Origin of the sequence: Deefgea piscis (assembly GCF_019665785.1) — a bacterium.
Classification (GTDB): Bacteria; Pseudomonadota; Gammaproteobacteria; order Burkholderiales; family Chitinibacteraceae; genus Deefgea.
Genome location: NZ_CP081149.1, coordinates 1785226 through 1842896, shown reverse-complemented (window position 1 = coordinate 1842896; position 57671 = coordinate 1785226). Strand labels below are relative to the sequence as shown.

59 protein-coding genes (2 of these 59 only partly in view) are annotated in these 57671 nt (G+C 47.4%); 22 read left to right on the top strand and 37 right to left on the bottom strand.

Features of this window, described 5'->3' with window-relative positions; translation table 11 throughout:
* Together K4H25_RS08560 and K4H25_RS08555 are read left to right on the top strand one after the other, a co-directional pair.
* Positions 1-413 carry the 3' portion of a nuclear transport factor 2 family protein gene (locus tag K4H25_RS08560; protein WP_221020139.1) on the top strand. It extends 13 nt beyond the left edge of the window, so 413 of the gene's 426 nt are visible here — the last part of the coding sequence; the start codon falls outside the window, past its left edge; its stop codon occupies positions 411-413.
* 117 nt (positions 414-530) lie between these two features.
* Positions 531-2150, top strand: coding sequence for a response regulator (locus tag K4H25_RS08555; RefSeq protein WP_221020138.1), 1620 nt, complete (start codon positions 531-533; stop codon positions 2148-2150).
* Here the strand turns inward: K4H25_RS08555 and ybaK are convergent.
* Positions 2147-2635, bottom strand: coding sequence for a Cys-tRNA(Pro) deacylase (gene ybaK, locus K4H25_RS08550; protein WP_255587441.1), 489 nt, complete (start codon positions 2633-2635; stop codon positions 2147-2149). The two genes, K4H25_RS08555 and ybaK, sit on opposite strands and share 4 nt — an antisense overlap.
* A 56-nt stretch (positions 2636-2691) precedes the next feature.
* On the opposite strand from ybaK, the gene K4H25_RS08545 reads away from it, so the two are divergent.
* Together K4H25_RS08545 and K4H25_RS08540 are read left to right on the top strand one after the other, a co-directional pair.
* Entirely contained in the window at positions 2692-4155 is a 1464-nt protein-coding gene (locus K4H25_RS08545) for a protein adenylyltransferase SelO (RefSeq protein ID WP_221020137.1), read from the top strand.
* Between the two features lie 112 nt (positions 4156-4267).
* Positions 4268-5737 (top strand): inorganic phosphate transporter, encoded by a 1470-nt coding sequence (locus K4H25_RS08540; RefSeq protein ID WP_221020136.1) that lies wholly within the window; start codon positions 4268-4270, stop codon positions 5735-5737.
* Positions 5738-5842: 105 nt separating this feature from the next.
* Here the strand turns inward: K4H25_RS08540 and K4H25_RS08535 are convergent, their stop codons facing one another.
* The 13 genes from K4H25_RS08535 to gluQRS form a co-directional block, all read right to left on the bottom strand.
* On the bottom strand, positions 5843-7015 hold the full coding sequence (locus tag K4H25_RS08535) for an O-succinylhomoserine sulfhydrylase (protein ID WP_221020135.1): 1173 nt from the start codon (positions 7013-7015) through the stop codon (positions 5843-5845).
* A 91-nt stretch (positions 7016-7106) separates the two neighbouring features.
* Positions 7107-8651, bottom strand: a complete 1545-nt coding sequence (gene purF / locus K4H25_RS08530; RefSeq protein WP_221020134.1) for an amidophosphoribosyltransferase — start codon at positions 8649-8651, stop codon at positions 7107-7109.
* Between the two features lie 37 nt (positions 8652-8688).
* A complete protein-coding gene (locus tag K4H25_RS08525; protein ID WP_221020133.1) occupies positions 8689-9180 on the bottom strand; it encodes a CvpA family protein in 492 nt (163 codons plus the stop codon).
* Complete coding sequence (locus tag K4H25_RS08520; protein WP_221020132.1) at positions 9180-9971, bottom strand: SPOR domain-containing protein; 792 nt, start codon at positions 9969-9971, stop codon at positions 9180-9182. Before K4H25_RS08520 ends, K4H25_RS08525 begins: the two co-directional genes overlap by 1 nt.
* Positions 9972-9986: 15 nt before the next feature.
* Positions 9987-11267, bottom strand: a complete 1281-nt coding sequence (folC, locus tag K4H25_RS08515; protein ID WP_308443203.1) for a bifunctional tetrahydrofolate synthase/dihydrofolate synthase — start codon at positions 11265-11267, stop codon at positions 9987-9989.
* Complete coding sequence (gene accD, locus K4H25_RS08510; protein ID WP_221020131.1) at positions 11268-12134, bottom strand: acetyl-CoA carboxylase, carboxyltransferase subunit beta; 867 nt, start codon at positions 12132-12134, stop codon at positions 11268-11270.
* Positions 12135-12155: 21 nt separating this feature from the next.
* Positions 12156-12959 carry a tryptophan synthase subunit alpha gene (gene trpA, locus K4H25_RS08505; protein ID WP_221020130.1) on the bottom strand — a complete coding sequence of 268 codons (804 nt, stop codon included), beginning with the start codon at positions 12957-12959 and terminating at the stop codon, positions 12156-12158.
* Between the two features lie 60 nt (positions 12960-13019).
* Positions 13020-14225, bottom strand: a complete 1206-nt coding sequence (trpB, locus tag K4H25_RS08500; protein WP_221020129.1) for a tryptophan synthase subunit beta — start codon at positions 14223-14225, stop codon at positions 13020-13022.
* Positions 14226-14257: 32 nt separating this feature from the next.
* A complete protein-coding gene (locus K4H25_RS08495) occupies positions 14258-14875 on the bottom strand; it encodes a phosphoribosylanthranilate isomerase (protein WP_221020128.1) in 618 nt (205 codons plus the stop codon).
* 19 nt (positions 14876-14894) lie between these two features.
* Complete coding sequence (gene truA / locus K4H25_RS08490; protein WP_255587439.1) at positions 14895-15686, bottom strand: tRNA pseudouridine(38-40) synthase TruA; 792 nt, start codon at positions 15684-15686, stop codon at positions 14895-14897.
* Positions 15677-16204 (bottom strand): hypothetical protein, encoded by a 528-nt coding sequence (locus K4H25_RS08485; RefSeq protein WP_221022984.1) that lies wholly within the window; start codon positions 16202-16204, stop codon positions 15677-15679. Before K4H25_RS08485 ends, truA begins: the two co-directional genes overlap by 10 nt.
* A gap of 120 nt (positions 16205-16324) precedes the next feature.
* Positions 16325-19180 (bottom strand): motility hub landmark protein FimV, encoded by a 2856-nt coding sequence (locus K4H25_RS08480; protein WP_221020127.1) that lies wholly within the window; start codon positions 19178-19180, stop codon positions 16325-16327.
* 178 nt (positions 19181-19358) lie between these two features.
* Positions 19359-20321 carry a tRNA glutamyl-Q(34) synthetase GluQRS gene (gene gluQRS / locus K4H25_RS08475; protein WP_221020126.1) on the bottom strand — a complete coding sequence of 321 codons (963 nt, stop codon included), beginning with the start codon at positions 20319-20321 and terminating at the stop codon, positions 19359-19361.
* Positions 20322-20392: 71 nt separating this feature from the next.
* Between gluQRS and fdxA the strand changes: the two genes are divergently transcribed.
* The 5 genes from fdxA to rplI all read left to right on the top strand — a co-directional run bounded on the left by fdxA (position 20393) and on the right by rplI (position 22226).
* Complete coding sequence (gene fdxA, locus K4H25_RS08470; RefSeq protein ID WP_221020125.1) at positions 20393-20716, top strand: ferredoxin FdxA; 324 nt, start codon at positions 20393-20395, stop codon at positions 20714-20716.
* A gap of 118 nt (positions 20717-20834) precedes the next feature.
* The gene (gene rpsF, locus K4H25_RS08465) at positions 20835-21200 is read left to right on the top strand and encodes a 30S ribosomal protein S6 (RefSeq protein WP_221020124.1); all 366 of its coding nucleotides are present in this window, start codon (positions 20835-20837) and stop codon (positions 21198-21200) included.
* A 10-nt stretch (positions 21201-21210) separates the two neighbouring features.
* A complete protein-coding gene (gene priB / locus K4H25_RS08460; RefSeq protein WP_255587438.1) occupies positions 21211-21516 on the top strand; it encodes a primosomal replication protein N in 306 nt (101 codons plus the stop codon).
* Positions 21517-21525: 9 nt separating this feature from the next.
* The gene (rpsR, locus tag K4H25_RS08455; RefSeq protein WP_027467578.1) at positions 21526-21753 is read left to right on the top strand and encodes a 30S ribosomal protein S18; all 228 of its coding nucleotides are present in this window, start codon (positions 21526-21528) and stop codon (positions 21751-21753) included.
* A gap of 20 nt (positions 21754-21773) precedes the next feature.
* On the top strand, positions 21774-22226 hold the full coding sequence (gene rplI / locus K4H25_RS08450) for a 50S ribosomal protein L9 (RefSeq protein WP_221020122.1): 453 nt from the start codon (positions 21774-21776) through the stop codon (positions 22224-22226).
* A gap of 51 nt (positions 22227-22277) precedes the next feature.
* Here the strand turns inward: rplI and tcdA are convergent, their stop codons facing one another.
* Both tcdA and phaR read right to left on the bottom strand, forming a co-directional pair.
* Positions 22278-23057: a tRNA cyclic N6-threonylcarbamoyladenosine(37) synthase TcdA gene (gene tcdA / locus K4H25_RS08445; protein WP_221020121.1), complete on the bottom strand. Its 780-nt coding sequence runs from the start codon at positions 23055-23057 to the stop codon at positions 22278-22280.
* 108 nt (positions 23058-23165) lie between these two features.
* The gene (gene phaR / locus K4H25_RS08440) at positions 23166-23837 is read right to left on the bottom strand and encodes a polyhydroxyalkanoate synthesis repressor PhaR (RefSeq protein WP_221020120.1); all 672 of its coding nucleotides are present in this window, start codon (positions 23835-23837) and stop codon (positions 23166-23168) included.
* A 199-nt stretch (positions 23838-24036) separates the two neighbouring features.
* On the opposite strand from phaR, the gene K4H25_RS08435 reads away from it, so the two are divergent.
* Complete coding sequence (locus K4H25_RS08435; RefSeq protein ID WP_173533897.1) at positions 24037-24606, top strand: phasin family protein; 570 nt, start codon at positions 24037-24039, stop codon at positions 24604-24606.
* A gap of 81 nt (positions 24607-24687) precedes the next feature.
* Here K4H25_RS08435 and pnp read toward each other — a convergent pair whose 3' ends face one another.
* From pnp to rimP, 7 genes are all read right to left on the bottom strand, one after another.
* Entirely contained in the window at positions 24688-26841 is a 2154-nt protein-coding gene (gene pnp, locus K4H25_RS08430) for a polyribonucleotide nucleotidyltransferase (protein WP_221020119.1), read from the bottom strand.
* A gap of 218 nt (positions 26842-27059) precedes the next feature.
* On the bottom strand, positions 27060-27329 hold the full coding sequence (gene rpsO, locus K4H25_RS08425; RefSeq protein WP_173533895.1) for a 30S ribosomal protein S15: 270 nt from the start codon (positions 27327-27329) through the stop codon (positions 27060-27062).
* A gap of 82 nt (positions 27330-27411) precedes the next feature.
* A complete protein-coding gene (gene truB / locus K4H25_RS08420; RefSeq protein WP_221020118.1) occupies positions 27412-28323 on the bottom strand; it encodes a tRNA pseudouridine(55) synthase TruB in 912 nt (303 codons plus the stop codon).
* Positions 28310-28693 (bottom strand): 30S ribosome-binding factor RbfA, encoded by a 384-nt coding sequence (rbfA, locus tag K4H25_RS08415; protein WP_173533893.1) that lies wholly within the window; start codon positions 28691-28693, stop codon positions 28310-28312. The genes truB and rbfA overlap by 14 nt, the downstream gene beginning before the upstream one ends.
* Before the next feature lie 152 nt (positions 28694-28845).
* The gene (infB, locus tag K4H25_RS08410) at positions 28846-31623 is read right to left on the bottom strand and encodes a translation initiation factor IF-2 (RefSeq protein ID WP_221020117.1); all 2778 of its coding nucleotides are present in this window, start codon (positions 31621-31623) and stop codon (positions 28846-28848) included.
* 18 nt (positions 31624-31641) lie between these two features.
* Entirely contained in the window at positions 31642-33114 is a 1473-nt protein-coding gene (nusA, locus tag K4H25_RS08405; protein ID WP_221020116.1) for a transcription termination factor NusA, read from the bottom strand.
* Positions 33115-33178: 64 nt separating this feature from the next.
* Complete coding sequence (rimP, locus tag K4H25_RS08400) at positions 33179-33613, bottom strand: ribosome maturation factor RimP (protein WP_221020115.1); 435 nt, start codon at positions 33611-33613, stop codon at positions 33179-33181.
* Between the two features lie 196 nt (positions 33614-33809).
* On the opposite strand from rimP, the gene K4H25_RS08395 reads away from it, so the two are divergent.
* Genes K4H25_RS08395 through K4H25_RS08385 form a run of 3 tightly spaced genes read left to right on the top strand, consistent with a single transcriptional unit; the run spans position 33810 to position 37032 of the window.
* Positions 33810-35468, top strand: a complete 1659-nt coding sequence (locus tag K4H25_RS08395; RefSeq protein ID WP_221020114.1) for an AMP-binding protein — start codon at positions 33810-33812, stop codon at positions 35466-35468.
* 18 nt (positions 35469-35486) lie between these two features.
* Positions 35487-36632, top strand: a complete 1146-nt coding sequence (locus K4H25_RS08390; protein WP_221020113.1) for a PilT/PilU family type 4a pilus ATPase — start codon at positions 35487-35489, stop codon at positions 36630-36632.
* Between the two features lie 52 nt (positions 36633-36684).
* Positions 36685-37032, top strand: a complete 348-nt coding sequence (locus K4H25_RS08385; RefSeq protein ID WP_221022901.1) for an ArsC family reductase — start codon at positions 36685-36687, stop codon at positions 37030-37032.
* A gap of 55 nt (positions 37033-37087) precedes the next feature.
* Here K4H25_RS08385 and K4H25_RS08380 read toward each other — a convergent pair whose 3' ends face one another.
* A complete protein-coding gene (locus tag K4H25_RS08380) occupies positions 37088-37273 on the bottom strand; it encodes a hypothetical protein (protein WP_221020112.1) in 186 nt (61 codons plus the stop codon).
* A 188-nt stretch (positions 37274-37461) separates the two neighbouring features.
* Positions 37462-38244, bottom strand: coding sequence for an inositol monophosphatase family protein (locus tag K4H25_RS08375; RefSeq protein ID WP_173533886.1), 783 nt, complete (start codon positions 38242-38244; stop codon positions 37462-37464).
* Positions 38245-38321: 77 nt separating this feature from the next.
* Here K4H25_RS08375 and K4H25_RS08370 point away from each other — a divergent pair, with 77 nt between their 5' ends.
* Positions 38322-39098, top strand: a complete 777-nt coding sequence (locus K4H25_RS08370; RefSeq protein ID WP_255587437.1) for an RNA methyltransferase — start codon at positions 38322-38324, stop codon at positions 39096-39098.
* Between the two features lie 102 nt (positions 39099-39200).
* On the opposite strand, the gene K4H25_RS08365 is transcribed toward K4H25_RS08370, so the two are convergent.
* Both K4H25_RS08365 and dcd read right to left on the bottom strand, forming a co-directional pair.
* Positions 39201-39557 (bottom strand): carboxymuconolactone decarboxylase family protein, encoded by a 357-nt coding sequence (locus K4H25_RS08365; RefSeq protein WP_173533885.1) that lies wholly within the window; start codon positions 39555-39557, stop codon positions 39201-39203.
* 109 nt (positions 39558-39666) lie between these two features.
* On the bottom strand, positions 39667-40242 hold the full coding sequence (gene dcd, locus K4H25_RS08360; RefSeq protein ID WP_173533884.1) for a dCTP deaminase: 576 nt from the start codon (positions 40240-40242) through the stop codon (positions 39667-39669).
* A 235-nt stretch (positions 40243-40477) separates the two neighbouring features.
* On the opposite strand from dcd, the gene K4H25_RS08355 reads away from it, so the two are divergent.
* Positions 40478-40939, top strand: coding sequence for a peroxiredoxin (locus K4H25_RS08355; protein WP_221020111.1), 462 nt, complete (start codon positions 40478-40480; stop codon positions 40937-40939).
* Positions 40940-41044: 105 nt separating this feature from the next.
* The gene (locus K4H25_RS08350) at positions 41045-42454 is read left to right on the top strand and encodes a PhoH family protein (protein WP_221020110.1); all 1410 of its coding nucleotides are present in this window, start codon (positions 41045-41047) and stop codon (positions 42452-42454) included.
* Positions 42455-42534: 80 nt separating this feature from the next.
* Here the strand turns inward: K4H25_RS08350 and leuB are convergent, their stop codons facing one another.
* The 5 genes from leuB to leuC form a co-directional block, all read right to left on the bottom strand.
* A complete protein-coding gene (gene leuB, locus K4H25_RS08345) occupies positions 42535-43599 on the bottom strand; it encodes a 3-isopropylmalate dehydrogenase (protein ID WP_221020109.1) in 1065 nt (354 codons plus the stop codon).
* Positions 43600-43681: 82 nt separating this feature from the next.
* Positions 43682-44413: a glucosamine-6-phosphate deaminase gene (nagB, locus tag K4H25_RS08340; RefSeq protein WP_221020108.1), complete on the bottom strand. Its 732-nt coding sequence runs from the start codon at positions 44411-44413 to the stop codon at positions 43682-43684.
* Positions 44414-44653: 240 nt separating this feature from the next.
* Complete coding sequence (gene leuD / locus K4H25_RS08335; RefSeq protein ID WP_221020107.1) at positions 44654-45292, bottom strand: 3-isopropylmalate dehydratase small subunit; 639 nt, start codon at positions 45290-45292, stop codon at positions 44654-44656.
* A complete protein-coding gene (locus K4H25_RS08330) occupies positions 45289-45411 on the bottom strand; it encodes an entericidin A/B family lipoprotein (protein ID WP_221020106.1) in 123 nt (40 codons plus the stop codon). The genes leuD and K4H25_RS08330 overlap by 4 nt, the downstream gene beginning before the upstream one ends.
* A gap of 13 nt (positions 45412-45424) precedes the next feature.
* Positions 45425-46837: a 3-isopropylmalate dehydratase large subunit gene (gene leuC / locus K4H25_RS08325; RefSeq protein ID WP_374706343.1), complete on the bottom strand. Its 1413-nt coding sequence runs from the start codon at positions 46835-46837 to the stop codon at positions 45425-45427.
* A gap of 617 nt (positions 46838-47454) precedes the next feature.
* Here leuC and K4H25_RS08320 point away from each other — a divergent pair.
* Entirely contained in the window at positions 47455-47745 is a 291-nt protein-coding gene (locus K4H25_RS08320) for a helix-turn-helix domain-containing protein (protein ID WP_221020104.1), read from the top strand.
* On the opposite strand, the gene K4H25_RS08315 is transcribed toward K4H25_RS08320, so the two are convergent.
* Positions 47742-48611 (bottom strand): radical SAM protein, encoded by an 870-nt coding sequence (locus K4H25_RS08315; RefSeq protein WP_255587436.1) that lies wholly within the window; start codon positions 48609-48611, stop codon positions 47742-47744. The genes K4H25_RS08320 and K4H25_RS08315 overlap by 4 nt on opposite strands.
* Positions 48601-49056 (bottom strand): universal stress protein, encoded by a 456-nt coding sequence (locus K4H25_RS08310; protein ID WP_221020103.1) that lies wholly within the window; start codon positions 49054-49056, stop codon positions 48601-48603. The genes K4H25_RS08315 and K4H25_RS08310 overlap by 11 nt, the downstream gene beginning before the upstream one ends.
* Before the next feature lie 108 nt (positions 49057-49164).
* On the opposite strand from K4H25_RS08310, the gene K4H25_RS08305 reads away from it, so the two are divergent.
* The 4 genes from K4H25_RS08305 to K4H25_RS08290 all read left to right on the top strand — a co-directional run bounded on the left by K4H25_RS08305 (position 49165) and on the right by K4H25_RS08290 (position 52535).
* On the top strand, positions 49165-49599 hold the full coding sequence (locus tag K4H25_RS08305) for an acyl-CoA thioesterase (protein ID WP_221020102.1): 435 nt from the start codon (positions 49165-49167) through the stop codon (positions 49597-49599).
* Positions 49600-49601: 2 nt separating this feature from the next.
* Positions 49602-50015: a tellurite resistance TerB family protein gene (locus K4H25_RS08300; RefSeq protein ID WP_221020101.1), complete on the top strand. Its 414-nt coding sequence runs from the start codon at positions 49602-49604 to the stop codon at positions 50013-50015.
* A 224-nt stretch (positions 50016-50239) separates the two neighbouring features.
* Complete coding sequence (locus K4H25_RS08295) at positions 50240-52033, top strand: methyl-accepting chemotaxis protein (RefSeq protein ID WP_221020100.1); 1794 nt, start codon at positions 50240-50242, stop codon at positions 52031-52033.
* A gap of 4 nt (positions 52034-52037) precedes the next feature.
* On the top strand, positions 52038-52535 hold the full coding sequence (locus K4H25_RS08290; RefSeq protein ID WP_221020099.1) for a DNA-deoxyinosine glycosylase: 498 nt from the start codon (positions 52038-52040) through the stop codon (positions 52533-52535).
* Here K4H25_RS08290 and K4H25_RS08285 read toward each other — a convergent pair.
* Entirely contained in the window at positions 52532-54217 is a 1686-nt protein-coding gene (locus K4H25_RS08285; protein WP_221020098.1) for an ABC1 kinase family protein, read from the bottom strand. The two genes, K4H25_RS08290 and K4H25_RS08285, sit on opposite strands and share 4 nt — an antisense overlap.
* Positions 54218-54310: 93 nt before the next feature.
* Between K4H25_RS08285 and K4H25_RS08280 the strand changes: the two genes are divergently transcribed.
* Entirely contained in the window at positions 54311-55240 is a 930-nt protein-coding gene (locus tag K4H25_RS08280) for a C40 family peptidase (RefSeq protein ID WP_221020097.1), read from the top strand.
* Positions 55241-55301: 61 nt separating this feature from the next.
* Here the strand turns inward: K4H25_RS08280 and astE are convergent, their stop codons facing one another.
* Entirely contained in the window at positions 55302-56306 is a 1005-nt protein-coding gene (astE, locus tag K4H25_RS08275) for a succinylglutamate desuccinylase (RefSeq protein WP_221022824.1), read from the bottom strand.
* A 72-nt stretch (positions 56307-56378) separates the two neighbouring features.
* Positions 56379-57671 carry the 3' portion of an N-succinylarginine dihydrolase gene (astB, locus tag K4H25_RS08270; RefSeq protein WP_221022823.1) on the bottom strand. 63 nt of this gene lie beyond the right edge of the window, so only the last 1293 of its 1356 coding nucleotides appear in the window; its start codon lies beyond the right edge, outside the window — the gene reads right to left on this strand; its stop codon occupies positions 56379-56381.

The window sequence follows — 57671 nt, the reverse complement described above, 5'->3', positions numbered from 1 at the left end:
CCCCACTTTTGCACTGGTACAGCACGCTAACACCGCAAACGCTGCACGATGCAGCCCAGTTTTACGCGCCAACGGCACGCTTTAAAGACCCATTTAATGACGTGACGGGTGTGATAGCCATTGAGGGCATTTTCAAGCACATGTTCGCCACCACCGAAAACCCACGTTTTGTGATTGGCGAGCAAATCGCCCAGCACCAGCAAGCCTTTGTGACGTGGACATTTGAATTTAGCTTGAACGGCAAGCCCTACCAAATCGTCGGCGGATCACATCTAGTGTTTAATGACGAGGGACTGGTCACGTTGCATCGCGATTACTGGGATGCCGCCGAAGAATTACTGCAAAAACTCCCCATCGTCGGAGCGCCAATTCGCTGGCTGCGCCAGCGTTTTGCTGTAGTCAGCTCAGATTAATTTTCAGTATGACGACAACAATCAATGTGCACTTAAATACTAGAAACAGCTGCAAGCCTTGAGCTTAGAGAAAAATAGTCGATAGTAAGCCTACTACAGCTAAAAAGTCAGATCGAAATGGCCGATGATTTCTCTCAAGCGCATGTATTGATTGCAGACGATGCCCCCACTGTCAGGCAATCACTCAGAATGACATTGGCGCAATGCGGCATTAATCGGGTGGACGCAGCCAGCAGTATTGGCGAAACCCGTCGCCGCTTACGCAACGCACAATACGATGTCGTTTTATGTGACTACCATTTTGGCGAAGGCATGAATGGGCAAGAACTACTCGAAGAACTTCGTCAAAGCAGCGAATTACCGCTCTACACCATTTGGATCATGATCACCGCCGAAGCGGCATATGAAAAAGTCGTCGCCGTTGCCGAAATCGGCCCTGATGATTACCTTATTAAACCCTTCACTAGTGCATTACTAACGCAACGCCTCTCGCTAGCTTGGAAGCGCAAGCGTTTTTTAAAGCCGATCTACGACAAAATCAATGAAGATGACATTAGTGGCGCCATTACTGCTGCCAAAGAGCTAATCCCCAAGGCAGAAGGCTTTCGCAGCGATTTAATGCGATTACTCTCTAGTTTATTACTTGAAGCCGGACAGCTGGAACAAGCTCGACTACTATTTGAAGAAATCCTCAGCCAAAGAATGATTCCTTGGGCCAAGTTAGGACTGGCCAAAGCACTAGTACGCCAAGGCAAAAAAAATCAAGCTGAAGGTGCACTGCAAGCGGCGATTGTTGAGCACGCCCAGTATGTCGATGCCTATGAAGAGCTGGCATCGATGTATATGGCCGATGGCCGGCTTGACCAAGCGATGGCGGTCTTTGAAAAATGCCTCGCGATGACGCCCAACAACGTGAGCCGACTGCAAAAAGCTGGCAATTTAGCCAATATGCTGGGCGACTCTACTAAAGCCAAAAAACTACTTGAGCAAGCGGTTAAATGCGGCGGCAACTCCGCTGCACTTAGCGCCGACACGGTACTGCAGCTGGCACTCGCCGCTCGCCGAGAAAACAATTCGTCCGATGCAGAAAAATACCTGCGCCTGGTAAAAGAAATCGCCAAAAAAGACCAGAGCGTTAAAAACAAGATCATTGATTTTATTGCCACATCGATTTACGAAGGCAAACCACAGCGACTCAATGAAATCGAAATTCATTTAAGCCACCCGGAAATGACGCAAGAAATCGCCACTAGCTTCATTATGGCGGCCGACTTAATCTGCCCTGCATCCGTCGATGGTGAAACTCCATCGGGGCAGACCGCCCCGTATAAATGGCTACGGCATATCAGTCAGCGTTTCATTACCAACCGCCATATCTCCGGATTACTTGAAAGCGCGGCCAATATGCGACCAGCATGGCAGACTTATATTCAACAAATTGGGCAAGAGGTAAACGATCTGAATAACCGCGGCGTTCAGCACATGCTGAAATCAGAGTTCACCGAAGCCATTGATATTTTACTGCCCGCAGCCCAAAACACCTGCAATAACCGACTAATGCTCTCGACCAGCCATGCCATTGTCAAATATCTTAAAACCAAACCGGACATCGATAAAAAAGAACGCGACGCCTTAATCACCGTTGCCAGTGGCATGATTGAGCGTTTACATGGGCTGATCGATGCCGGCACACAGCATAGTCTGAGCCAAGACTTGCAACAGCTGTTTGACAATTAATTGTTAATCGCCACATCCACTAACTGTGGCTGCAGCACGGCAATACAGTCCGCCGGACTGATCCCCACCAAAAAACCTCGCCGTCCGCCATTGATGTAGATTTTATCCAAAGCAGCAATCGATTCTTGCATATAGATCGGCATTTTTTTCTTTGTACCAAATGGGGACGTGCCGCCAACGATAAAACCGCTATGTTTATTGGCCACCTCAGGAACACAAGGGTGAATGGCTTTGCAGCCAATAATCCGCGCTAAATTTTTGGTCGATACTTCACAATCTCCATGCATCAGCACCACCAGCGCTTGTTTTTTCTCGTTTTCCATAATCAATGTTTTGATCACCGCGTGTTCTGGCACACCCAATTCTCGCGCCGACACCGCAGTCCCACCTTTCTCTTCGTAATGATACAGATGCTCGGTGTAGCTCACTTGATGGGCACGCAAAGCGCGTATTGCCGTTGTGACTGAAATTTTTTCATTCATCATCTAACTCGCTTAACTTGCGGCATAATAACCGACTAAATTACTCAACCATATTCGCCATGCCCGCTCAGCTCAAGCACTTACCAGCAGCACTTCGTTTTCAAGCTTTAGGCACGCAGTTTTATCGCGAAACACCCACTACACCAATGCCAGCAGCCATTGTCGTGGCATGGAATGCACCGCTAGCCAAAACATTGGGCTTGGCACCACAAAATGAACAACTGCAATTAGCTGATTATCTAGTGGGTAATCAAACACCGCAAGACAGCACCCCGATTGCAACGGTGTATTCAGGGCATCAATTTGGCATTAACGCGGGGCAATTGGGTGATGGCCGCGCCTTAATCACCGCCGAGCTGACCGATCCGCAGCAGCAGGTTTGGGAGGTTCAACTCAAAGGCGCGGGTCCCACGCCGTATTCTCGCCGTGGTGATGGTCGGGCAGTATTGCGCTCAACGATCCGTGAATACTTGTGCTGCGAGGCGATGCATGGCCTGGGTATCCCGACCACTCGGGCACTCGGCATTGGTGGTTCACCCCAAACCGTTTGGCGAGAAACCCGTGAAACCGCTGCCGTACTGACTCGGCTGGCGCCGACCTTTCTTCGTTTTGGCCATTTTGAACATCAATACTACCGCAACAACCTCGAAGCGCTGCAGCAATTGGCCGATTGGACTTTGCAATACCATTACCCAGAATGCCAAACCGCTGCACAACCCTATCTGGCGATGTTTGCTCAGGTCATAGCAAAAACGGCGCACACCATTGCGCAATGGCAGGCGGTGGGCTTTTGTCACGGGGTGATGAATTCAGACAATATGTCCATCCTTGGCCTCACACTGGATTATGGTCCGTTCGGTTTTCTCGACGGGTTTAACCCCGGCCATATTTGCAATCATTCCGACGACACTGGCCGTTACGCCTATCAGCAACAGCCACAAATCGGGCTATGGAACTTACATTGCCTTGGACAGGCTTTATTACCTCTGATTGAAAAAACCGACTTACTGGCCGCGCTCAGCCAATATCAAACGCAATTTGAAAGCGCTTTTGCTGAGCAACTACGGCAAAAACTCGGGCTCACGGTTTGGCACGAGGCAGACTGGACACTGGTGACTGATTTATTTGAATTACTGCAAGGCGCACAGACTGATTGGACTTGTTTTTGGCGCACATTATCGCACTGGATGATGCTGCAAAACGACGCCCCATTGCTCGATCTTATTTTGGATCGAACCGGTTTTGCCGCTTGGTTGACTCGCTATCGCGCACGCTTAGCACAGGACCTACAAACAAGTCTTGAACGTGGCCGCGCGATGCTCAGCTGCAACCCTAAATTTATCTTACGCAATCATTTAGCAGAAATCGCCATTCGGCAGGCCGAAGACCATCAAGACTTTAGTGAAATTGAGCGTTTAGGAGCCTGCTTAGCACAGCCATTTGATGAACAAATTGAAAACAATCATTACGCCGATCTACCACCAGACTGGGCCAGCACACTGTCAGTGAGCTGCTCTTCGTAACGGCTAGCGATCTTTTTTTCAGCTTATTCTGATCTAACACCATAAACAAGCCAACGGAATACAACAGATTCTGCGATAATTCGCCGCATCATCTTTTTGTAACAATTGAACCATGCCCGAAATATTCACTGGTTTAGATACCATTACGGCCATTAGTTTAGCCTTAGCACTGCTTTTTGTTTTGGCTTACGAATTCATTAATGGTTTTCACGACACCGCCAACGCAGTAGCGACGGTTATTTACACCAAGGCGATGCCGGCGAATTTAGCGGTCGTTGCTTCGGGTTGCTTCAACTTTTTAGGTGTCATATTGGGTGGACTTGGCGTTGCTTACGCCATCATCCACTTGCTACCGGTAGAGTTACTGCTGAACGTCAACAGCAGCCATGGCCTCATCATGGTGTTTTCTTTACTTTCAGCGGCGATTATTTGGAATTTAGGCACGTGGTATCTGGGCATCCCAGCCTCAAGTTCACACACACTGATTGGCTCGATTTTAGGCGTTGGCATTATGTATGCCATACTCAATGGCAATCATTGGTTGCATGGCATTAACACCCAAAAAGCCATCGACATTTTACTGTCATTACTGATTTCTCCAGCGCTCGGCATGATTCTGGCTGGCATTTTGCTGATTGCGCTCAAACGCTATTTTAGCCAGTCACATATGCATCTCACCCCCGACGAGCGCAAAGCGATTGATGGCAAAAAGCATCCGCCGTTTTGGACTCGCGTCACACTCATTGCTTCAGCCATGGGTTTAAGCTTTGCGCACGGCTCTAACGATGGACAAAAAGGCATCGGTTTAGTGATGCTGGTGCTGGTGGGCTTAGCACCGGGCAACTTTGTTCTTGATCGCACTAGCAGTATTTATGACATTGAGCGCACGCGTGATGCGGCAATTCACATCAAAGACTTTTACGTAAGCCATGCCGATAAAATCAATCAATCGCTGCACTTAGGCCCAATGGACCAGACATTACCGGCGCAATTTGAATGCAAGCCGGAAGTGACTTACGCCGCAATTGACTCACTCGACAAGATGCTAGTTAACGTTAAATCTTACAGTGAGCTCAGCGCAGAACAGCGCATTACTGCTCGCCGGATTTTACTCTGTGTTGACGACACGGCCAAAAAAGCATCTAAGTTGCCAATCTGGACGTCGCACGAAAAACACAGCCTCGACAAATTCCGTAAAGACCTAACAGCAACCACCGAATATGCACCTCAGTGGGTGATTGTCGCTGTCGCTTTAGCACTCGGTTTAGGCACGATGGTGGGTTGGAAACGTATTGTCTACACCGTCGGTGAAAAGATCGGTAATAAAGGCATGACCTACTCTCAAGGCAATGCGGCGCAAATTACTGCGGCCTTAGCCATCGGGATCGCCAGCTGGACAGGTATGCCGGTTTCGACCACACACATTTTATCATCGGCGGTGGCCGGTACCATGGTGGCCAATAAGAGCGGCTTGCAATCAAGCACAGTGAAAAACATCGCGATTGCCTGGGTATTAACCTTACCCGTGACGATCTGTATGTCTGGCGGATTATTTTGGATAGCCAGTAAGATTTTCGTCTAAGTCGTGTGAATTTACGCTGCAATAAAAAACCCGCATAGCGGGTTTTTTATTGGGTATTACCTTGCAAACAACAAACTAAATGACATGCAGAGCAATACCTATAGATCAGAGGCCAGATACTAAGTCTTTAATCAAATCATCAATATGCTCTAAGCCGACAGAAATCCGTACCATCCCATCCGAAATACCCGCAGCTGCGCGCGCTTCAGGCGTTAAACGGCCATGTGAAGTGGTTGCAGGATGAGTAATTGTGGTGCGTGTATCACCCAGATTCGCCGTTCGACTCATTAGCTGCACCGCATCGATCAACGCCCACGCCGCCGCTTTACCGCCTTTTAGCTCAAACGACAACACACCGCCCGCGCCTGTTTGCTGGCGTTGCGCCAAAGCATATTGTGGGTGTGATACCAAGCCCGGATAATACACCCGACTCACTTGCGGCTGCGTTTCTAACCATTGCGCCAATTTAAGCGCATTTTCGCAATGCGCCTTCATCCGCAAGCCCAAAGTCTCTAAGCCTTTGAGCAACACCCAAGCGTTGAACGCAGACAACGTAGGCCCTGCAGTGCGTAAAAACAGATAGATCGGCTCAATCAATGCATGGCTACCCACGACCGCGCCACCCAACACTCGCCCCTGCCCATCAATAAATTTAGTCGCAGAATGCACCACCAAATCAGCGCCCCACTTGAGTGGCTGCTGCAACGCCGGCGAGCAAAAACAATTATCAACCGCCAGCAGCGCACCATGCCGATGGGCAATTTCGGCAATCGCTGCAATATCCGCAATCTCAGTCAGTGGATTATTTGGGGTTTCTAAAAAAAACAACTTGGTATTGGTTTGCGCTGCAGCTTCCCACGCACTCAAATCGGTTTGCGCGGCATAGCTCACCGTAACGCCGAATTTAGCCAAATAGGTATTAAATAATTGGATGGTTGCGCCAAATAAGCCACTCGATGCCACGATATGATCACCCGATTTAAGGTGGGCCATACACAAGGCCAAAATGGCACTCATACCCGAAGCGGTTGCCACCGCGCGCTCAGCGCACTCCAAAGCGGCCAAACGCTGCTCAAAGGCCGCAACCGTTGGATTAGTAAACCGCGAATAAATATACCCCGGCATTTGGCCAGTAAACTTTAGCGCAGCTTCTTCGGCTGAACCCACAACAAAGCTGGAAGTCAGATACAACGCATCCGAATGCTCACCAAACTCAGAGCGCATCGTTCCTGCGCGAACGGCTAATGTTTCGGGGTGAAGCTCATTTAAATTCAGCATAATGATTGACTTAATCCAATAAAAACAACCCAATAAAAACAACCCAATAAAAACGGGAGCTATCGCCCCCGTTTATTTGTTTCAAATACGATTAAATTAAATTTTGCTCAGCAACGCCAATATTCATATCCAAAATACGGCTATCGGCATCACCATCGGCCGCTTTAGTCGACAATGGCGAAATACGCTTTGCCTCTAATTCATCCAGATAGGCATCGGTGATGTCGCCGGTAATATATTTACCATCAAAGCATGATGTTTCAAAAGCGGTAATTTTGCCACCACTGGCATCAGTACAGGCTTGAATCAACGCATCGAGCTCTTGGTAAATCACAGCGTCAGCACCAATTTCTTGCGCAATTTGCACCGCATCGCGATCAGTCGCAATTAACTCGGCACGCGTTGGCATATCAATGCCATACACATGTGGATACTTCACTGGTGGCGCAGCCGAAGCCAAATACACTTTATTGGCGCCAACGTCGCGCACCATTTGCACGATTTCTTTTGACGTTGTTCCGCGAACAATCGAGTCATCCACTAGCAAGACATTCTTGCCTCGGAACTCAACCGCAATCGGATTGAGCTTTTGGCGCACTGATTTTTTACGACTCGCTTGTCCCGGCATAATAAAAGTGCGGCCGATATAGCGGTTTTTCATAAAGCCTTCACGATATGGCAAGCCCAAAGCATCCGCCAACTGCAGCGCCGCATCACGACTGGTATCCGGAATCGGGATCACGACATCAATATCCAGCGCAGGCACCAGCTTACGCACCTTATCGGCAAGCTGTTCACCCATCTTCAAGCGAGACTCATGCACCGAAATGCCATCAATCACTGAGTCTGGACGAGCAAAGTAAACATGCTCAAAAATGCATGGCACCAACACTGGATTAGGGTGGCATTGGCGGCTAGACAGTTCGCCATCAAAGGTCACATAAATCGCCTCGCCGGGTGCAACATCACGCATAAACTTAAAGCCGAGCACATCCAACGCTACCGACTCGCTGGCGACAATGTACTCCATGCCTTCTGGCGTTTCATGGCTTCCCAAAGACAAAGGACGAATGCCATGTGGATCACGAAATGCCACCATACCAAAACCAGCGATAATCGCCACGACGGCATACGCGCCTTTGACACGCTTATGCACCGCAGTAATCGCATCAAATACCGTATCGGCATCCAGTTGCGGGCCTGAGACGCGGCGCGACAATTCATGTGCAAAAACATTACACAGCGCTTCAGAATCCGAATTGGTATTAATGTGCCGCAGATCCGTGCGGTACATATCTTCTTTGAGCTGCTTATCGTTGGTCAAATTGCCGTTATGTGCCAATACAATCCCAAAAGGACTGTTGACATAAAACGGCTGCGCTTCGGCCAAACTAGAAGCCGAACCGGCCGTTGGATAGCGAACGTGGCCGATGCCGACATTCCCCATTAAAGAACGCATATTGCGCGTGCGGAACACGTCGCGAACTAGGCCTTGGCCTTTATGCATATGAAGCACTTGCTGTTCAGCAGTGACAATACCGGCGGCATCTTGTCCACGGTGCTGCAGAACCAGCAGCCCGTCGTACAACATTTGATTTACCGGAGTTTTAGCGACCACACCTACAATGCCACACATTGGTCAAGATTCCTTGCGTCTACAACACATTAAAAAATCATTCGAAATTAATTCGACTAGCAAAAGCAAGTGGCAGCCATGGTTTAACCACGAAGGCACTTTGCTCAAATAGGGGACTAAACATGGCATTACGCCACATCGGCTCTTTGGGCAGACTTGTCAAACCGGCTAGCATCACCAAAGTCAGCATCAATAAAAATCCGCGCATCACGCCAAAACCAGCGCCCAAAACCCGATCAATCGGTTTAAATCCAGTCGCTTTTACAAATTGATTGAGCGTGATTCGCACAATGGCAGAAATTAGCCAGGTCACAAAAAACAGCGCAATAAATGCCGCTAAATAACGTATCGCATCGGTTGGAATACTTTCTGGCATCCACAATGCAACCATTGTTGCATAATGCATCGCGACCCAAAAAGCTAAAATCCAAGCTAGCAATGCCAATAATTCTTGCGTTAACCCTCGCATTACCGACAACAAAATCGACAGTCCGACAATGGTCAAAGCAATGTAGTCAAATGCCGTCATTATGGCGCCTTAGCCACTAAGGAACCCGACACACCCAGATCACGCATAATTTTCAGCCATGCCTTGGCTTTGGCTTCATCATCGGTCGGCCCGACTCGAACGCGCGTTAACGCGCCCTTACTGGTATTAATTTGTTCGCTACTTACTCGAACACCCGCCGACTTCAACTTCGCCACCATTTGCGCGGCTTTATCTGCATCGGCATAAGCCCCCACTTGAATAAAGTAGGTTTTCTTATCGAGTTGTTTTTCAACTGGCTGCGAATGACTGGTCTTTCCTGACAAAATCGCTGCCGGGTCGGACTCTATGGCCGCTTTAATCTCTGGTTTTTTCTCTGGCTGCGGTTTTTTAACCACTGGCTTTGGCGTTGGTTTGACCACTTCAGGTTGAGGCATCGCAGTATGTACTGGCGGTACGCTTGTTGCTACAACGGCTGCAGCTGGTGTAGCAGCTGGTGTAGCGGTTGGTGCTGCCGCAGGCACTGCAACTTGATGATTGACTAATTTGCCCGGCAAAGTTACCGCAGCCACTTGCGAAGCGTCCAATTGCGGCAAGGCCACTTCAGCAACCACAGCGGATGCGGGAGCGCTATTCAGCGGCGCAGTTTGTACAATCGAAGAGAGTGCGGGTGCACTAGAGATAATTTCAACCGGATGATTGTCGATTAAATTTTTAGGTGGTTCACCATCTAACACCGTCCACAAAAAAACCAAGGCAAACACCACCAAGGTAATTGCCCCGACCAAACGCCGGCGAGCGCGCTTTCTTAGTTGCTGCAGTTCATCACTCACATTTGCCATCGCTATTTATTGCCCACGCGCGACCATGACCTCAGCCACAGTAAAGAAAGATCCAAAGACCAAGATTCTATCAGCTTCATGCGCATTATTGCAGGCTGATTGATAGGCATCGGCAACTGACTCGTAGCTATTCATTGTTGCCTGTGGGTCAACTTGCAATATAATTTTCGCCAATGTTGCCGCAGATGCAGCGCGTGGCAAATTAGGCGCGGCCAAATGCCAGCAATCAACTCGATCAGCCAATATACTCACCACGCCCAAGATATCTTTGTCTTGCATCATCCCCAGCACAGCGTGCGTTTTGGGATGAAAACTCATGCTATCTAAGCAAGATTTTAATACCAATGCGGCATGGGGGTTATGCGCCACATCTAGCACCACCGTTGGCCTTCCGGGCAATACCTGAAAGCGTGCTGGCCATTCGACTTCGAGCAAACCACGCTTAATATCACCCAGCGTTACCGGCAATTGCGCTTGGCACGCATCCAATACCGCCAAAACCAAACACGCATTATTTAATTGATATTGCCCACGCAGCGCCGGCAAAGGTAAAGCATGTCGGCGCGCACCATTTTCATGCCACCACGACCATTGCTGGCCCTCAAGCTGCATTTGATAACCAAAATCTCGACCAATTAATCGCAGATCGGCGCCGATTTCTGCTGCAAAATCCAGCAATGTCTGCGGCGGCTGAGGATCTGCGCATAACGCAGGCACGCCTGCACGGTAGACGCCCGCCTTTTCCAGCGCGATTTTCTCACGGGTATCTCCCAAATAACTTTGATGATCAAGACCGACACTTACCACGGCAGAAACGGTTGGCTCGAAAATATTGACGGCGTCTAAACGCCCACCTAAGCCGACCTCCATAATCGCCACATCAACGCCTTGCTCAATAAATTGATGCATGGCGGCCAAGGTGCCAAATTCAAAGTAAGAGAGACTCGTACTGCCGCGCGCCGCTTCAATCGCACGAAAACTCGCCACGACCTTATCATCAGCGACCGGCAGGCCATTAATCGCAATTCGCTCGTTGTAATGCAAGAGATGTGGTGAGGTATAAGTCCCCACCTTATAACCGGCAACGCGCAGTATCTGCGTCAACATGGCGCAGACTGAGCCTTTGCCGTTGGTACCTGCAATTGTCAGCACTGGAAATTGCGGCTGTAATTGCATTTGATCGCGCACTTGAGTCACTCGCCCCAGCCCCATATCAATGGCGATGGGATGCAAGGACTCCAAGTAGCTTAACCATTCAGGCAAGGCATCAGCATTAAACATCGTCATTTAGTTCGCCGCAGGCTGTCGGTTTAGCAAAGTCAGCACATCGGCCAAGCGTTGACGCAATTCACGACGGTCAACAATCATGTCAATCGCGCCTTTTTCAAGCAAAAATTCAGAACGCTGAAAGCCTTCAGGCAACGTTTCGCGCACGGTTTGCTCAATCACGCGTGGACCGGCAAAGCCAATTAAAGCGCCAGGTTCGGCCATCACCACATCACCCAAAAAGGCAAACGATGCAGAAACACCGCCCATGGTCGGGTCGGTCAACAAGGAAATAAACGGTAGTTTTTTATCGGCTAATTTGGTCAAAATGGCGCTGGTTTTTGCCATCTGCATCAATGAACTTAAACCCTCTTGCATCCGAGCGCCGCCTGAGGCCGACACACAAATAAATGGCAAGTCATTTTCAATCGCTGTTTTCACGCCACGAACAAAGCGCTCACCAACGACCGAGCCCATAGAGCCACCAATAAACTTAAACTCAAATGCCGCCACCACTACCGGCACGGTCAAAATAGAGCCTTGCATCACCACCATGGCATCGTCTTCACCGGTTGCGGCTTGCGCAGCGCTTAAGCGATCCGGATAGCGTTTGCCATCTTTAAACTTCAAAATATCAACCGGTTTTACTTCGGCACCAATCTCAAACCGACCCTCAGTATCGAGCAACTGATTCAGTCGCGCACGGGCAGGCACCGCATTATGAAAACCGCACTTAGGGCAAACTTCTAAATTGTTTTCTAGATCCGTGCGATATAACACGGCGTTACACGCATTACATTTACTCCACAAACCTTCAGGCACAGCCGATTTACTCGCAGTCGTGCGACTTTGAATTTTCGGCGGCAATAATTTTTGTAACCAACTCATTGAACAACTCCTTAAACCTACTTAGCGACGGGCGCTATCCATTGCACTACGCACTTCAGATAAGAATGTGCGTAAACGCTCAGCTAAACCCACTTCGCCTAACTCAACTTCTTGAACTAACCGTGAGCCGATCACCACTGCATCAGCAACTTGCGCTACAGCTTGCGCAGTTAGCGCATCACGAATACCAAAACCCACCCCAATTGGGATAGAAATAAACTGTTTTAATATCTCCAGTTTAGCAGCGACATCGGCAACATCTAAATTCGCCGAACCAGTCACGCCCTTCAGCGAAACATAATAAACATAACCACTGGCCAACTCAGCCACCGCTTTCACTCGCGACTCTGGCGTGGTGGGTGCCAATAAGAAAATTGGATCCAATCCTTGTGCTTTAAATACTTTAGCTGATTCCAATGCCTCTTCAGGGGGCATATCCACGGTTAAAACACCATCTACCCCCGCAGCAACGGCAGCACGAGCAAAAACGTCATACCCCATGGCTTCAACTGGATTGGCATAGCCCATCAACACCACTGGCGTTGTGGTATTACTTTGCCGAAACTGCGCAACCAGTTCCAACACTCGTCGCAATGAGACTTTATGCAATAACGCGCGCTCAGAAGCGCGTTGAATCACTGGACCATCGGCCATAGGGTCAGAAAAAGGCACGCCCAATTCAATTACATCGGCACCGCCATCGACTAAGGCGTGCATTAATTCAACAGTCACCTCTGGGTTCGGGTCACCCGCAGTAATAAATGGAATCAGCGCTGATCGATTTTGCGCCGCCAGTTGTTGCATCACACTTTGAATACGAGACATAGGTATCTTTACCGCTTCATTGATTGACAATAGCTGGCGAGGCATACCCCGCCATAAAAATTACAGTTGAATGCCGCTCATTTTAGCAATCGTCGGAATATCTTTATCGCCACGACCCGAGAGATTCACCAACAGGACCTCATCTTTACGCATAGTCTTTGCCATTTTTGCCGCTTGCGCCAAGGCATGACTTGACTCTAAAGCAGGGATAATCCCCTCATAACGGCACAAATCATGAAATGCCGCCAACGCTTCATCATCATTGATCGCAACATATTCAGCGCGACCGATATCTTTTAAATGGCTATGCTCAGGCCCAACGCCTGGATAATCCAAACCAGCCGAAATCGAATGTGTTTCGCTAATCTGACCATCGGCATCTTGCATCAAATAAGAGCGCTGACCATGCAACACACCATTTTTAGCATTCGATGTCAGTGGTGCAGCATGTCGACCCGTTGCCACGCCATCACCACCAGCTTCAACACCAATCAAGCGAACATTTGGCACGTCGATGTACGGATGAAAAATACCAATCGCATTCGAGCCGCCACCGACACAAGCCAATACCGCGTCGGGTTGACGGCCAATCATCTCTTGCATTTGCACCTTACACTCTTCGCCGATCACCACCTGGAAATCACGAACCAACTGCGGATAAGGATGCGGGCCTGCGGCAGTACCAATGATGTAATACGTTGAATCAATATTGGTTACCCAATCACGCATGGCTTCATTCATAGCGTCTTTTAAAGTCTTCGTGCCCGAAGTGACTGGCACCACCGTTGCACCGAGCAATTTCATTCGATAGACATTGGGCGCTTGGCGAACCACGTCTTCAGCCCCCATATACACCACACATTCCATGCCGTAACGCGCTGCGACGGTTGCCGATGCAACGCCATGCTGACCTGCGCCCGTTTCAGCAATCACGCGTTTTTTACCCATGCGCTTGGCCAATAAAGCCTGACCAATGGTGTTATTAACTTTATGCGCACCGGTGTGGTTTAGATCTTCGCGTTTTAAGTAAATTTGCGCGCCACCTAATGCGCTCGACCAGCGCTCAGCATGGTAAACCGGACTCGGGCGGCCAACATAATGCTTTAAGACGTAGCGATATTCATCCATAAATGCAGGATCTTTTATGGCTTTTTCGAACTCGACTCGCAATTCTTCTAAAGCGGGCATTAAAGTTTCAGCGACATAAATGCCACCATGAGGACCAAAGTGACCACGTACATCAGGCTGCTGATAAATTTCGCTCATGACTCTCTCACATAAACTTCAAAGCAGATTAATTAAATAACGGCGCGAATAAATGACTCAACCAACACTAAATCTTTAACACCTTTAGAACGCTCAACACCACTGGACACATCAACCGCCCAAGGTTGCACACTGGTAATCGCAGTAGCGACATTCTCTGGATGCAGCCCACCCGACAAAATCAAGGGCAACGGCCAATCGTTCGGCAAGGCTTGCCAATCGAAACTTTCCCCGGTTCCACCGGGAACACCATCAACCCAAGCATCGAGCAAAATACCTCGGCACAAGGGTGAAACATAACGCGAGGCGTATTCTATCAAATTTATGTCAGGTTTTACCCTAAGTGCTTTGATAAAGGGGCGATCAAATTGCATACAAAACGCTAAATCTTCATCTCCGTGAAATTGCAGCAAGTCTAACGGCACACTTTCTAACACCGCACTGACGTTCGCTGCCGTTTCATTGACAAAAAGCCCGACAGAAGAAACAAAGGCGGGTAATGCCGCAACAATTTCAGCCGCCAATGACACAGACACATGCCGCGGACTCGGCGGATAAAACACCAAACCGATGGCGTCAGCCCCCAATTGTGCAACCTGACGTGCCGTAGCAGCATCACGCAATCCGCAAATTTTTATTCGAGTTCGCATCAAAAAGCCCTGTTGCTGATTAAATCATTCCGTAGCGATATTCTGGCAAAGAGGCCAATTCGAACTCAGCAGGATAGCTCACACCCGTCAAATAAAGGCCATCGGGCATAAATGTCGGTGGTGCTGACGTTCTATTTTTTTGCGCCAATAACCAACCCATCCATTCAGCAGAAGCCTTGCCTTTACCAACGTAGAGCAGCGCACCCATGATGTTTCGTACCATATGATGCAAAAATGCGGTCGCAGAGAAATCTACGCACAGCATATTGCCATGCTCGGTAATTTGAATATTTTGTAACTGCTTAATCGGAGATAGCGCCTGACATTCTGCCGCCCGAAAACTACTAAAATCATGCTCGCCCAACAAAAACTGCGCCGCGGCACGCATCTGTGCAACATCAAGATCGTAATGCACCCAACCCACCCGCCCAGCTTGCAAACTAGGGCGAATAGGGTGACGCAATAAGAGATAGCGATAATGGCGTGCGGTCGCAACAAATCGGGCATGAAAATGCTCTGGTACTTCTTGCGCCCAAAGCACTGAGATACCTGCAGGTAAAAAACTATTTACACCTCGGACCCATGCGGTAATTGGACGCTGAGCATCGGTGTCAAAATGGGCAATTTGCCGTGTAGCATGAACGCCAGCATCGGTACGACCTGCCGCATGCATCCGAACCGGATGCCCTGCCATCCTACCAATTGCGCGTTCCATCTCGCCTTGGATTGTGTCCATCTGAGGCTGCACCTGCCAGCCACTAAAATCACGACCATCATACTCAATCGCTACGGCAAATCGTTTCAACGCCAAAACCCATCCATCCCCAAAAAAATAGAGCACAAAACCAGAGCACATTGCCCAAACAACAGACCCAATTGCAGTCGATTGATCGGCATATACGACAGCTCTATGGTGTGACATGCTGCTGGTTGCGGCTGCAAAATCAACGACAATAAGTCCTTAAATCCTAACTTCGACTCCAGCAAGGACTCAGCCACTTGCAATGTTAAAGCAAAACGGACGGCAAATCGCTCTCGTGCACTAGAAAAGTACTGCAATGGGTATAAAAAGAGGTAAAAAGAGGAGAAAACCTCGTTGCTTGTTAATCTTTTAAGCAGAATTTGCAAGCTAGCAGCAACAACTAGCAACCTTCCAACTTGATCAACCCCCAAGCTCAAGCCGACATCGGTAGGAGATAAGACACCCAGCCAAATATAGCGCCCGGGCGTACTCCAACCGTAAATCAGTACGGTAACAAGTAAGAGCCACTTTAGTTTTGACAAGCTGCGCAGCAATCGTTGTCGAGCACATTGTGCCGCGATGAGCACAACCACCAACACCAAAAACCAAAGATAATGGCGCTCAAGCCATGGCAGCAACAACAGCAACCACAGCCAAAGCGCCAAAAAATTCACTGGATGCAAAAATTAATTCCAGACTCTAACAGTTTACAAATCAGCTAAAAGTGACTGCGCCAAACCCTGCTGCTGCGCACTTCCTTCTTGCAATGCTTCTTGAAGGATCTCTCGAGCACCCTCAACGTCACCCATATCAATGTACGCTCGGGCTAAATCAATTTTTGTTTGCACTGGGTCATCTGCAGAGAAATCCATTTCACTTGACGTCGCAGCCTTATCCAAGCTCAAGCTAATATCATCCAACGCAATATCTTCAGTCAGGCCGGCATTTAGTTGCTCGTTAGCAGATGCCGCATCTAACTCTGAAGCGACTGGTGCAGCCAAATCAAAATTGAAATCTAAACTCATATCATTTTCTGGCTCAGTCGCCCCCACTTCTGGAATATTTTCAGAAAGCGGCTCAGAAAGATCTAATTCAGGCAAATTTTCCTCAGGCAAAGCCAAATCAAACGTTGATGCCGGTGAGCTTAAATCGGCGTCCAGATCCAAAGAATTCGCCAAGGCGTCAAAATTTGTCAAATCAAAATCGGCATCTGTGCCTGCATCGGCGTTAAGTGAGCCACCAAAATCAAATTCAGCCAACTCATCAAGATCCGATAGCGCCTCCTCCATTGAAGAGGTTTCTATAGGCAACTCAATCGGCAAGTCCAGTGCCATCATTTCGTCAGCCAACGGCAACTCGTCCTCTTCTGCACTTGGAGCAATCGTTGGCGCTTCGATTTTTTCCATCCCAAAATCAGCTTCAACCGGTTCTAAATCTGCACTCTCTGCAAGATCGAAAGATAATTCCTTATCCAAGTCCAGATCAGTACCAGCCAAGCTTTCAGCAAAATCAGACTCCAAACGAGCTTCTTCAACGGGTAAATCAACAATTGGCGCTTGATTTTCAGAGAAATCAGCTTCTGCACGATCAACTGAAGGCGACTCCAAGTCCAATTCAAAATCCAAGTGCTGACTAACCGACTCAGTAGCATCAGTAGCATCAGCAGCCACAGCCGCCACGACCGGAGCTCCGCCCATAACAACCGCTGCGACAGCTCGTGTATCAATAACACCACCTTGCTGATACAACGGATTTTCTGGGTCTATCTCACTGCCAGTTTGTGCTACGCGATCCCAATGCTCGCCCTTGCCGCCCGTCATGGCAAACAGTGCAGAGGCATGCTCTTCGTAGGAGATTAAGTCTTTTCGAGCAGCATAAATATCCAGCAACTTCATGCGGATCTCATGTCGCGAAGGATCTTTATTTAACGCATCTTTTAAGATTTCTTCTGCCTGCGCATCTCGGCCATACGCCATATACACTTCGGCCTCGGCAATCGGATCGACCTCATCGGTATCAATCGTCCCTAAGCCTTGGCGACTAAAATCAGTAAGGAATGAGTTTTCGGTAGATTGGGTGCTAATCACACCGCCCCCTGTGCTTCCCAATACCGTATTGGCCTTTAAGTCACCGCCCGTAATAATGCTATCTTCAAATACATTAGGGCGCTGACGTCGTCGCACCATCCACAAACCACCAACGCCCAACAACACGGCTAAAGCGCCGCCACCCAATGCCAACGGATTTTCAAATAGACTCGCTACGAAGCCTGTTTCCTCTGGCACGTCAGCTACGACCTCAACGCGTTTTTTGGCTTTTACCGCAGGCGCACTCGCAACAGGACTCGCCACAACCGCGCTCGCCACCGTCGACGGTGTAGCAACCTCGACTTGCGAAGAGGCCGAAGCAACAGGGGCCACAGCAACGGCCTCCGCACTAGCAACGTCACTGGCCTTGGCCTTCATCGCGATTAAACGTTCCATGTCACTGACGTTTTTCTGCAACTCGGCGACACGTTGATTCGCTTCATTCAGCGCTTTTTGCCTTGCCGCTACCTCTTCTTCTAAAGCCTGAACCTTGGCTAAATCACCTGATTTTTTAGCCAAATCCACCGCTTTGGATAGTTTCAAGACATCTTTATTTTTATCTACTGCACCAGCGCCTTGGTCTTCGACCTGAGTGACGATCTTACCGCCAGCCGATTGTGCCGCCAGGTCCCGCGCCGAAGATTTTGCGGCTAAATCACCCAACTTACTCCGGTATTCATTCCAATTTTCGGCCTGCACTTTAACTTCTTTGCTGGCTTGCTGAGCGCTAAGCGCCTTTAACTCGGCCACCGGAGGCACCCGCAAAATCTTGCCTCGCTTTAACCGATTCATATTGCCATCAAAAGCATCAGGATTATTACGATACAACCCAACTAAGACCTGATCCAAACTCACGCCACTCGGCTGCACAGCTCTAGCCACACCCGATAGCGTATCGCCACCTTTTGTCTTATACGACTCAGCATCACGCGCCTCTACCGAAGACTCAGTTGATCGTGGTTTTTCATTCAAAGCTGCAGACTGAGACTGACTAGGCTTCGCTTTAATCACACCAGAACTACGCACGCCGGGCAAAGCACTCGAAGCAAACTTGGTCGATGTCGTCGGCGAATAACCAGCCGGATCAATCAATGCGGTGTACTCTCGCTGAATGCGACCAGTAGCCCAATTAAGTTCCAATAAAAAATCAAGGTACGGCTCAGAAATCGCCTGCGAAGACTTTACTGCAACATAGTGCTGACCATTGCCTCGCTTTTCAATATTAAAGCGCAACCCCAAAGCCCCTGATGGGTAAGTAATTTGCGCATTCGAAAAAGCCTCAGGTGAAGCCAAGCTCACCACCAATGAATCGGCTTCGCCCGGCAAAACTGAAACTAAATCGATTTCTCCACGAAAAGGCTGCCCCAAGCCGGATAAAACATTCAGCCGACCCAAACCCGCTGCATTAGCAAACCAAGGTAAAGCAGCCATCGTCACGGCCAGTACGCATGTTTTAAATCGTGGCGTCTTAAGCACAAGCAATCTCCCAATCGCGATCATTCTAAATTTTACTTCATTCTTATCTTGATTATATTCAATCAATAACAAACACGAATCAAGTACAAAGCTTTCAAATTAAGACAGCGTAATTTAATAGCCGCCAAATGATACATATTATTTACAAAAACTTTCTCGATAATACTAACAATTCAATCTAGAACAGAATTTTATATTCATTTTTTTGTTCGAGCGTAACAGACACGCTACGTTTTTTAGGGATTTTAGCCAAATCCCAAGCAGAAAACGCCCAAAGCCATAAACTTTTTAAATCGCTTCTTTGTAATTCGACAGGAGGCTGCTGACCCAAAACATCAAGACATTGCCATAACTGCCAAACTTCTTTCCCTTTTTGCAAGGCTGGTGCTTTATTTTGCTTACTTAGTTTCTCGCCACCCAAATCAGCAAGCACCGGAATATGTGCATATTTTACAGAGGGTAAATTAAGTCCTTGCTGCAATGCAATTTGTCGAGGGCTTGAATCCAACAAGTCTGCCCCCCGCACCACATGCGTCACCCCTGAAGCAGCGTCATCAACCACTACGGCCAGCTGATAAGCCCAGCATCCATCGGCACGGAGCAAAACAAAATCACCAACATCTCTTGCTAGATTTTGGGTTTGCCATCCTTGAATTTCATCCAAGAATAAATAATCTCTATCTTCCGTTCGCATACGCCAAGAATGCGCGCCCCTTTTTTTTGTAACGCCAAGCCGACACGTGCCTGGATAAACAATACCATCTACACCGCTTCGAGCATGAAGCGCAATTTCTCTCCTAGAACAAAAGCAAGGGTATACCCCCCCATCCTTTATTAAATCAGAGAGCGCGGCACTATACATAGCATATTGAGTAGATTGATATAATACAGGCCCATCCCACTCAAATCCGAATCGTAGCAATGTATTGACAATCGAATCAGCAGCAGCAACCTCAATTCGCCCTCGATCCACATCCTCTATTCGCAACAACCATCGCCCAGAATGAGCCCTCGCCTCCAAGTAACTGGCAGTAGCTGCCAACAAAGAACCCATATGCAAGTGCCCTGTAGGACTGGGCGCAAAACGCCCAACATATGGGGTAACAACAACGTCTGAATGATCACTTTGACTAAAACCCATGATTAACCAGTTAAGACCACAGTCTGCTAAAATAGTGACATTTTTACAGTCGACACAAAAAAGGACAAGCGATGACTTACGTTGTGACCGATGCCTGCGTGAAATGCAAATACACAGACTGCGTTGATGTTTGCCCAGTAGATTGCTTTCGTGAAGGCCCAAACTTTCTCGTCATTGATCCTGACGAATGCATCGATTGCACACTGTGCGTAGCAGAATGCCCAGTCGAAGCCATTTACGCAGAAGACGACGTACCCGCAGAGATGCACGACTTCATCGCACTCAATGCAGAACTGGCAAAAGTATGGCCAACAATAGTTGAGAAAAAAGAACCGCTCGACGACCATGCAACATGGGCTGCCATCAGTGGAAAAATCGACGAAATCGAACGTTGATACAAATTAGATCCATATAAACCTTGCCTAAATCCAAAAAAAAGGCTAAATTCATTGGTTCTACAACCTTGCCTAACCGTGGTCGCTAGCGGTAGGCTGTAACCCGTAAGGAGACTTCATGCGACATTATGAAATCGTATTTATCATACACCCTGATCAAAGCGAACAAGTTCCAGCAATGATCGAGCGTTACAAAGCCCTGATTACTGCAGGTGCAGGCTCAATTCACCGCTTGGAAGACTGGGGCCGTCGTCAATTGGCTTACCCAATCCAAAAGATTCACAAAGCTCATTATGTAATGATGAACATCGAGTGCAGCCAAGCAACTTTGGATGAAATCGAACACGCATTCAAATTCAATGATGCAGTTTTACGTCACTTGACACTAAAAACTGATGTTGCTGCAACCGAAGCTTCGCCAATGATGAAAGAAGAAAAATCTAAATCATTGTCACAAGCTGCTGGTGAAGGCCTAGCCGCTTAATTCGGCTAAATTGAACTTACGAAACCGAGTACTAATCGAAGGTTTTTTGGTTAGCGATTCAAATTTACACAACACACCAGCAGGTATTCCTGTGATTGAAGGGCGGATACTCCACCAATCATCACAAATGCAGCTTGGCAGTGCTCGCAAAGTTGAATGTGAAATTCCTTTTTTAGCTCTGGGCGAGATAGCGCAAGCAATTGCCAATCTAGCTCCAGAACAAAAGCTAAAATGCAAAGGATTTCTCGCAGCAAAAAACCAACGTTTTCGTCATGCTCTGGTTTTGCATATTGATGCATTTGAACTTTTGAATTGAGGAAATCTCATGTCTCGCAATCTTTTCAAGCGGAAGAAATTCTGCCGCTTCTCTGCCGAAGGCATTTTGCACGTTGATTACAAAGACGTTGCCTTGCTTAAAGACTTTATCTCTGAAAACGGCAAGATTATTCCTGCACGTATCACTGGTACTAAAGCTAAATACCAACGTCAATTGTCGACTGCCATCAAATTGGCTCGCTTTTTGGCTTTGTTGCCGTACACTGACCAACACTAATCGAGCAAGGAGAACTTAACATGCAAATTATCCTACTCGAAAAAGTAGCAAACCTAGGTACATTAGGCGACGTAGTTAAAGTGAAAGATGGTTACGCACGTAACTTCTTGATCCCACAAGGCAAAGCAAAACGCGCAAATGCAGCTAACTTAGCTGAATTTGAAGCTCGCCGTGCTGAGTTGGAAGTTAAACAAGCAGAAATCTTGGCTCAAGCACAAGCTCGTGCTGCTCAACTAGAAGGCTCAACCTTCACTATCGGCCAAAAAGCCGGTGTTGATGGACGCTTGTTTGGTTCAGTAACGACTCAAGATATCGCCGATGCAATCACTGCAACTGGTATCGAAATCAAGAAATTTGAAGTGCGTTTGCCAGAAGGCCCATTCAAGGCCATCGGCGAATACGAAGTGGCATTAGCATTGCACCACGACGTTGTAAGCACAATTAAATTAGTTGTTGTTGGTGAAGCTGCTTAATTAGCCTCAACAAGATGACACTAAAAAAGCCATGGGTGACCATGGCTTTTTTTATTTTGCTAAAGCCTTCAACACCCTAGAAACGGCAACCAAACCAAAAGTCGCAGTCACCGTCATTACCGCACCAAATCCGCCCTCGCAATCCAAACGAACACCCTCACCAGGCTGAGGCTTAATTGCACATACCGTGCCGTCGGCCTGTGGATATACCAATTGTTCTGTCGAATACACGCACTCAATTCCGAATTTTTTCCCCTGCTTCGGAAACTGATAATCACGACGCAACAAACTACGCACCTTAGATGCCAGCGGGTCTTGTAATGTCCGACTTAAATCATCTACTGTAATTTGTGTCGGATCAATTTGACCACCCGCCCCACCAACAGTAATCAGCTTTAGTTTATTACGCCGACACCACGCAATCAAAGCCGCCTTGGTTTTAACGCTATCAATACAGTCGATAACAAAATCAAACTTCCCTGCCAAATACTCAGCGAAATTTTCTGTAGAAATAAAATCCTCAATTTGAATAACTTCCATTTCAGGATTGATTGCCAACATCCGCTCCGCAACAACGGCAACCTTCATCCGACCAAACTCCCCCGTCAAAGCTGGCAGCTGCCGATTGGTATTAGAAATACAAATATCATCCAAATCAATCAAAGTCACCCGTCCAACACCAGAGCGCGCCAAAGCTTCTGCGGCCCAAGAACCAACACCACCAACACCAATTACGCAAACCCGAGCAGAATGAAACTTCACCAAACTATCAGCACCATACAAACGTGCAATACCAGCAAATCGCCGAAGATATAATTCCGACATAGCCATAAATACATTCCCTCAAAACAACGCAGCCCCACACGGGGCTGCGTTTAAACGTTAATGATTATTTACTCTAAACCACTTTTTACGATGAAGATTTACACCCCAACATTGTCATGCCTTAGGTGCCGGTTTACGCCGAACAGTAGTTTTTTTAATCACTTCATCTTTAGTCACTTCATCTGCTGCAGGAGCCATCGCATCAGGAGGGGCTGTTGGCTGCAAATCATCCACATCTGCACGTTGCGGGCCACCCGGCATACCAAAGCCTGTAAAAAGATTTTTTGCACGATCTTGTAGTTGCTGTTGCATATCAACAAACATCGTAGTGCTACTTTCCAAATAGTTACCCATCATGTTTTGTATCGCAGGGCCTTGGAACTTCATGAATTCGCCCCACAAATTATGATTACTAAACAATGGATTATCGGCCAACGTCGTAGATTTTGCCTGATCTTGCAATCGCACCTGCATTTCAGCAAATAGTTGCATGTTTTTTTCTAGATAATTCCCCATCAATCCCTGCATTGCATGACCATAAAAACGAATGATTTGCGTCAGAACATCATAAGAAAACATAGGCATACCACCAGCTTCTTCTTCCAAAATAATTTGAAGCAAAACACTGCGTGTTAAATCTTCACTGGTCTTCGCATCAACTATGGAAATATCCGTCCCATCTAGCACCAGCTGCTTTACATCTGCTAGCGTGATATAGCTACTAGTATGGGTATCGTATAAACGACGATTTGGATACTTCTTAATGACACGCTTTTCGACACTCATTGACTCAATCCTCGAAAAATTGAACTACTCACCATACCATTAGAGAATAGCCCTGTGCAGAGACTGGCGCAACATGATGCACTGCACAAAATTATATTGACAACAATAAAAAGCTCTTCCAAAATGAATGCGTATTGTGCACTGCAGCAATTGCCAGCTTGCGTCTGGTTTAGCCCCTTACCATTCAGGAGAATTTAGCATGACAACAGCACAGCAACAACTAAACGACTTTGCAACCGAACAACTGGAAACAGTATTACGTTTCGCGCGCATCTCAATTGATACCGCCGATCGTCTTGTTCAATTACAAATTGAAACCGCGAAAAATACGCTAGAAGAAAGTGCTCGTAATGTAAAACAATTTAGCACATTTAAAGATGCACAAACCGCATTTTCTAACCAACAAAAACTGTCTGAAGCTGCGATTGAACAATCTCTAGCCTACGGCAAAAATTTATATGAAATCGCCTCTCAAGCCCAAACTGAATTCAGCAAACTGATTGATGAGCGCAGTGTATTTTTTAACAAGAATGTTGTATCTGGCTTAGACCGTTTTGTTAAATCAGCACCTGCAGGGGCTGATGTTGCTGTAGCTGCCGTGAAATCAACTGTACAAGCTACTGCTGCCGCAGTAGACAGCATGACCAAAGCCGCCAAACAAGTTGCTGACTTCGCCGATGCTTCTGTAAAAGCAGCATCTACAGCCACTGCAGACGCGGTAAAAACTGCAAGCAAAAAAACCAACAGTGCCGGCTCTACTGCCCAATAAACCAGTCATATACAATACAAACAAACGGGCACTTAAAAGTGCCCGTTTTTTATTTATTGAAGCGCCTTAGGCGCATCATGATTACTCTGGCGTTGATTCAGTCACAACTTCTACCACTGCAGGAGCAGCAACGGCAGCCTCATCATTCAAAACCGCCTTGATTGACAAGCGAATACGACCTTTTTCGTCTTGCTCAATCACCTTAACACGAACAATTTCACCTTCTTTTAGGTAATCGCCCACGTTATTGATACGCTCATTTGCAATTTGGCTGATGTGCACCAAACCATCTTTACCAGGCATGATTGAAACAATAGCACCTACGTTTTTGTCCAAAATCTTCACCACAGGACCTTCGTAGATACGACCAATTTCAACTTCAGCAGTAATTTCTTCGATACGACGACGCGCTTCAGCAGCACCTTCCGCCGAAACAGAAGCAATCGTAATAGTGCCATCTTCAGTAATGTCGATTTGCGTGCCAGTTTCTTCGGTCAAAGCGCGAATAACCGAACCACCCTTACCAATCACATCACGGATTTTTTCTGGATTGATTTTCATAGTGTAAAGACGTGGCGCATGCTCGCTCACCTCTTCACGAGCGCCATCAAGAGCACCTTTCATGATGCCGATGATGTGAACACGACCTTCTTTGGCTTGGTCAAGCGCAACGCGCATGATCTCTTTGGTGATGCCGGTGATTTTGATGTCCATTTGCAGCGCAGTGATACCGTTTTCAGTACCTGCAACTTTAAAGTCCATATCACCAAGATGGTCTTCATCACCCAAGATGTCTGACAACACGGCGAAAGCATTACCTTCTTTAATCAACCCCATTGCGATACCCGCAACGTGGTTTTTCATCGGTACACCGGCATCCATCAATGCCAAGCAACCACCGCAAACAGAAGCCATTGAAGACGAACCGTTTGATTCAGTGATTTCAGACACAACGCGCATTGAGTACGCGAAGTCTTCTTTGTTTGGCAACATTGCAATCAAAGCACGTTTAGCTAAACGACCATGACCAATTTCGCGACGCTTTGGTACACCTACACGGCCAGTTTCACCTGTTGAATACGGCGGGAAGTTGTAATGCAACATAAAGCTATCAGTGTAGCCACCATGCAACGCATCAATTTTTTGCTCATCGAGCTTAGTACCCAAAGTTGCCGCAGCAATAGCTTGAGTTTCACCACGAGTAAACAATACCGAACCATGTGCACGTGGCAATACACCAGTGCGGATCGAGATTGGACGCACGGTACGCGTATCACGACCATCAATACGCGGCTCACCAGCCAAGATTTGGCCACGAACGATCTCGCCTTCTAAGCCCTTAAAGATACCTTTGATTTCATTGGCAGCCAAGGTGCCAGTTTCTTCAGTAATCAAAGCATCTTTAACCAAAGCCCAAGTTTCATTGATTTTTTGTGTGCGAGCTTGTTTTTGACGTAGTTTAAAGCCTTGTGCCAAGCCTTCTGCAGCAATACTGCGAACCTGTGCAATCAATTCTTCATTGGCAACAGGTGCAGTCCAGTCAAACAATTCTGGGTTAACTTCATCCGCCAATTCATTGATCGCGTTAATAGCCACTTGCATTTGCTCGTGACCAAATACCACCGCGCCCAACATCACACTTTCTGATAATTCATTAGCTTCAGACTCAACCATCAATACCGCTTGGCTCGTACCAGCAACCACCAAGTCCATTTGGCTATCTTTCATTTCAGACATCGCTGGACACAATACATATTCGCCATTGATATAACCCACGCGCGCAGCGCCAATTGGGCCATCAAAAGGCACACCAGATAAAGTCAATGCAGCAGAAGCACCGATCATTGCTGGGATATCAGAATCAACTTCAGGATTAATCGACATCACCGTTGCAATAATTTGGATGTCGTTAAAGAAACCTTCAGGGAACAACGGACGAATCGGACGATCGATCAAACGACTCGTCAACACTTCTTTTTCAGATGGCTTGCCTTCACGCTTAAAGAAGCCACCTGGGATTTTACCTGCAGCGTAAGTACGCTCTTGGTAATCAACAGTCAACGGGAAAAAATCTTGGCCCGGCTTAACCGAGCGGGCAGCAACGACAGTCACTAATACAGATGTACCATCTACATCCACCATCACGGCGCCAGTAGCTTGGCGAGCAATTTCACCAGTTTCGATAGTGACGGTATTTTTGCCGAAAGCAAAAGATTTAGTAAATTTATTGAACACTCGTTGTCCTTTTCACAATGTTTGCCAACGATCTTGGCGAGAGAAACTTCCGCTGCGATGGGATCGACGGCTATTTCTAGCCTGCACATCGCCGACTCCGGCACAACCTAACTCTACTCTGCCGCCGGAATCGCTATTGGGCAGAATAAAGCTTTAAAACTTAAAGAGCATAAAGAAAAAAGTCGCAATCGATTGACTGCGACTTTTGTCGTTAGGTCTTACTTACGTAGACCCAATGCAGCGATCAAGCTGCGATAGCTATCATTGTTCGTGCGTTTGAGATAATCCAACAAACGACGACGACGAGAAACCATAGCCAAAAGACCACGACGTGAGTGATGATCTTTCTTGTGTGTTTTAAAATGTTCAGTCAAATCATTGATACGAGCAGTCAACAAAGCAACTTGAACTTCAGAAGAACCAGTATCGCCTTCCGCGTGTTGGAATTTTTTTACTAATTCAGCTTTTTGAGCAACAGAAACAGACATTCAACTTCTCCAAAAAATCACCTAACGATGATTAGACAAGCATAGATTGAGTCTTACAACCCATTCCAGCTCCATTAACTTCCTAGCCCACATGGGTAGAAAGCAGTCGTTTGGGTCGCAGTACGCCATCAGCGCCCACTTCACCCAAACCAATAAACACAGGATTATCCGACTTTTCGCTAAGTCCGTAAAGCCTTAACTCGCCCTGCGGCGGATTGACCAAGTCCAAAATAGGCATTCCATTGCGCATGAGTGCAGTTTGTGACAAATTTAGCTGCACACTTGGCAACTCAATAATAAGTTGCTCAGCAGGTAGCAACTTAGCCTCGCGAAGTGACATTTCCATCGCAATGTATCCATCCAGGGTGATTGCATCTTCTAGCTTAAAGCCACCCGTCAAAGTTCGACGCAATCCAGACAAATAAGCACCACAACCCAAAGCATTACCGATATCTTCGGCCAACACGCGGATATACGTTCCTTTTGAACACAATACATCGACAACTAATACTGGCGCGTCATATGAAACAACGTTGATTTCATAAATCGTAATGGGACGAGATTTTCGCTCCAACACAACCCCTTCACGGGCATATTCATACAGCGCCTTACCAGCAACCTTTAGCGCCGAATACATCGGTGGGGTTTGTTCAATTGGTCCGGTAAACTGGGCCAAAATCGGCATAATTACCGCCAGATCAGTTGGTGCTTCACCAGTCTCGCTAATTTCACCTTCGCCATCTAACGTTGTAGACATTTGCCCAAATCGGATCGTAGCTCGATAACCCTTATCGGCATCAAGCATGCGCTGAGCAAATTTTGTTGCCTCACCAAAACAGAGCGGCAACAAACCCGTAGCAAAAGGATCTAACACACCGGTATGGCCGCCCTTTTCTGCTTGCAATAACCAGCGGCATTTAAGCAAAGCGCCATTACTCGAAAATCCAAACGGCTTGTCTAACAATAAAACACCATCAATTTTACGCTTGGCCATCTTCTTCTGGCGCTTTCGGCAATGCATTAGCCTGATCAATTTTTTGCGTTAAATTCATGCCGTACTCAATGGATTCATCATATTCAAAATGCAACTCTGGCATTTTATATAAAGAAAATCCACGAGCGATTTGCGCACGCAAAAAGCCTTTTGTACCTTCAAGCAAACGAGCAATTTCTGGACGATGGCTCACGTCACCCAAAAAAGTATAAAACACCTTGGCATGCGAATAATCACGTGAGACTTCAACATCAGTCACAGTGATAAGCGAAGCCAGCGGATGATCCAACTCGGCACGAATCACCGTCGCCAAATCGCGTTGAATTTGCTGAGCGACACGGTCAGCACGAGTAAATTGTTTATTAGCCATAGTCTCTGTGAGGAGGACGGTGCGAGGAGTGAGGTGAATAACCTCTCAACACCTAGTTAATTTAAAGCAAAAAAGCGCAAGCACCACCTTGGGCTTGCGCTATTGCGTCGGAGTGAGAACACCTCACACCTCACTCCGAACACCTTATATCATCACAGCGAACGAGCAACCTCGACCACTTCAAAGACTTCCAACTGGTCGCCCAATTGAATATCGTTAAAGTTTTTCAACTGCAAGCCACATTCAAAACCAGCTTTCACTTCTTTAGCTTCATCTTTAAAGCGTTTGAGATTTTCCAGCTCGCCTTGATGGATAACCAAGTTATTACGCAAGACACGAACACCTGCCGAACGTTTAACAACACCTTCCATCACCAAGCAACCTGCAATCGTACCCACTTTAGATACAGCAAAGACCTGACGAATTTCAACCAGACCAATGATCGACTCACGACGCTCTGGTGCCAGCATGCCCGACAAGGCCGCCTTCACATCATCTACCGCATCATAAATAATGTTGTAGTAACGCAAATCAACGCCTTCAGCCTCAGCCAATTTACGAGCAGCTGCATCAGCACGGGTATTAAAGCCAATAATGACCGCTTTAGAAGCCAGAGCCAAATTCACATCCGACTCAGAGATACCACCTACAGCACTGTGCAAGATTTGTACACGCACTTCGCTGGTAGATAGTTTCTGCAAGCTTTGTGACAAGGCTTCAGAAGAACCCTGTACGTCAGCTTTAATAATGATTGGCAAGTTTTGAACATTGCCTTCCGCCATTTGCGCAAACATGTTCTCAAGCTTAGATGCTTGTTGACGAGCAAATTTCACATCACGGTATTTGCCTTGACGGAACATCGCAATTTCACGTGCTTTTTTCTCATCAGCCAACACCATGGCGTCAACACCAGCAGAAGGCACTTCTGACAAACCAAGAATCTCAACAGGCATTGATGGGCCCGCCTCAGTAATCGGTTTACCGTTTTCATCCAGCATCGCACGAATACGGCCATACACTTGCCCCGCTAAGACGGTATCGCCCTTGCGTAAAGTACCAGACTGAACCAGCATTGAAGCAACCGGACCACGACCTTTATCTAGGCGAGCCTCGATAATAATCCCTTTAGCAGGACCATCAACTGGCGCAGTCAACTCAAGCACCTCAGCTTGCAACAGAATTGCATCAAGCAACTCATCAATCCCTAAGCCTTTTTTCGCTGACACATGGATAAATTGAGTATCACCACCCCAATCTTCCGGCACGACTTCTTGCGCCACCATTTCTTGGCGAATACGCTCGAAATTAGCTTCTGGCTTATCAATCTTATTCACAGCAACAACAATAGGCACACCGGCAGCTTTCGCGTGGTGAATAGCCTCAATCGTTTGCGGCATCACGCCGTCATCGGCAGCAACAACCAACACCACGATATCCGTCAATTGCGCACCACGGGCACGCATTGAAGTAAATGCCTCGTGACCTGGGGTATCGAGGAAGGTAATCATACCCTTACCCGTTTCAACGTGATACGCACCAATGTGCTGAGTAATACCACCCGCTTCGCCCGAAGCGACTTTTGCGCGACGAATATAATCGAGCAAAGAAGTTTTACCATGGTCAACGTGACCCATCACTGTCACAACTGGCGCGCGCGGCGTTGATGCATGATCAGTTTTCGCTTCTTCATCCAAATAGATATCTGGATCATCCAATTTCGCAGCAACTGGTGTATGGCCCATTTCTTCAACAATAATCATTGCTGTTTCTTGGTCCAGCACCTGATTGATGGTAACCATCATGCCCATCTTCATCAACGCTTTAACCACTTCAACGCCCTTAACGGCCATTTTGTGCGCTAAATCGGCAACTGAAATCGTTTCTGGCACATCCACTTCACGCGCTACAGGCTCAGTCGGTGCCACAAATGCATGTGCATTATCCACTTGCTGCTGCGCATGGTTTTTCTTGCCACCTTTTTTAGACTTCCAATCATTACCCGTATCACCGCCACGAGTCTTGATGCCTTTCTTCTGACGACCATCGTTCCAGCCGCCTTTTTCATCTTTCTTCGGTGCCGCGCCAGCAGGTTTTTTATCTGCTGGTTTAGCCGCCGCAGCCGCTGCAGGAGCAGCTTTTTCTGGTGCATGAATCGGCGTTTCTTTCGGACGGCGGAAATCGACACGCGCACCAACACGTGGCGCTTCGTGGCCCGGTTTGATGTGCGGTTTAACTGCAGGCTTAGCCGCTTCAGGCGCTTTAGCTGGCGCTTTTTCTGCAGGTTTAGTTTGCTGTACCTGTGGTTTAACCGCAGGTGCAGGTGCAGGTGCAGGTGCAGGTGCAGCAACAGGTGTCGGCGCTACCACAACCTCAGCGACTGGGGTAGCAGGAGCCACCATTTCAGCAGGCTTTTGATTGCGATTTTGCTTAGCTTGCATTTCGGCAGCTTGGCGAGCGTACAACTCATTTTGACGGCTCGCTTCCGCTTCACGACGTTGGCGCTGAGCCTCATCAATCACCGATACTGGCGCAGCAACTGGCGCAGCCGCTTTAGGCGCTACGGGTGTTGGCGCTGGCGCAGCAACTGGAGCAGGTGCAGCAGGTGCAGCAACTGGTGCTGGCGCTTCAGGCGCTGCAGATGTCTCAACAACGCGCTTTTTACGCACTTCAACTTGAATCGTTTTTGACTTGCCAGTCGCATCAGTTTTACGAATCTCAGTCGTTTCTTTACGCGCCAATGTTACTTTAGGCTTGTCACCACCTTGACCATGTTTTTGTTTCAAATGACCGAGCAAGAGCTGCTTATCATCCGAACTTAATACGTCATCGGCATTGTTTTTGTTCACGCCAGCCGCTTTCAATTGTTCGATAAGCTCTTGCGTTGGCATTTTTAATTCGGCAGCAAACTGGCTGACTTTGGGTTCACTCATTGATTACTCTCCCGCGCCTTAGGCGAACAAATGTTCGCGCGCTTTCATGATCAGTTGTTTAGCGGTTTCTGCGTCGATACCAGTCATTTCGGTTAATTCATCGACCGCCAAATCTGCTAGATCGTCACGGGTATGTATGTCGTTCTCGGCCAATACAGTAGCCAATTCCGAGGTCATACCCTCCAGCGTCTTCAGGTCTTCGGACTGATGCTCTAGCTTTTCTTCACGCGCAATAGCTTGAGTTAACAAGGCATCACGAGCACGAGAGCGCAGTTCGTTTACGGTTTCTTCATCAAACGCTTCGATTTCCAGCATTTCATTCAGTGGCACATAAGCCACCTCTTCCAATGTATTGAAGCCTTCTTGTACCAAGACATCAGCTACATCTTCATCAATATCCAGCGCCTGAATAAACAAAGCGCGAATCTTAGTGAATTCTTCTTCGTGTTTTTGCTCTGCTTCATCAACGGTCATGATATTGAGTTTCCAACCTGTCAACTCAGCCGCTAATTTCACATTTTGGCCACCACGACCAATGGCCATCGCCAAATTATCTTCATCAACGACAACATCCATACTGTGGGTGTCTTCGTCCAAAATAATTGAGCTCACTTCAGCCGGTGACAAGGCATTAATCGCAAACTGAGCAGCATCGGCCGACCATAAAACGATATCAACACGCTCACCTGCTAATTCATTACTCACTGCATTAACCCGTGTACCACGCACACCGATGCAAGTGCCTTGTGGATCAACGCGTTGATCGTTAGATTTAACGGCAATTTTAGCGCGCATCCCAGGATCACGTGCCACGCCTTTTAACTCGATCAAATTATTTTCAATTTCTGGCACTTCAAGTTCAAACAATTTTGCCATAAATTCTGGCGCAATCCGCGACAAGACCAATTGCGGACCACGGCCATTGCGATCAATACGCAATAGAAACGCTTTAACGCGATCACCGACGCGCAAGTTTTCTTTTGGAATCATCTGATCGCGCGGCAAAATAGCTTCAAGCTTACCGAGCTCAAGAATGGCATTGCCACGCTCAATCCGCTTGATGCTACCTGAAACAATATGCTCACGACGCTGCAAGAAATCATTCAAATTTTGTTCGCGTTCAGCATCACGGATTTTTTGTAAAATCACTTGCTTGGCCGCTTGTGCACCAATACGACCGAACTCAATCGGCTCTAACTCGACTTCCCATACATCACCCACCGACAAATCGGCGCTGTAATCTGGGGCGTCAGTAATCGCGATTTGACGCGATGGTTCTTCGTGGTCGTTATCTTCAACCACGTCCCATACGCGAAAGCTACGATACGCACCGGTGTGACGGTCAATTGAAACGCGAATCTCAACTTCTTCTTCGTAACGTTTTTTGGTTGCAGAAGCGAGCGCCAACTCAAGCGCACCAAACACAACTTCTTTTTCCACGTTTTTTTCGTGCGCAAGTGCTTCAACCAGCACTAGAATTTCACGATTCATAAATTAGTCCTCCGGCATAGAACAAAAGCCAAATTAACAGTATTTGCCAAATGGGTGGCGCAATTTAAAACTGCGGTTCGATCCGAACGCGATCAATCGACGCCAAAGGTAATTTCAACACTTCGCCCGTCACATCAACCACAACATGATCATCCACCAAACCTAATAACTTGCCGATAAGATTTCGGCGACGATCAGGCAAGGGCAACCGTAGTTTCACCTTGACCATCTCACCGGCAAATCGCTCAAAATCCGCCGGTTTTTTTATGAGGCGATCCAATCCCGGTGAAGACACCTCGAGGCGCTCATGGGGGATATTTTCAACCATAAATAAACGCAACAAGTGATTACTCACCGCCACGCAGTCATCAATAGTTACGCCACCGTCTTTGTCGATAAAAATGCGCAACAAACCCTTTTCGCCCATTTCAAAATCGACTAATTCGTACCCTAAACCCGGCAAGGTATTGTCCAACACAGATTGCAGATTGGCCGCCATACTCTTCTTCTCAAAGCTACAAACAAAAAATGGGCTGCAATTCCTGCGCGCCCATTTGAAAGCACTCCCGTCGTTTTTTACGGGATTTTCCTGATTCTAACAGAAAAGATAAGCTGGCGAAATACTCCTCACACAAAGATGCACTTGTCTCACCGGTGCCTTTGCCCATAAAGTAAGGCCACAACGGAGACAAATAATGACAAAGCCTTGGTTAGCCAGCTATCAAGCAGGTGTTCCACACAGTGTAAATCTGAATGAATTTGCGTCAATTCCAGAAGTAATGCAGCAAAGTGTGCTGAAATACCGCGATCGACCTGCCTTTATCAACATGGGAAAATCACTCACCTACGGCGAGTTAGACCAACTTTCAATTCAGTTTGCAACGTATCTACAACAAACATTAAAACTACCATTTGGCGCTCGCATTGCCGTCATGATGCCCAATTTGCTGCAATATCCAGTCGCAATTTTTGGCATTTTACGTGCGGGCTATGTCGTAGTGAACGTTAATCCGCTCTACACTCCGCGCGAATTACAACACCAACTCAATGATTCCGGCGCAGAAGCCATTTTAATTTTGGCCAATTTTGCCCACACGCTCGAAAAAATCATCAGCAGCACGGCCATCAAAACCACCATCGTCACCGAGATCGGCGATTTATTAGGATTTCCCAAAGGCCTACTCGTCAACAGCGTTGTCCGCTACGTAAAGAAAATGGTGCCAAGCTATACCCTTCCCGGGCATACCACGCTCAATAAGGTCTTAAAACAAGGCCTGAGCAATACCCTACAAACCGTGCCATTGAGTCATGATGACATCGCCTTTTTGCAATACACCGGCGGCACCACGGGCGTTGCTAAAGGCGCCATGCTCACGCACGGCAACATTGCTGCCAATATGCAGCAAGCGCACGCATGGATTAGCCCCGTGGTCACCGAAGGGCAAGAAATGATCGTCACTGCACTGCCGCTCTATCACATCTTCTCACTGACGGCCAATTGCATGGTATTTAGTAAAATTGGCGCAACCAATTTACTCATCACCAACCCACGCGACATTCCTGACTTCATCAAAACACTAGGAAAATACCCAGTCACCTGCATTACTGGCGTCAATACCTTATTTAACGCCCTACTCAACAACCCAGAATTTGCCAAGCTCAACTTTAGCAACTGGAAACTCGCCCTCGGTGGTGGCATGGCGGTACAACATGCCGTAGCGGATAAATGGCAAAAAACCACCAAAGTCCCTTTAGTTGAGGCCTACGGCCTAACTGAAACCTCACCAGCCGCCATGATGAACCCCATGAACACACTGGAATTCAATGGCATGATTGGCCTACCCATCCCAATGACTGACGCCGTCATCCGTGACGATGCGGGCATGGAAGTACCTGTCGGCGAACGAGGCGAACTCTATATTCGCGGACCTCAAGTCATGAAAGGCTACTGGCAACGACCTGAAGACACCGCCGATATTTTAGGTGCCGATGGCTTTTTGGCGACAGGCGATATTGCCGTCATGAAACCGAGTGGCTTTTTCCAAATCGTCGACCGTAAAAAAGACATGATTTTAGTTTCGGGCTTTAATGTTTACCCGAACGAGATTGAAGACGTTGTTGCCAACCATCCTGGTGTACTTGAAGTAGCCTGCATCGGCGTTGCGGATGAAAAAACTGGTGAAGCCATCAAACTGGTGATTGTCAAAAAAGACCCTAATTTGACACCAGAAGAAATCATTGAGTTTTGCCGTGGACAGCTGACTAATTACAAAGTGCCGCGAATAATTGCATTTAGCGATAGCTTACCCAAATCAAATGTGGGTAAAATTTTGCGTCGCGAATTGCGTAATTAATCAACCAAGGATCTCAAGATGAATTTATTGCCGTTTTTTAAGCTAATGGCTGAACGTAGTGCATCCGATCTGTTTTTAGCTGCCGATTCGGCAATTGTGATTAAAATTCAAGGCACCTGCCACCCGGTTAACAATCAAATTCTCAGCGCAGAACATGTTAAGCAACTCGCCTATCAACTGATGGGCGAAGCTCGTATCGCCACTTTTGAGCGCGAATTAGAAATGAATTTTGCCTATCCCGTGGCGGGGATTGGCAATTTTCGGGTCAATGTTTTCAAAAGCCGTGGCACCGTCGCGCTTGTTGCACGCTTTATTAAGCCCAAAGCAGACACGCTCGAAGAGTTATTTATGCCCGAGGTGCTTAAATCACTCATCATGGAAAAGCGCGGCATTATTTTAGTGGTCGGTGCCACTGGATCTGGCAAATCGTCCACCGTTTCGGCCATGCTTGAATACCGCAATGAACATCACAGCGGGCACATCCTCACCATGGAAGACCCGATCGAATTTATCTATAGCCATAAAAAATCACTCGTTAATCAACGCGAGGTGGGCACCGACACGCATAGTTATGACGATGCACTACGCAACGCAATGCGCGAAGCACCGAATGTATTGATGATTGGCGAAATTCGCGATCAAGCTACGATGACTTACGCCATGCAATACGCCCAAGCTGGCCACTTATGCATCTCCACTTTGCACGCCAACAATAGCTACCACTCATTAAGCCGAATTGTTAACTTCTACCCGCAAGAAGCACGTGAATCGTTGCTGTATGACCTATCCACTTCATTGCGAGCAATTATTTCGCAACGCTTAGTGCGCTGCAAAGACAGCGGCAAGCTCAAACCCGCCGTCGAAGTGATGCTCAACACCAATCGAATTGCCGAGCTCATTAAAAATGGCGAACTCTCTGAGATCAAAGAAGCGATGGAGCAATCCCTATCCGAAGGTTCGCAAACCTTCGAGCAATCGCTCTATCGCATGTATCGCAACAATGAAATCGAGTTAGACGAAGCGCTACGCAACGCTGACTCAGCCAGCAATCTCTCATGGATGGTCAATAACGCGCAATCAGTACAAGAACAAGAAGCCAGCAAAAGAACCACCGGCAACCAAGCCGACGAGCCAGACGTGAGCTTTGATATTTCATTGCACTAAGCGCACCACCTCAACAACTAGGCCGCTGCGGCGGCCTTTTTCTATGGAAAAAATCATGAAACTCTACGGAATCCCTAACTGCGACACCGTAAAAAAAGCGCGTGTTTGGCTAACTGAACATAACTTTGACTACGAATGGCATGACTTTAAAAAAAACGTTTTAAGCCCTGCCCTCATTGAATATTGGGTTGCCAATTGTGGCTGGGAAGTCTTAGTCAATCGCCAAGGCACCACTTGGCGAAAACTCGACGAAGCCAGCAAAGCGAGCGTGATTGACGCCGCCAGCGCCACCGCCTTGATGCTAGCCAGCCCATCCGTCATCAAGCGACCGGTACTCGATTACAACGGAAAAATCATCGTTGGCTTTAAACCTGAAACCTATAGCAGCTTACTTTTATAAAGGTATATAATCAAAAGCCGCAATCAATATGATATAGATTCATATACCCATACAACTACTTGGTTTCTACCTCAATTTTATTGAGTTGCTCCCCCGCTTGTTGCTCAACCATACTGGCTACAGCGTGCGTTTTCTGCAAAGCCTCACGCTGTGGCTCAGCAATCGTCACGCTTGGCGCGGGCCGACTCGGCCCACAAGCCACCAACAAAAGCACGCCACACCATAAGATGATATTTTTCATTTTTACACCCAAATGAAACCGTCAATGCATTCATTATCCACGCAGAAAATCATCCGCATCGACTTTTATAGGCCCTTTCAGCGCGAGCCCAGCGCCACATAGCAAAACGGGTCCTCCATAGAGAACCCGTTTTAAATTTGGCATTGGCAAAGCAAGCCTTAAAAGCAAAAACCTTTACCGCATCAGGCTTACTTCAAATGACCGCGAATCAGCGATAACATTTGGCCAAATACGCGTGGTGTACCGCAAAGTACGTCACCAGAAACCAAGAATTTTTCTTCGCCGTTGAGATCGGTCACCAAACCACCTGCCTCTTGTACCAACAAAGTACCCGCAGCGATATCAACCAACTTCAAGTCAAACTCAAAGAAGCCATCAAAACGACCACAAGCCACATAAGCCAAATCCAAGGCAGCAGCGCCCGGACGACGTACGCCAGCGGCTTTTTGCGCCATATCGCGGAAAATATTCAGGTAGTTTTCTAAATTATTGAACTTGGTATACGGAAAGCCTGTCCCAACCAATGCGTCTGACAATTCACGCACTTTAGAAACACGGATACGACGATCATTCAAAAATGCACCAACGCCACGAGTCGCAGTAAACAAATCGTTGCGGTTTGGATCGTAAACAACAGCTTGTGTGATCACGCCTTTATGCTCAAGCGCGATAGAAATGGCGTATTGTGGGAAGCCATGCAAGAAATTTGTAGTACCATCAAGTGGATCGATAATCCAAACGTATTCAGAGTTACCGCGGCTACCCGACTCCTCTGCTAGAATCGCGTGATTTGGGTACGCCTCTAAAATAGTGTCGATAATGGCTTGTTCTGCTGCACGATCAACCTCAGAAACAAAATCATTATGACCTTTTTTTTCTGGGGTAATTAAGTCTAAATTATTCGACGCACGTTGAATAACGGTGGCGGCGCGACGCGCAGCGCGCACCGCAGTGTTCAGCATTGGATGCATGACTTCTCACTATTAAAAAAGATCAGATATATTAAGGACGCATTCTACCCGTCTCACGCAAAAGTATAAACCCGATTATGAATAAAGAATCAAATCAAATGAATGAAACCGCTTGCTTATCCAACATTCGTGTTGTTTTATCACACACGAGCCACCCCGGAAATATTGGCTCAACGGCCCGCGCCATGAAAACCATGGGCTTAACCCAACTCTATTTAATTAACCCCAAAGAGTTCCCATCTGAAGTGGCCGACGCCCTTGCCTCAAGTGCACGCGACATTTTGGCTAACGCTAAAGTAGTCTCTTCGATGACCGAAGCGCTAGAAGGCACAACTTTACAAGTGGCAATGACCGCCCGCCGTCGAGAACTATCGCAACCGCTACAAACTCCGCGCCAAATCACGCCTGAATTAGTCCAAGCAGCCAGAACCGGCGCTTCAGTAGCCCTGGTCTTTGGCGCAGAAACCAGCGGCTTAACCATTGCAGAACTTGAGCAATGCAATCGCCGCGTAACCATTCCAACTAATCCCGATTATTCCAGCTTGAATCTATCGCAGGCGGTGCAAATCTTGGCGTACGAATTGCGCACAGCCTGTTTTGATGAAGGCTACGACGACATTCGTTACCTAGAAGAAAATCGAGAACGCGCCCCACACCAAGCAGTTGAGCTGTTTTTTGAGCATTTCGAAGAAGTATTACTCACGATTGGCTTTTTGAAACCCAATGCGCCAAAACGCTTAATGCCGCGTTTACGCCGCTTATTTGTGCGAGCCCAAATGGAGCGCGAAGAACTCGACATTATGCGCGGCATTTTGCGCGCCGCGAGTGAATTTAAAACTGGAAAAAAAGACTAAGCCAATCCGGACAAATAAAAAAACACGACACCATCATCCAATATGGGTCGTGTTTTTTATAAACTAAGCCATCAAAACCAACTACGTATTGCTCTGCAAGCCTTATTCAGCGGCTTTTTCACCGCCATACTCTTCAAAAGCGATTAAAGCTTCGGCCCCCGTCATCACGCTAGGGCCACCGCCCATATAAATCGCCACTTGCAGCATTTCCATAAATTCCGCACGCGTCACCCCGAGCTTGACGCAAGCTTGAGCATGAAAGCCCAAACAGCCTTGACAACGCGCCGCAATGGCAATACTCATCGCCATTAATTCTTTGTGCTTTTTACTTAAAGCACCCTCAGTATGTGTCGCCTTTGCGGTCTGCATAAAGCCTTGCTGAGTTTCGGGAATCTCTTTGGCAAACTGGCGCAATTTACCACTGATGCTTTGCACTAAATCACGGTAATTTTCTGTCATCTCTACATCCTTTTATAATACAAATTTATATAATAATATTATGTATTATATCCCAGACAAAAGCAAACAGGCCTCCGAAGAGGCCTGCTTAAATACGATTTAGCTCAAATCAAGTTCTTGGCAACGTCACACCAACTTGCCCTTGATACTTACCTTGACGATCACCATAGCTGGTTTCGCAAACATCATCCGCATCCGCTTCAAAGAACAGCACTTGCGCTACACCTTCATTCGCGTAAATCTTGGCAGGCAACGGCGTGGTGTTTGAGAATTCTAAAGTCACATAGCCTTCCCACTCCGGCTCAAACGGCGTCACATTCACAATAATGCCGCAACGCGCATAGGTGGATTTACCCAAACAAATAGTCAGTGCATTGCGCGGAATACGGAAATATTCCACGGTCCGCGCCAGCGCAAATGAGTTTGGCGGAATAATGCAATAGCCCTTGCCTGACACATCGACAAAACTACCTTCATCAAAATTCTTTGGATCAACAATCGTCGAATTGATATTGGTAAACACTTTAAACTCATCCGCACAGCGAATATCGTAGCCATAGCTTGAAGTGCCGTACGATACAATACGTTCACCGTTCACTTCTTTGACCTGACCCGGAACAAACGGCTCAATCATGCCGTGTTCTTGTGCCATTTTGCGTATCCATTTATCCGACTTAATGCTCATAGTGTGTACTCATTGTAATTGGTGCAGGTTTGTCACAGCGCTGTCATTGAGATGTGACCATCATTGACCATATTGTAACGGTATTAAGGGGCGTCGCTAAGGGCTTCTGCTCAACAATGCGACTTAATTGCGCTCCTTCGGCATTTTTTGTATTTTACACTCGCAAACCTTGCTCTAACACCTCAGATTGCCGACAATAAAGTAAGCATCATTCATCAACCCTGCGGAGTAATTCATGAGTTTAACCCCTTGCCCAACCCTCGCACTTTCGGGCACTGGCAATGTTGTATTTGATACTGCAAATCTAAGCAATCAGCGCTTCGTATTGTATTTCTACCCCAAAGATAGCACTCCCGGCTGCACCACCGAAACCAGCGATTTTCGAGATCTATACCCACAATTTTTAGCTGCCAATTGCGCTATTTTTGGTCTAAGTCGTGACAGCCTAAAAAGCCACGAAAACTTCAAAGCTAAATTAGCCCTGCCTTTTGAGCTCATTTCTGACCCCGATGAAATCGCTTGCGAGGCATTTGGCGTGATGAAACTCAAAAACATGTATGGCAAGCAAGTGCGTGGCATCGAACGCAGCACGTTTGTGATTCAAAACGGCATCATTATTCAAGAATGGCGTGGCGTTAAAGTTCCCAATCATGCCGCGCAAGTTTTGGCTTTTGTGCAAAGCTTGCCCAACCCGTAATACCAGCAGCGGCCATATGGCCGCTTTTTTTCAACCTACTTCGCAAGACCAAACTCTCTTCAACACTTATCCTAAAAATCAGTTTCACACGATCAGGAGTGCATCATGGCCGCCCGTAAACGTAAAGCCCCCAGTGACCGCAAGCTCTTTGTACTGGATACCAATGTGTTGATGCATGACCCTACCTCGATTTTCCGTTTTCAAGAGCACGATGTGTTTGTTCCGATGATGACGCTTGAAGAGCTAGACTCCAACAAGAAAGGCTTAACCGAAGTCGCCCGAAACGCTAGGCAAGCCAGTCGCTTTATGGAAGAACTCGTCGCCGGTATGGAGCACAATTTGCACGACGGTGTTTCATTGTCAGCCACCAGCAAAGAACAAGCCACGGGCCGCTTATTTTTACAAACCGAAGCCATTACCAGCGTTTTGCCAGCTCAATTGCCTATGGGCAAAGCCGACAATCAAATATTAGGCGTCGTGCACCATCTGCAGCAGATGTACCCCAATCGACAAGTCATCTTGGTGTCCAAAGACATCAATATGCGCATCAAAGCCCGTACCTTAGGTCTGGCAACTGAAGACTACTTTAACGACAAAGTACTCGAAGACACCGACCTACTTTACAACGGCATGCGCGAAATAGATCAGCCGTTTTGGGAACGAAACAGCAAAGATTTACAAAGCTGGCAAGAAGGCAATCGCAGCTACTGGAAAATCAAAGGCCCTGATGTTGTCGACCTGTATGTCAATCAGCTGCTATTTCAATCTGGCGAAACGCCGATGCAGGCGCGAGTAATTAGCATCGAGGGCAAAACCGCCGTACTCGAAAGCCTAAAAGATTATGGACACAGCAAAAACGCCATCTGGGGGATTGCCGCCCGTAACCGTGAACAAAATTTCGCTCTGAACCTGCTGATGAACCCCGATATTGATTTTATATCTTTACTCGGACAGGCCGGCACGGGGAAAACCTTACTCACGCTGGCAGCGGGCTTGGCGCAAACCCTTGAATCCAAAATCTACACCGAAATCATCATGACCCGCGTAACAGTCCCGGTCGGTGAAGACATTGGATTTTTACCTGGCACCGAAGAAGAAAAAATGATGCCGTGGATGGGGGCGCTTGAAGACAATCTTGACGTACTCAACCAAACTGACGCCGAAGCGGGCGACTGGGGGCGCGCAGCAACCCGCGATTTAATTCGTTCGCGCATCAAAGTGAAATCACTTAACTTTATGCGTGGCCGTACATTCCTTAAAAAATTCCTCATCATCGACGAGGCACAAAATCTAACTTCAAAACAAATGAAGACCCTGATCACGCGCGCAGGCCCCGGCACCAAAGTGATTTGCCTGGGCAATATTAGTCAAATCGATACACCTTATCTCACCGAAGGCTCGTCAGGCTTAACTTTTGTCGTTGATCGCTTTAAAGGCTGGGGGCATTCAGGGCACATTACCTTAACCCGAGGCGAACGCTCACGCTTGGCCGACTATGCCGCCGAGATGCTCTGATTAGATTGGTTTTACCCGCAATAAAAAGCCCCATCGCAATTTGCGATGGGGCTTTTTATTAAGCGACAAATGATTACAAATTACAAAGCGGCCACCACCGCATCACCCATTGCTGAGCAAGCAACGCGTGTAGTACCTGCCTCAAAAATATCGCTGGTACGCAGGCCTTGCGCCAGCACCTTTTTCACTGCATTTTCGACACGCTGTGCCGCCGCTTCATTGTTAAACGTATAACGCAGCATCATCGCCACCGACAAAATCGTCGCTAATGGATTAGCGATGTCTTTGCCAGCGATATCCGGCGCAGAGCCATGGCTTGGCTCGTACAAGCCTTTATTGTTGGCATCGAGCGATGCGCTTGGCAACATCCCAATCGAACCGGTTAACATCGACGCTTCATCCGATAAAATATCACCAAAAATATTGCCGGTAACGATCACGTCAAATTGCTTGGGCGCCTTAACCAATTGCATCGCCGCGTTGTCCACCAACATATGGCTGAGTTCAACGTCTGGATATTCTTTGGCCATATCGGTCATGATTTCTTTCCAGAATTCAGTTGTTTCCAGCACATTGGCTTTATCCACTGAGCACAATTTCTTGCCGCGTTTTTGCGCCGCTTGGAAAGCCACGTGGCCGATACGGCGAATTTCGCTTTCGGCGTACAGCATGGTGTTAAAGCCTTCGCGCTCACCCGCTTCATTCACCCGAATACCGCGTGGCTGACCGAAATAAATATCGCCAGTCAATTCACGCACAATCAAAATATCTAAGCCTGAAACGACCTCAGGCTTTAAGGTCGACGCATTGGCGAGCTCTGGATACAAAATGGCTGGGCGCAGATTGGCAAACAGATTCAAATCTTTACGAATAGCGAGTAAACCGCGCTCAGGACGCAATGGACGATCGAGTGTGTCGTATTGTGGGCCGCCAACAGCGCCTAGCAAAATCGCATCTGCTTCACGCGCTAACTTTTGCGTGAACTCAGGATAAGGTGAACCGTATTGATCATAAGCGGCGCCGCCAAGGGGCGCTTCTTGCAACTCTAAATCTAAGCCATCATTTTTTAAAACAGTGAGTACTTTTTTAGCTTGCGCTACGATTTCAGGACCAATGCCATCGCCGGGTAGGATCAATACTTTCATGCTGTTCTCGCGGTATTTTGTTTTTAATTTTTAAACGTAGAAAAAGAGGGGCTAGCCCCTCTTTTTAATTCACTCGAAACAATTAATACGATACTTTGTAGTTCACATCGCAATCGGTCATTACAATTACGCGTGGGTGCGTTTGCAACAATGACGCAGGCACTTGCGTGGTGATAGGGCCATTGAGTGTGCGATCTAAGATCTCAGCCTTCTCTTGACCTTTAACGACCAACAAAATCACTTTAGCTTGCATAATCGAGCCCATACCCATCGTTACTGCTTGAGTTGGTACTTCATCGATATGATTAAAGAAACGCTTATTGGCTTCACGCGTTTCTTCTTTTAATGTGACTTGATAAGTACCACGTGACAATTGGCTATCTGGCTCATTAAAACCAATATGGCCATTACCGCCAATACCCAATAATTGCAGATCAACCGGACCTTGCTCGAACATCATTTTGTCATACAGACGGCATTCAGCATCAATATCAGCCGCATTGCCATTTGGCACATGCGTGTTCGCGACTTGAATATCAATGTGATCAAACAAATTACGTTGCATGAAATTGCGGTAGCTTTCTTGATGCGTTACTGGCAAGCCAACATACTCATCCAAATTAAATGTTTTGGCTTGCGCAAAACTCACCAATCCTGCTTGGTAGGTCTTAACGATTTCTTGATACAAACCCACAGGCGTACCACCTGTTGCCATACCCAATACTGCATTTGGCTTTGCACGCACCATGGCAATAATTAGATCTGCTGCTGCACGATCTAAGTCGCTTTGATTTTTAAATTTATGCAAGATCATTGATTTTCTTTCCAAAATTAATTTTGACTTTAAAAGGATACGATAAAATTCGAATAACAATATTGATTCAGTCTAAATAAATACCGATCAACAAGTCCGAATTAAATATTGCGTTTACGACTGACTCATCATGATGTGGCTCGCCACGTACCTGATCGATTTTATATCGACACCACCATCAAAAATCCATTAGCCATACGTTGATGCGCGCCATTTTATTAGCGTGCCAGCGCTCAATATTTATTTAACAAACAGCCACGGCTGCGCCGCTTCATGCTGGGCTTCAAACGCTTTAATTTTGTCGCTATGGGCCAAGGTCAGGCCAATTTCGTCCAAACCATTGAGCAAACAATGCTTACGATGCTCGGTCACATCAAACGCAAACACCTCGCCACTAGAGGTCGTAATGGTTTGTTCAAGCAAATCAATTTTTAAGCGATAACCTTCAGTTTTGGCTTCAGCAAATAACTGATCAATCACGGCCGCAGGCTGCACAATCGGCAACAAACCATTTTTAAAACAATTATTAAAGAAAATATCGGCAAAACTTGGCGCAATCAGCGCACAAAAACCGAAATCTTCAATCGCCCAAGGTGCGTGCTCACGTGATGAACCACAGCCAAAATTGTCGCGCGCCAAGAGGACTTGTGCACCTTGGTTGCGCGGCAAATTCAACTCAAACTCAGGATTGAGTTTACGCTGACTGTTATCCATCCCCGGCTCACCGTGATCAAGATAGCGCCACTCATCAAACAAGTTTGGACCAAAGCCCGAACGTTTAATGGATTTTAAAAATTGTTTTGGAATGATCGCATCGGTATCGACGTTAGCGCGATCCATCGCGCAGACCAAACCATCTAATTTAGTAAATGGCTTCATTTTGTTGCCGCCTTATCAATTTCATTACCGACTTTTTTCAAGTCTTTGCCAAAGCCCGACACCGTATTGCATGCCGTTAGCGTGAACAATACCAACAACAAGCTTGCGAATAGTTTCATCACGCGCAGCCCCTTATTGCAAAGAGAAGGTGCGGATATCAACAAAATGACCGGCAATCGCAGCCGCCGCAGCCATCTCAGGACTGACCAAATGCGTACGGCCACCCTGCCCTTGGCGCCCTTCAAAGTTGCGATTTGACGTTGACGCACAACGTTCACCCGACTCTAAACGGTCAGCATTCATCGCCAAACACATCGAGCAACCTGGCTCACGCCACTCGAAACCGGCGGCGATAAAGATTTTATCCAGCCCTTCAGCTTCAGCTTGCGCTTTGACCAAGCCAGAACCTGGCACAATCAGCACCAACTTCACGCCATCGGCTTTCTTTTTACCGGCAACAACACTGGCTGCCGCACGTAAGTCTTCAATCCGGCTATTGGTACAGGAACCGATGAATACTTTATCAACTTTAATATCAGTCAGTGGGGTATTGGCTTCCAAGCCCATATATTGCAAGGCACGCGTATAGCTACCCTGCTTAGTTGGATCAGACTCTTGCGCAGGATCAGGCACCTTTCCCGACACGCCCAACACTTGCTCAGGCGATGTACCCCAAGTGATTTGCGGCTCAATATCAGCCGCCTGCAATACCACCGTCGCGTCAAATACCGCACCTTCGTCAGAAACGAGGTTTTTCCAATTTTCAACGGCAGCATCCCATTGTGCATCTGTCGGCGCAAAAGGACGACCCTTTAAGTAATCAAAGGTTTTCTGATCTGCGGCGACCATACCAGCACGGGCACCGGCTTCAATCGCCATATTGCACAGTGTCATACGGCCTTCAATCGACAAGGCACGAATCGCCTCACCGCCAAACTCAATCGCAAAGCCCGTACCACCGGCAGTGCCAATTTTGCCAATAATCGCCAAAGCAATGTCTTTGGCGGTTACACCGCGCCCAACTTGGCCGTCGACACGAACCAGCATCGCTTTAGATTTTTTTGCGACTAGGGTTTGCGTAGCGAGTACATGCTCAACTTCTGAAGTGCCAATGCCGTGCGCCAACGCAGCAAATGCACCATGTGTTGACGTATGGCTATCACCACAAACCACGGTCATGCCCGGCAGCGTCGCACCATTTTCTGGACCAACAACGTGCACAATGCCTTGACGCAAATCTTTAAACGGGAAATAAGCTAAAGCGCCATATTCTTTAATATTGGCGTCCAGCGTTTCGACCTGTAAGCGAGAAATCGGATCTTGAATGCCTTTTTCCCATTCATTGGTTGGCGTATTGTGATCCGCCGTCGCAACGACAGAAGAATTACGCCATGGCTGGCGATTGGCCAATTTCAAGCCTTCAAAAGCTTGTGGGCTCGTCACTTCATGCACCAAATGACGGTCAATATAGATTAAGCAAGTACCGTCGGCTTCTTCATGCACAACGTGGGACTGCCAAAGTTTGTCGTAGAGCGTTTGAGCCATAACAATCATCGCAAAAGAGACTATCGGGGAACTCCCGAAGTTAGCACAGAAGGCATATTGCGACAAGCCGCAATACCCTATTTACCCAACACCCAGCCTTGCTTTAAGGGCAAGATTACGTCATTTAACAGCAATCAACTCATATCAAATTGACAGCATATCGAAAGAACAATCCACATAAAGATCAATCGGAACACGCACGCATGAATTACGCCTCACCCCCCCACAACTAAGTCTTCAAAAAAAATCGCACAACAGCCGTTGAACGACCGATTTTGTAGGATTCGCGCAACATCAAACACCGCAGCAAAACGAAAACACGACACCGCCCTGCGTTGAGCACGCCAATCATTTAGATTGCTTGTTGCACGCAAATCGTTCAAACCATACCGTATTGCCCACAAGAGCACGCCCCACCAAACAAAGAGGGCAATACATCACACAATTGACAAAATGCCTCACTACTTTCTAACTGAAATAGCCTGCCTAACAAAATTATTCATTTTGCGCGAGTAAATAAGACACCATTAGTCATATGGAATAGTGCCGTGTTTCTCACTTTGATGACTTATATGATGAAAGAAAATCTAATCATCATGCAATACAAAGGACCCAACATGACCAAGAAATTCAGCCCGCGCGATATCCGTAAACAATTGGGCATGAACCAGCAAGACTTCTGGAGTCAAATTGGCGTAACGCAAAGTGGCGGCTCGCGCTACGAAAGTGGTCGCAACATGCCTAAACCAGTAGCCGAATTATTACGCGTTGTTCACATCGAAGGCATTGATCTAGCCAAGCTACGTAAAGAAGAAATTCAAGTACTCGAGCTTTTGCGCAGCGAACGTCCAGAACTTATGGATGAATTACTACAAAAAGCACAGCAAAACGAAGCAGCAAGTCACTAAGCCGCCAGCTTAACTGACAAACCCAAAGCAGTAATTCGCTCAGCTAAGCGCTGCATCCACTCCGTGGGCGCGGCGCTGAGCTGCGATGCCTCTGCTTGCATCGAAGCACGAGCAATCCCATACAGCAACACCCCTTCTAGCTTCACACCCGCCTCAATTTGTTGCGCCAAAAACGTTAAATAAGCCTGCAACTCGGCCTCTGAGGGCAACTGCCCATCCACAGCAAACATGCACGTCTGTATCCATGTTGGGCACAAAGCAGCAGCTAGCGCCAAGCGGCGCGTTACTTGCTGCCGATTCAATCGAATTTGATTAACCCATTCAAAATCATCCTGTGGCGCACGATCGACCTTAAACCAAACCTCTCCACGCAACGAGGCCATGGTTTTAAGAGCCAGCTGCACACTGGCTTTATCGAGCTGACTACCATTGGTGATCAGTACCACTTTGATTTGCCCGCGAAGCGCAAAGCGATCTAACGCCCGCTCAACAATGGCCACACATTCAGCAAACTGCCCCGAAGTCGTTGGCTCGCCATTGCCTGAAAATGCAATATCATTAAATCGGCGCAAGCCATCGGGAACAGCTCGAGCCATAAAATCGCCGTTTACAATGTCTCCCAGCATCAAATCCAACTCAAGATCCAACTGTGGCAAGGCGATTTCTGGCGCGGACCCTCTTTGCAGGTCAGGCACTTGGCAATACACGCAGCGCCAATTACAGGCGTTGTTTGGGTTTAAGTTGATACCAACCGAAACCCCGCCAGCACGACGGGACACCACTGGGTAAACATACGTCAAACCTGCAATATCTCGCCGATGATCATTCACCTGTAGCGGTGCAATCCATTGTGTTTTAAGCGGCATGCTCAGGCGCTCTCACCAATAAAACCGGGGTTTTAGCGTAGCGAAGCACGCCTTCAGCCACACTCCCAAGCAAGAGGTGAGTCAAACCGCCATAACCATGCGTACCCATGACCAGCAGCTCGGCATGCCATTTTTCACCCTCATCGACAATCGTGCGCGCAATTTGTCCGCCCCAGATTTCAACTAAAGCCACGTCAACCGTTAAACCTAGCGCACGTAACTCTTCAGCTCGCGAGTCAAGCAATGCCTGCCCGCCAACGCGAAGCGAGGCCTGTAATTGCGGCACATCCAAAAATTCATTGGCACTCCAAGCAAACTGCGCCAGGTCAATCACATGAATCAGCCGAAGTACCGCCCGTTGCTCCCCAGCAAGACGTTTTGCTTCTTGTAGTGCCGCAGCACTGGTATCGCTATGATCGACTGGCACTAAGATACGTTGATACATAGGGCAAATTCCTCCAAAATAACTTCTTTAGTCTTACAGGACAAAGCTTATTGCGGCAATGTGCTGACGCGCTTAAACTCAAAGCTACATCAATACTTAAATCCAACTATGCCACGAATTAAACTCGACTTACCAGAGTGCAATCTATTTCAGTGCAATATTACGGTTCGAATTACCGATATTAACTACGGCCAGCATTTAGCGCATGATGCCTTACTGGGCTTACTGCATGAAGCAAGGTTGCAATGGCTCGCTCATCTGGGGTATCACAGTGAAGTTGACATCGGTGGCGCAGGTTTAATTTTAAGTGATGTTGCCGTTATTTTCTTACACGAGGCCTTTTATGGTGACGTGTTGCAGATTCGCCTTGGGATTGACGAAATCAGTCAAACTCGGTTTGAACTTTATTATGATGTAAGCACCCAAGCACATCCAATTGCTAAAGCAAAAACAACCATGGCCTGCTTTAGCTATACCGAACGAAAAATCACGTCCTTGCCGATTCCTTTTCGGCAGGCGATAAAAAGTCAGGAGCAACAATAGAAATGAAAAAATACCCTAGCAATAGCCCAGAAGCCATGGCACGTATCTTAGTCATGCAAATGATGTGTGATGGTAGTTTTGACCCAGAAGAAATCGAAGAACTAGAACACTTACGCGCCTATGAAATTCTTGGCATTACCCGCAAAGGCTTCATCCAAGTATTACAAGCTTATTGCGCCGATATCAGTGATGAAGCCGATGAAAACGGCCAAATTCGCTTAATTGATAAGCAACGAATTGACGATCTACTTGAAACGATTGATGAGCCACAAAAACGTCTGCAATTGGCGGCACTAGCACTGGACATCGCCAAATCAGACCAAGAAATTTGCGACGCTGAATTAGCAGTATTTAGCCGCATGCTCAAAAAATGGCATTTATCACTCGACGATTTAGCGATAGCTTTTGGCGAATAAACCCGCAAATGGCACAAGCTGTACATAAGACTACACACATTGCTTAAGCTTTATGTCTTGGCAATAAGGTCGGTATATTCAATGTACACCTTGGCAACAGCAAAAAATTGCCAGCTCAAGCCAGCAAACATTGTACAAATACACATCGCTCGGCTTGAGTAATTCAACCCGCACCACACCGTGGCGCGCACCCTAAAATAATAAAATACCAAGACAGGTACGCCATGAGCTGGGTTATCGAATTACACACTGCACTGGAACGCAGATTTATCTCAACGTTGGCTAAAAAATTTGCTTTTATTGGCTTATTTTTAATCTTTCCGACATTACTCCTCATCGCCAGCCACCAACTTGAATCCAAACTCAGCCCCACGCTCGCGCAACTAGCTCCGGCTACCAGCCAACTGATACTGCAAGAAATTCAGCATTTGCAATGGTTTGCCATCGCCTGCACCGCCCTTACTGTATTACTCTGTGTCATTGAAATTACTTATTTTCATTTTTGGATTACCAAACCGGTACAACGCATCGATCAAGTTTTTGACGAGGCCGCTAGTCACGAAGGGGATCTTTCAAAGGATATTCCAGCCCCCTACTCCGATGAAATTAGCCAACTCGCCCTTACCTGCAACCGTTTTTTAAGTAAACAACGAGACATCATTGCCAATGTACAAACCATGACGGTTGGCATGGCGCTTGAGGCAGCCAAATCACAAAAAAACATCAAAGATTCAGCGTCTGCCACCGCCCAGCAAGATACGCTAGCCAGAAATGTCGTCAACGCCAGCAATGCAACAACCGAAGGCATTAACCATGTCTCGCACCGCACTGGCGAAATTGCGCAAACGACAGCACAAAATTTACAAATGGCGCGACAATCATCAAGTGAACTACAAGACGTCACCACGCGCATCAATGCGATCACGCATAAAATTGCGTCTTTCAACCACACCGTTGACGGATTAAATCAACGTTCAGCCAGCATCAAAACCATTGTTGATTTGATCAAAGAAATTGCCGGACAAACCAATTTATTAGCGCTAAATGCCGCCATTGAAGCTGCACGTGCCGGTGAACAAGGGCGTGGTTTTGCCGTCGTCGCCGATGAAGTACGTAAACTGGCAGAAAAAGTCGGCGTCGCAACCGATGAAATATCCAACGATATCGACAATATGCTCAGCCAAGTGGCCGAAACTTTGGCCGAAACCGCCATGATTACCACGGATGCCAACTTAACAAGAGATGCTGTTGCGAAGGCATCATTGCAGTTTGCACAATTGATGCAAGATTTTGAAATGACCGCTCAAGCCTTAACAGGCATTGCTCAAACACTCGAAAACTTCACCAGCGCCAATAATTTGGTCAATGCCAACGTGTCAGAGATTCACCAGCTATCACTCGGGGTGAATGAAAAAATGGGGCGTTCAGCGCAATCTTCTTTTGATGTGGCGCAAGCGGCAGAAAAAGTCCAAGCCATGATTGGCCGTTTTACCGTGGGCCAAGGCGCGCTTGATTCCAGTATCTCTTCGGTATGCCAATACCGCGATCGGATTGCCGCCCAAATAGAGGCACTCCATCAGCGTGGCATCAATGTGTTTGACCACAGCTATCGCCCCTTACCCAATACCCAACCACAAAAATATCAAACCGAATACAACGCGCACTTTGTGTCGGACATCCAACCACTTTACGATGAACTCGCCAAAAACGCGCCTGGCGGGCGCTTTGTTTTAGCCGTTGACTGCAATGGCTACGCGCCGACCCACAATAGCTGGTATGCCAAAGCGCCAACCGGAGAAAGCGCCATTGACTTGATCGAAAGCCGTCACCAACGTATTTTTAACGACCCCGCTGGGCTGCGTGCCGCACGCAATACCGAACGCTTTTTATTGCAAACCTATGTTCGCGATACCGGCGAAATCATGACGGAAATCGATGTCCCTATCACTGTCAATGGTCGACACTGGGGTGGATTGCGCTTAGGGTTTGATGGTAATGCGATTTTAGCCAGCGCCTAAATGCATGTCTGAGCTACAAAAATCTAGCTTTAATGCGGTGTTTGATGCCAATAGCCGCATCTTAATTTTAGGCAGTTTGCCAGGCGACGCCTCACTCAATGCTGGGCATTACTATGCCCACCCGAGGAACGCCTTTTGGCACATCATCAGCCAATTGATTGCCGTCGACTTAACACAACGTCCATTTGCTGAACGCTACACCCTCATCAAGCAACACGGCATTGCGCTTTGGGATGTGGTGCAACAAGCTAGCCGCGTTGGCAGCCTTGATGCCGCAATCCAAACACCACAATTCAATCCGCTTGACGCATGGTGTAGAGCGCAAGCTCAACTGCAGTTAGTGGCTTTTAATGGCCAAGCAGCAGCCAAATACGGCAGCAAACTTATACCAGGGTATATCGAGCAAGTCGTCTTACCATCGAGTAGCCCTGCCTATACCCTTAATAAGAGTCATAAGACCAAGGCTTGGCTCACTGCGCTAAGCCCTTATTTAAAAACTTAGCGCTCGTCTTTGCCTGAAGCCCAAATCGCAAACATCAACCAAATCGCATTGACCAAGGCGACCACAAATCCCAAAAATCCCAATAAAGGCATCCCCAATAAAGTGGGCCCTGTCTTAATTGTCATGGCAATCGATGAGCCAATAATCAATGCGCCAGTCACAATTCCCATCGTCAAGCGATTGGCACTTTTTGCCAGTAAACTGCCAAAACGATCTAAGCGTTTTAAGTCCAAATCCACCTTCAAACTACCGCGTCTAGCTTGTTTGATCAGCTTACCAATATCACTTGGCAAACCGGACAACACACTAAATGCTTCAAACACATTGTCTTTACTGGTTTTAAACCAAGCTTTAGGACTCAAGCGCTCAAGAATGACTTCTTTCACAAATGGCGTCAGATGTGGCACCATTTTAAATTCCGGATCAAGCTGGCGCCCCAAACCTTCCAAGGTGATCAGTGCTTTAAATAACAAGGTTAAGTCCGACGGCAATGTAATTTCATGATCCCTCATAATGACGGCAACATCGTTGAGCATATGCCCAAACGGAACGTCTTTTAGCGGTAGATTCTCGTAATTAAACATAAAATCAGCAATATCACTGGCCAATTTAGCCTCATCCACCAAGGTGTCGCCGGTCCACTCGAGCAATACATTTAAAATGCCATGTTCATCGCGCTGCGATAAAGCGGCCAATAAATCGACAATTTGATCGCGCCGTGGCCGTGGCAAACGGCCAACCATACCAAAATCAAGAAACGCAATCCGGTTGCCCGGCAAATACTTCACATTACCAGGATGTGGGTCGGCATGAAAATAACCATCGATTAACACCATTTTGAGTACGGCATCCGCGCCACGGGCAGCCAATACTTTTCTGTCCATGCCTGCGGCATCGACTGCCGCTAAATCATTGCCCGCGATCCCGCCGATATAACTTTGTACATTCAAACTCTCGCCAGTCCATTGCCACCAAATGCGTGGAATTTCAATTTCATCATGCGCTGCAAAATTTTGTACAAAGCGCTCTAAATTACGCGCTTCGGTCGACAAATTCAGCTCTCGACGCAGCGACTTGGCAAACTCATCCACAATCCGCACCGGCTGATAACGCCGCAAATCTGGAAACTCAAATTCAGCCAAGCTGGCAATGTGCCGCAAAATACGTAAATCGGCTTCAATTTTTGGAATAATCCCCGGCCGGCGAATCTTTAACACGACCTCAGTACCGTCTTGCAACTGCGCTCGATGCACCTGAGCGATTGAAGCTGAGCCCACAGGAATGGGATCTAAAGCTTTAAAAATCGCATGCGGATCATCGCCTAACAACTGCTGTAATTCGGGCAATAAAATGGCAAAATCCAGCGGTGGTACTTCACTTTGTAATTTCTCAAATTCAGCAATCCAATCGGGGGTAAACATATCCACCCGAGTGGCTAAAACCTGACCCAATTTAATAAATGTCGGGCCCAATTGCTCTAATGCTTGTCGAACACGTACTGCCGGCTCAAGCAATTCAATTTCATGCTCACCGGGCAAATGTAAGGCATCGCTAGCGCGTTCTATTCCTTTGTTCAAGCCTAATTTTTGCACCAAATTGCCAAGGCCATAACGAATCAAAATCGCTACAATCTCTCTCACTCGAGGTAAATCTCTCACAACTGTGAACGTTTCTTTCAGCATTCAGTCCTATTTCCTTAAATGAAACCAATAAAATTCGGATTTTTTCAATTTTATGCTTTACAGCCCGATTCCACATCCGTACAGTTCCTGCCCATGAAATGGATCATCATTCTCACCACACTATTTAGCCTGAGCGCACTCCCTGTCTATGCCGACGAGGAGATGCCAGTTGGCGAAGTTGCGACCCCAAGTAGCTGGGGCGCCAACAAACCCAGCGGCAATACCGCCAGTAAAGCCAAGCGCAATAAAAAATCTGCTGAAAAACAAGCTGACTATACACCGGCTCAGGATTTACTTTTATCTGCAATGAGCTTAATTGGTGTGAAATACACTTGGGGCGGCGACACGCCTGAATCGGGGCTCGATTGCAGCGGTTTTATTCGCTATGTTTTTCAAAATTCGATGAATTTAACCTTGCCTCGCACCGCCTTCGAGATGGCGCAAAAAGGTAAAACCATCGACAAATCAGAATTAAAACCAGGCGACTTGGTTTTTTTCAACACCTTAGGCAGAACGTTCTCTCACGTTGGCATTTATCTGGGTGACAATCGTTTCATTCATTCACCACGCGCTGGGCGCAGCGTCGAAGTGGCCAATATGGGCATTAACTATTGGACAACGCGCTTTACTGGTGCGCGTCGAATGGCCGACGCAGGCAACTCTGAAGGCTTAAATGTAAACGCCATGCTGACTGCCAGCAGCAATGAAAACAAACGCAGCGCAGTGGCGACTTCATCAGCAAGCAGTAGCAGCAAACGAGTTTGTAAAAAAGTAACCACCGGCAAAGGCAAGAACAAAAAAACGGTGACGCAATGCTCAACTGTTACCAGTAAGCCAAGTACAGTACAAGCCCGTAAAACGACAAAAGCGCAAAAAAGCGCCACGACGAGTCGCAAAGCAAGTAGTAAAAAAGTAACTGCTAACAAAAATGTGGCGAAAAAACCGGCGAATAAAACCCCGCGTAAAGTCGCCCCAAAAACCAGCAGCGCAAAACCCAAAGCGACAAATCAAGCTAAAAAATAATCACTTATTTTAGCCAATAAAAAAGCCATTCAATGAATGGCTTTTTTACATTATGCGCGATTTAAATATCAAAATCTTTTGCTGGCACAATCACCAAGCCCGCGCGCAAACCGGGTGGCACATCAGGATTAGGGAAAATAATCCGTGCGTTCGCCTCTTCAACAATAAATTGCTCACCTTGATCTTCCGCCAAAACTAAACCTTGCGCCAAGGGCGTAAAGTTATCTGTTTTGCCATCAATGGCAAATTTAAAATCATTGGTTTTTTTAATCACTTCACGCGAAACACGGAATACTTGCACCTGCTCCGGCACCAAATCTGGCGTTGGCAGCTCCCCTTGTATCAATTGCTGCAAATAGGCGGCCATTTTTGATAAGTCGATTTGCTGATTTTCGCCAAACGGACGCGCACTACCTAACTCAATGGTAAATGCTGCGGCATTACAATGTCGGCTGGAAAAAAACGAAAAGGTACTCGATACCGTCGATTGTAATAACACCGTATCGACCCCTGCCAATGACAAACGCGCGATTTCAACGGTCGAGAAGGTATTTCCCGGTTTAGGTAGCGGATAAATTGCAAACTTTTCAATCAAAGAACCGTGAATCGCCGTATGTAAATCGTAATGAAACCTAGGTTTTTTCGCTTGTGCATTGGCTTGAAAAAACCGCATTACATGCATTTCTAGCATGGCGGCGCGCCTTTTCTCAATGCCGTCTTCCACCTCTGGCGTGCGAGAAAACAGTCGATTCATGTCTTCTTCAACAAAACGGTGCCCTAAACGCAAAGCCGCCACATTGCCAAAAATAAACAACACCCGTGCGCGCACTTTAATTGCACCCAGCATGATTTGCTCAATCAGCTGATCGACTAATTCAACGGGTGCAGTTTCATTCCCATGAATACCGCAGGAGATCACCAAATCCAATGCCGTATTATCGATGTCTTGCGGCTCGAATCGAATCACCCCCTCATCCATCACCTGTACGCCAGCCCCTGTCGGCAAGCAGTACGGCAAGGCGATGGCGGTATTTCCTGATAATGTTTCTTGTAAAAAACGACTCATTTGCACTTAACCCAAGGGAAATCGATAATGGTGAGCTAATTTTAGCAGGATCAGCCCATGACACGGGCGTTCTTAAACATCCACGCCTTGCATCTGAAACGGATAAATCGACCCTAATTGTAAAATCTGTGTCAATTCATCCAATGCGCTACGCACTTCAATAACAAAACTCGGATCAAGCAAATCCGCTTCAACTAAACGATCACGGTAATGCCGCTCAACCCACTGCGTCAGCCGTGCATACAGCGCATCATTCATCCATACCCCAGCATTGACCGCGCTGGCTTCAACTTCATTTAAAGCCACCCGCAACCGCAAACACGCTGGGCCGCCACCATTTTGCATACTCTGTTTTAAGTCATAGACCAATAACTCATCTATGGGCCCATTGCTCGCTTGCAATGCTTGCAGATAAGCCCATACCGCTGGTGTATTACGGCATTCCTCAGGAACGACAAGGCGCTGCCTGCCATCGGGCTTAGCCAGCAATTGGCTATTAAATAAATACGACTTCACCGCGTCGGCGACGCTGACTACATCACGGGAAACTTCAATAATGTGTAATTGCCCGGCCATTTTGGCCGTCAACTCGGCATACACTTGATCAGAGGCTAAAAAAGCATCTTGATGACAAAACAACACGTTTTGATTGCCCACCGCAATCACATCATTATGAAATACCCCGGCATCAATCACTGCGGGGTTTTGCTGCGCCAACACCGTGTGACTGGCGGCTAAACCATGGCGACGAATCACCGCCTCGCTCGCCTCCCGAGTTTGTCTAGCCGGATAGTGCTGCGGCGCAATTGCGCCGCCCCAGTGTTGACGACCATAAACAAAAAACTCCACCCCTCGCTCGGCATAGTCATGACACAGTCGAGTGTGGTTGGCCGCACCTTCGTCCCCTAAAGCCGCGAGCATCGGCAAAGCGTCGTGCACCATAAAATGCTGTGGGTGCGCGAAAATGCTTTTTAACGTACGGGCGGTTTGTTTGTGCTCGATGGCGCGGTGAAATTTATTTTGTAAATTCGCTACCGTAAAATGCACCCGACCATCTTGCGTATCGGCGGATGGACTGACGGTCGCCGCATTGGCGGTCCACATCGAAGACGCTGAACTCAACGAAGACAAAAATCCCGACGGGGTATTGCCCATCGCAGCAATAATCTCAGCGTCGCTACCCGTATACCCTAGGTCGCGCAACATCCACAATGCCGGCCGCTCTTGCGGCGGCAATACGCCTTGGCGATAGCCCAAATCGGCCAAGGCCTTCATCTTGGCTAAGCCCTGTAAAGCCGCTTCGCGGGGATTGGCCACTTGATTGGCATTGCCCGTGGATGCCACATTGCCAAACGAGTGACCACC

Excerpts from the sequence above, each read along its gene's own strand:
- rimP (WP_221020115.1), bottom strand. The coding sequence starts at position 33,613 with ATGGCGGCCAATCTGCAATCTGTGTTGGACAATACCTTGCCGGGTTTA.
- K4H25_RS08305 (WP_221020102.1), top strand. The coding sequence starts at position 49,165 with ATGCCACGAATTAAACTCGACTTACCAGAGTGCAATCTATTTCAGTGC.
- rplI (WP_221020122.1), top strand. The coding sequence starts at position 21,774 with ATGCAAATTATCCTACTCGAAAAAGTAGCAAACCTAGGTACATTAGGC.
- K4H25_RS08380 (WP_221020112.1), bottom strand. The coding sequence starts at position 37,273 with ATGAAAAATATCATCTTATGGTGTGGCGTGCTTTTGTTGGTGGCTTGT.
- ybaK (WP_255587441.1), bottom strand. The coding sequence starts at position 2,635 with ATGATGAATGAAAAAATTTCAGTCACAACGGCAATACGCGCTTTGCGT.
- K4H25_RS08375 (WP_173533886.1), bottom strand. The coding sequence starts at position 38,244 with ATGCATCCAATGCTGAACACTGCGGTGCGCGCTGCGCGTCGCGCCGCC.
- tcdA (WP_221020121.1), bottom strand. The coding sequence starts at position 23,057 with ATGGCTATGTCGGAATTATATCTTCGGCGATTTGCTGGTATTGCACGT.
- leuD (WP_221020107.1), bottom strand. The coding sequence starts at position 45,292 with ATGAAGCCATTTACTAAATTAGATGGTTTGGTCTGCGCGATGGATCGC.
- nagB (WP_221020108.1), bottom strand. The coding sequence starts at position 44,413 with ATGATCTTGCATAAATTTAAAAATCAAAGCGACTTAGATCGTGCAGCA.
- truB (WP_221020118.1), bottom strand. The coding sequence starts at position 28,323 with ATGGCCAAGCGTAAAATTGATGGTGTTTTATTGTTAGACAAGCCGTTT.
- K4H25_RS08280 (WP_221020097.1), top strand. The coding sequence starts at position 54,311 with ATGAAATGGATCATCATTCTCACCACACTATTTAGCCTGAGCGCACTC.
- K4H25_RS08540 (WP_221020136.1), top strand. The coding sequence starts at position 4,268 with ATGCCCGAAATATTCACTGGTTTAGATACCATTACGGCCATTAGTTTA.
- K4H25_RS08300 (WP_221020101.1), top strand. The coding sequence starts at position 49,602 with ATGAAAAAATACCCTAGCAATAGCCCAGAAGCCATGGCACGTATCTTA.
- K4H25_RS08370 (WP_255587437.1), top strand. The coding sequence starts at position 38,322 with ATGAATAAAGAATCAAATCAAATGAATGAAACCGCTTGCTTATCCAAC.
- leuB (WP_221020109.1), bottom strand. The coding sequence starts at position 43,599 with ATGAAAGTATTGATCCTACCCGGCGATGGCATTGGTCCTGAAATCGTA.
- fdxA (WP_221020125.1), top strand. The coding sequence starts at position 20,393 with ATGACTTACGTTGTGACCGATGCCTGCGTGAAATGCAAATACACAGAC.
- K4H25_RS08525 (WP_221020133.1), bottom strand. The coding sequence starts at position 9,180 with ATGACGGCATTTGACTACATTGCTTTGACCATTGTCGGACTGTCGATT.
- gluQRS (WP_221020126.1), bottom strand. The coding sequence starts at position 20,321 with ATGGGTTTTAGTCAAAGTGATCATTCAGACGTTGTTGTTACCCCATAT.
- rbfA (WP_173533893.1), bottom strand. The coding sequence starts at position 28,693 with ATGGCTAATAAACAATTTACTCGTGCTGACCGTGTCGCTCAGCAAATT.
- K4H25_RS08395 (WP_221020114.1), top strand. The coding sequence starts at position 33,810 with ATGACAAAGCCTTGGTTAGCCAGCTATCAAGCAGGTGTTCCACACAGT.
- dcd (WP_173533884.1), bottom strand. The coding sequence starts at position 40,242 with ATGAGCATTAAGTCGGATAAATGGATACGCAAAATGGCACAAGAACAC.
- folC (WP_308443203.1), bottom strand. The coding sequence starts at position 11,267 with ATGACGATGTTTAATGCTGATGCCTTGCCTGAATGGTTAAGCTACTTG.
- rpsF (WP_221020124.1), top strand. The coding sequence starts at position 20,835 with ATGCGACATTATGAAATCGTATTTATCATACACCCTGATCAAAGCGAA.
- K4H25_RS08285 (WP_221020098.1), bottom strand. The coding sequence starts at position 54,217 with ATGCTGAAAGAAACGTTCACAGTTGTGAGAGATTTACCTCGAGTGAGA.
- K4H25_RS08310 (WP_221020103.1), bottom strand. The coding sequence starts at position 49,056 with ATGTATCAACGTATCTTAGTGCCAGTCGATCATAGCGATACCAGTGCT.
- infB (WP_221020117.1), bottom strand. The coding sequence starts at position 31,623 with ATGAGTGAACCCAAAGTCAGCCAGTTTGCTGCCGAATTAAAAATGCCA.
- K4H25_RS08555 (WP_221020138.1), top strand. The coding sequence starts at position 531 with ATGGCCGATGATTTCTCTCAAGCGCATGTATTGATTGCAGACGATGCC.
- nusA (WP_221020116.1), bottom strand. The coding sequence starts at position 33,114 with ATGAATCGTGAAATTCTAGTGCTGGTTGAAGCACTTGCGCACGAAAAA.
- accD (WP_221020131.1), bottom strand. The coding sequence starts at position 12,134 with ATGAGTTGGTTACAAAAATTATTGCCGCCGAAAATTCAAAGTCGCACG.
- trpA (WP_221020130.1), bottom strand. The coding sequence starts at position 12,959 with ATGTCTCGTATTCAAAGTGTGATGCAACAACTGGCGGCGCAAAATCGA.
- K4H25_RS08365 (WP_173533885.1), bottom strand. The coding sequence starts at position 39,557 with ATGACAGAAAATTACCGTGATTTAGTGCAAAGCATCAGTGGTAAATTG.
- K4H25_RS08320 (WP_221020104.1), top strand. The coding sequence starts at position 47,455 with ATGACCAAGAAATTCAGCCCGCGCGATATCCGTAAACAATTGGGCATG.
- phaR (WP_221020120.1), bottom strand. The coding sequence starts at position 23,837 with ATGAGTGTCGAAAAGCGTGTCATTAAGAAGTATCCAAATCGTCGTTTA.
- K4H25_RS08435 (WP_173533897.1), top strand. The coding sequence starts at position 24,037 with ATGACAACAGCACAGCAACAACTAAACGACTTTGCAACCGAACAACTG.
- K4H25_RS08330 (WP_221020106.1), bottom strand. The coding sequence starts at position 45,411 with ATGAAACTATTCGCAAGCTTGTTGTTGGTATTGTTCACGCTAACGGCA.
- trpB (WP_221020129.1), bottom strand. The coding sequence starts at position 14,225 with ATGAGCGAAATTTATCAGCAGCCTGATGTACGTGGTCACTTTGGTCCT.
- K4H25_RS08295 (WP_221020100.1), top strand. The coding sequence starts at position 50,240 with ATGAGCTGGGTTATCGAATTACACACTGCACTGGAACGCAGATTTATC.
- K4H25_RS08535 (WP_221020135.1), bottom strand. The coding sequence starts at position 7,015 with ATGCTGAATTTAAATGAGCTTCACCCCGAAACATTAGCCGTTCGCGCA.
- purF (WP_221020134.1), bottom strand. The coding sequence starts at position 8,651 with ATGTGTGGCATTGTAGGTGTGGTCGCTAAAACTCCGGTAAATCAAATG.
- K4H25_RS08355 (WP_221020111.1), top strand. The coding sequence starts at position 40,478 with ATGAGTTTAACCCCTTGCCCAACCCTCGCACTTTCGGGCACTGGCAAT.
- leuC (WP_374706343.1), bottom strand. The coding sequence starts at position 46,837 with ATGGCTCAAACGCTCTACGACAAACTTTGGCAGTCCCACGTTGTGCAT.
- rpsR (WP_027467578.1), top strand. The coding sequence starts at position 21,526 with ATGTCTCGCAATCTTTTCAAGCGGAAGAAATTCTGCCGCTTCTCTGCC.
- K4H25_RS08290 (WP_221020099.1), top strand. The coding sequence starts at position 52,038 with ATGTCTGAGCTACAAAAATCTAGCTTTAATGCGGTGTTTGATGCCAAT.
- K4H25_RS08495 (WP_221020128.1), bottom strand. The coding sequence starts at position 14,875 with ATGCGAACTCGAATAAAAATTTGCGGATTGCGTGATGCTGCTACGGCA.
- K4H25_RS08350 (WP_221020110.1), top strand. The coding sequence starts at position 41,045 with ATGGCCGCCCGTAAACGTAAAGCCCCCAGTGACCGCAAGCTCTTTGTA.
- rpsO (WP_173533895.1), bottom strand. The coding sequence starts at position 27,329 with ATGTCTGTTTCTGTTGCTCAAAAAGCTGAATTAGTAAAAAAATTCCAA.
- astE (WP_221022824.1), bottom strand. The coding sequence starts at position 56,306 with ATGAGTCGTTTTTTACAAGAAACATTATCAGGAAATACCGCCATCGCC.
- K4H25_RS08545 (WP_221020137.1), top strand. The coding sequence starts at position 2,692 with ATGCCCGCTCAGCTCAAGCACTTACCAGCAGCACTTCGTTTTCAAGCT.
- K4H25_RS08390 (WP_221020113.1), top strand. The coding sequence starts at position 35,487 with ATGAATTTATTGCCGTTTTTTAAGCTAATGGCTGAACGTAGTGCATCC.
- K4H25_RS08315 (WP_255587436.1), bottom strand. The coding sequence starts at position 48,611 with ATGCCGCTTAAAACACAATGGATTGCACCGCTACAGGTGAATGATCAT.